The 54,678-nt window shown below is 69.6% G+C and carries 62 protein-coding genes (2 of these 62 running past the window's edge); 39 read left to right on the top strand and 23 right to left on the bottom strand.

What is annotated here, in order from left to right; all coding sequences use genetic code 11:
* The 4 genes from OG219_RS22450 to OG219_RS22435 all read left to right on the top strand — a co-directional run.
* Positions 1-528 carry the 3' portion of a sulfurtransferase gene (locus OG219_RS22450; RefSeq protein WP_266829186.1) on the top strand. The gene continues 312 nt to the left of window position 1, outside the view, so the window shows 528 of its 840 coding nt (coding positions 313-840); its start codon lies off the left edge, out of view; its stop codon occupies positions 526-528.
* A 36-nt stretch (positions 529-564) separates the two neighbouring features.
* On the top strand, positions 565-852 hold the full coding sequence (locus tag OG219_RS22445; RefSeq protein WP_054232391.1) for a DUF1416 domain-containing protein: 288 nt from the start codon (positions 565-567) through the stop codon (positions 850-852).
* A gap of 87 nt (positions 853-939) precedes the next feature.
* Positions 940-1,200: a DUF3099 domain-containing protein gene (locus tag OG219_RS22440; protein WP_266829184.1), complete on the top strand. Its 261-nt coding sequence runs from the start codon at positions 940-942 to the stop codon at positions 1,198-1,200.
* A 28-nt stretch (positions 1,201-1,228) separates the two neighbouring features.
* Positions 1,229-1,612 carry a VOC family protein gene (locus tag OG219_RS22435; RefSeq protein WP_266829182.1) on the top strand — a complete coding sequence of 128 codons (384 nt, stop codon included), beginning with the start codon at positions 1,229-1,231 and terminating at the stop codon, positions 1,610-1,612.
* On the opposite strand, the gene OG219_RS22430 is transcribed toward OG219_RS22435, so the two are convergent.
* Positions 1,606-1,968: a DsrE family protein gene (locus OG219_RS22430; RefSeq protein ID WP_266829180.1), complete on the bottom strand. Its 363-nt coding sequence runs from the start codon at positions 1,966-1,968 to the stop codon at positions 1,606-1,608. The two genes, OG219_RS22435 and OG219_RS22430, sit on opposite strands and share 7 nt — an antisense overlap.
* Before the next feature lie 193 nt (positions 1,969-2,161).
* Between OG219_RS22430 and OG219_RS22425 the strand changes: the two genes are divergently transcribed.
* The 7 genes from OG219_RS22425 (at position 2,162) to OG219_RS22395 (ending at position 7,391) form a co-directional block, all read left to right on the top strand.
* Positions 2,162-2,896 (top strand): hypothetical protein, encoded by a 735-nt coding sequence (locus OG219_RS22425; RefSeq protein WP_323183291.1) that lies wholly within the window; start codon positions 2,162-2,164, stop codon positions 2,894-2,896.
* Positions 2,897-2,958: 62 nt separating this feature from the next.
* Positions 2,959-3,744: a hypothetical protein gene (locus OG219_RS22420; RefSeq protein WP_323183353.1), complete on the top strand. Its 786-nt coding sequence runs from the start codon at positions 2,959-2,961 to the stop codon at positions 3,742-3,744.
* Positions 3,745-3,884: 140 nt separating this feature from the next.
* Positions 3,885-4,700: a hypothetical protein gene (locus OG219_RS22415; RefSeq protein ID WP_266836185.1), complete on the top strand. Its 816-nt coding sequence runs from the start codon at positions 3,885-3,887 to the stop codon at positions 4,698-4,700.
* 215 nt (positions 4,701-4,915) lie between these two features.
* Positions 4,916-5,491, top strand: a complete 576-nt coding sequence (locus OG219_RS22410) for an FABP family protein (RefSeq protein ID WP_266829178.1) — start codon at positions 4,916-4,918, stop codon at positions 5,489-5,491.
* A 115-nt stretch (positions 5,492-5,606) separates the two neighbouring features.
* Positions 5,607-5,957 (top strand): response regulator transcription factor, encoded by a 351-nt coding sequence (locus OG219_RS22405; protein WP_266829176.1) that lies wholly within the window; start codon positions 5,607-5,609, stop codon positions 5,955-5,957.
* A 21-nt stretch (positions 5,958-5,978) separates the two neighbouring features.
* Entirely contained in the window at positions 5,979-6,416 is a 438-nt protein-coding gene (locus OG219_RS22400) for a Fur family transcriptional regulator (RefSeq protein ID WP_266829174.1), read from the top strand.
* Positions 6,417-6,425: 9 nt separating this feature from the next.
* Positions 6,426-7,391 carry a folate-binding protein YgfZ gene (locus tag OG219_RS22395; RefSeq protein ID WP_266829172.1) on the top strand — a complete coding sequence of 322 codons (966 nt, stop codon included), beginning with the start codon at positions 6,426-6,428 and terminating at the stop codon, positions 7,389-7,391.
* Here the strand turns inward: OG219_RS22395 and dtd are convergent.
* The gene (dtd, locus tag OG219_RS22390; RefSeq protein WP_266836184.1) at positions 7,388-7,813 is read right to left on the bottom strand and encodes a D-aminoacyl-tRNA deacylase; all 426 of its coding nucleotides are present in this window, start codon (positions 7,811-7,813) and stop codon (positions 7,388-7,390) included. The genes OG219_RS22395 and dtd overlap by 4 nt on opposite strands.
* Positions 7,814-8,041: 228 nt before the next feature.
* Between dtd and OG219_RS22385 the strand changes: the two genes are divergently transcribed.
* From OG219_RS22385 to OG219_RS22375, 3 genes are all read left to right on the top strand, one after another.
* On the top strand, positions 8,042-8,707 hold the full coding sequence (locus tag OG219_RS22385; RefSeq protein WP_266829170.1) for an AmfC protein: 666 nt from the start codon (positions 8,042-8,044) through the stop codon (positions 8,705-8,707).
* Between the two features lie 127 nt (positions 8,708-8,834).
* Positions 8,835-9,821: an asparaginase gene (locus OG219_RS22380; RefSeq protein WP_266829168.1), complete on the top strand. Its 987-nt coding sequence runs from the start codon at positions 8,835-8,837 to the stop codon at positions 9,819-9,821.
* Positions 9,822-10,006: 185 nt separating this feature from the next.
* Positions 10,007-11,269, top strand: a complete 1,263-nt coding sequence (locus tag OG219_RS22375; protein ID WP_266829166.1) for a GNAT family N-acetyltransferase — start codon at positions 10,007-10,009, stop codon at positions 11,267-11,269.
* A gap of 151 nt (positions 11,270-11,420) precedes the next feature.
* On the opposite strand, the gene OG219_RS22370 is transcribed toward OG219_RS22375, so the two are convergent.
* A complete protein-coding gene (locus tag OG219_RS22370; RefSeq protein WP_266829165.1) occupies positions 11,421-11,606 on the bottom strand; it encodes a hypothetical protein in 186 nt (61 codons plus the stop codon).
* 207 nt (positions 11,607-11,813) lie between these two features.
* Between OG219_RS22370 and OG219_RS22365 the strand changes: the two genes are divergently transcribed.
* Positions 11,814-12,737: a winged helix-turn-helix domain-containing protein gene (locus OG219_RS22365; protein ID WP_266829163.1), complete on the top strand. Its 924-nt coding sequence runs from the start codon at positions 11,814-11,816 to the stop codon at positions 12,735-12,737.
* Between the two features lie 42 nt (positions 12,738-12,779).
* On the opposite strand, the gene OG219_RS22360 is transcribed toward OG219_RS22365, so the two are convergent.
* Entirely contained in the window at positions 12,780-12,968 is a 189-nt protein-coding gene (locus tag OG219_RS22360; RefSeq protein ID WP_266829161.1) for a hypothetical protein, read from the bottom strand.
* Positions 12,969-13,138: 170 nt separating this feature from the next.
* On the opposite strand from OG219_RS22360, the gene OG219_RS22355 reads away from it, so the two are divergent.
* Together OG219_RS22355 and OG219_RS22350 are read left to right on the top strand one after the other, a co-directional pair.
* Complete coding sequence (locus tag OG219_RS22355; RefSeq protein WP_266829159.1) at positions 13,139-14,020, top strand: winged helix-turn-helix domain-containing protein; 882 nt, start codon at positions 13,139-13,141, stop codon at positions 14,018-14,020.
* Between the two features lie 56 nt (positions 14,021-14,076).
* Positions 14,077-14,784, top strand: coding sequence for an HAD family hydrolase (locus OG219_RS22350; protein WP_266829157.1), 708 nt, complete (start codon positions 14,077-14,079; stop codon positions 14,782-14,784).
* Here the strand turns inward: OG219_RS22350 and OG219_RS22345 are convergent.
* Complete coding sequence (locus OG219_RS22345) at positions 14,775-14,957, bottom strand: hypothetical protein (RefSeq protein ID WP_266829155.1); 183 nt, start codon at positions 14,955-14,957, stop codon at positions 14,775-14,777. The genes OG219_RS22350 and OG219_RS22345 overlap by 10 nt on opposite strands.
* Before the next feature lie 174 nt (positions 14,958-15,131).
* Between OG219_RS22345 and OG219_RS22340 the strand changes: the two genes are divergently transcribed.
* The 3 genes from OG219_RS22340 to OG219_RS22330 all read left to right on the top strand — a co-directional run bounded on the left by OG219_RS22340 (position 15,132) and on the right by OG219_RS22330 (position 19,301).
* Positions 15,132-16,001 carry a GntR family transcriptional regulator gene (locus OG219_RS22340; RefSeq protein ID WP_266829153.1) on the top strand — a complete coding sequence of 290 codons (870 nt, stop codon included), beginning with the start codon at positions 15,132-15,134 and terminating at the stop codon, positions 15,999-16,001.
* A gap of 233 nt (positions 16,002-16,234) precedes the next feature.
* Complete coding sequence (locus OG219_RS22335) at positions 16,235-18,382, top strand: aminoglycoside phosphotransferase family protein (protein WP_266836183.1); 2,148 nt, start codon at positions 16,235-16,237, stop codon at positions 18,380-18,382.
* 193 nt (positions 18,383-18,575) lie between these two features.
* Positions 18,576-19,301, top strand: a complete 726-nt coding sequence (locus OG219_RS22330) for a hypothetical protein (RefSeq protein WP_266829151.1) — start codon at positions 18,576-18,578, stop codon at positions 19,299-19,301.
* A 34-nt stretch (positions 19,302-19,335) separates the two neighbouring features.
* Here the strand turns inward: OG219_RS22330 and OG219_RS22325 are convergent, their stop codons facing one another.
* Positions 19,336-20,307, bottom strand: coding sequence for a zinc-binding dehydrogenase (locus tag OG219_RS22325; protein ID WP_266829149.1), 972 nt, complete (start codon positions 20,305-20,307; stop codon positions 19,336-19,338).
* 101 nt (positions 20,308-20,408) lie between these two features.
* Here OG219_RS22325 and OG219_RS22320 point away from each other — a divergent pair, with 101 nt between their 5' ends.
* Together OG219_RS22320 and OG219_RS22315 are read left to right on the top strand one after the other, a co-directional pair.
* Entirely contained in the window at positions 20,409-21,029 is a 621-nt protein-coding gene (locus tag OG219_RS22320; RefSeq protein ID WP_266829147.1) for a TetR/AcrR family transcriptional regulator, read from the top strand.
* 54 nt (positions 21,030-21,083) lie between these two features.
* Positions 21,084-23,171 carry an AAA family ATPase gene (locus tag OG219_RS22315; RefSeq protein ID WP_266829145.1) on the top strand — a complete coding sequence of 696 codons (2,088 nt, stop codon included), beginning with the start codon at positions 21,084-21,086 and terminating at the stop codon, positions 23,169-23,171.
* Between the two features lie 53 nt (positions 23,172-23,224).
* Here the strand turns inward: OG219_RS22315 and OG219_RS22310 are convergent, their stop codons facing one another.
* From OG219_RS22310 to OG219_RS22300, 3 genes are all read right to left on the bottom strand, one after another.
* Positions 23,225-23,893 (bottom strand): SDR family oxidoreductase, encoded by a 669-nt coding sequence (locus OG219_RS22310; RefSeq protein WP_266829143.1) that lies wholly within the window; start codon positions 23,891-23,893, stop codon positions 23,225-23,227.
* Complete coding sequence (locus tag OG219_RS22305; protein ID WP_266829142.1) at positions 23,890-24,741, bottom strand: nitroreductase/quinone reductase family protein; 852 nt, start codon at positions 24,739-24,741, stop codon at positions 23,890-23,892. The genes OG219_RS22310 and OG219_RS22305 overlap by 4 nt, the downstream gene beginning before the upstream one ends.
* 408 nt (positions 24,742-25,149) lie before the next feature.
* Positions 25,150-26,058, bottom strand: a complete 909-nt coding sequence (locus OG219_RS22300) for a class I SAM-dependent methyltransferase (protein WP_266829141.1) — start codon at positions 26,056-26,058, stop codon at positions 25,150-25,152.
* A 70-nt stretch (positions 26,059-26,128) separates the two neighbouring features.
* On the opposite strand from OG219_RS22300, the gene OG219_RS22295 reads away from it, so the two are divergent.
* From OG219_RS22295 to OG219_RS22265, 7 genes are all read left to right on the top strand, one after another.
* The gene (locus tag OG219_RS22295) at positions 26,129-26,713 is read left to right on the top strand and encodes a TetR/AcrR family transcriptional regulator (RefSeq protein WP_266829139.1); all 585 of its coding nucleotides are present in this window, start codon (positions 26,129-26,131) and stop codon (positions 26,711-26,713) included.
* 114 nt (positions 26,714-26,827) lie between these two features.
* Entirely contained in the window at positions 26,828-28,177 is a 1,350-nt protein-coding gene (locus OG219_RS22290; RefSeq protein ID WP_266829137.1) for a HEAT repeat domain-containing protein, read from the top strand.
* A 230-nt stretch (positions 28,178-28,407) separates the two neighbouring features.
* Positions 28,408-29,364 (top strand): GlxA family transcriptional regulator, encoded by a 957-nt coding sequence (locus tag OG219_RS22285; protein WP_266829135.1) that lies wholly within the window; start codon positions 28,408-28,410, stop codon positions 29,362-29,364.
* A gap of 130 nt (positions 29,365-29,494) precedes the next feature.
* The gene (gene gap, locus OG219_RS22280) at positions 29,495-30,493 is read left to right on the top strand and encodes a type I glyceraldehyde-3-phosphate dehydrogenase (protein WP_266829133.1); all 999 of its coding nucleotides are present in this window, start codon (positions 29,495-29,497) and stop codon (positions 30,491-30,493) included.
* Between the two features lie 93 nt (positions 30,494-30,586).
* A complete protein-coding gene (locus tag OG219_RS22275; protein ID WP_266829131.1) occupies positions 30,587-31,153 on the top strand; it encodes a helix-turn-helix domain-containing protein in 567 nt (188 codons plus the stop codon).
* A 175-nt stretch (positions 31,154-31,328) separates the two neighbouring features.
* Positions 31,329-31,928, top strand: a complete 600-nt coding sequence (locus tag OG219_RS22270; RefSeq protein WP_266829129.1) for a hypothetical protein — start codon at positions 31,329-31,331, stop codon at positions 31,926-31,928.
* Positions 31,929-32,095: 167 nt separating this feature from the next.
* Positions 32,096-32,434 carry a DUF2516 family protein gene (locus OG219_RS22265; RefSeq protein WP_266836182.1) on the top strand — a complete coding sequence of 113 codons (339 nt, stop codon included), beginning with the start codon at positions 32,096-32,098 and terminating at the stop codon, positions 32,432-32,434.
* 64 nt (positions 32,435-32,498) lie between these two features.
* Here the strand turns inward: OG219_RS22265 and OG219_RS22260 are convergent, their stop codons facing one another.
* The 3 genes from OG219_RS22260 to OG219_RS22250 form a co-directional block, all read right to left on the bottom strand.
* A complete protein-coding gene (locus OG219_RS22260) occupies positions 32,499-33,833 on the bottom strand; it encodes a PP2C family protein-serine/threonine phosphatase (RefSeq protein ID WP_266829127.1) in 1,335 nt (444 codons plus the stop codon).
* 389 nt (positions 33,834-34,222) lie between these two features.
* Positions 34,223-35,332, bottom strand: coding sequence for an NlpC/P60 family protein (locus tag OG219_RS22255; protein ID WP_266829125.1), 1,110 nt, complete (start codon positions 35,330-35,332; stop codon positions 34,223-34,225).
* 186 nt (positions 35,333-35,518) lie between these two features.
* A complete protein-coding gene (locus OG219_RS22250; RefSeq protein WP_266829123.1) occupies positions 35,519-36,337 on the bottom strand; it encodes a class I SAM-dependent methyltransferase in 819 nt (272 codons plus the stop codon).
* Positions 36,338-36,572: 235 nt separating this feature from the next.
* On the opposite strand from OG219_RS22250, the gene mshA reads away from it, so the two are divergent.
* The 3 genes from mshA (at position 36,573) to OG219_RS22235 (ending at position 40,207) form a co-directional block, all read left to right on the top strand.
* A complete protein-coding gene (mshA, locus tag OG219_RS22245; RefSeq protein ID WP_266829121.1) occupies positions 36,573-37,910 on the top strand; it encodes a D-inositol-3-phosphate glycosyltransferase in 1,338 nt (445 codons plus the stop codon).
* On the top strand, positions 37,903-38,403 hold the full coding sequence (locus OG219_RS22240) for a YbjN domain-containing protein (RefSeq protein ID WP_266829119.1): 501 nt from the start codon (positions 37,903-37,905) through the stop codon (positions 38,401-38,403). The genes mshA and OG219_RS22240 overlap by 8 nt, the downstream gene beginning before the upstream one ends.
* Before the next feature lie 127 nt (positions 38,404-38,530).
* On the top strand, positions 38,531-40,207 hold the full coding sequence (locus tag OG219_RS22235; protein ID WP_266829117.1) for a glycosyl hydrolase family 28-related protein: 1,677 nt from the start codon (positions 38,531-38,533) through the stop codon (positions 40,205-40,207).
* A gap of 33 nt (positions 40,208-40,240) precedes the next feature.
* On the opposite strand, the gene OG219_RS22230 is transcribed toward OG219_RS22235, so the two are convergent.
* Positions 40,241-40,903 carry a class I SAM-dependent methyltransferase gene (locus tag OG219_RS22230; RefSeq protein WP_266829115.1) on the bottom strand — a complete coding sequence of 221 codons (663 nt, stop codon included), beginning with the start codon at positions 40,901-40,903 and terminating at the stop codon, positions 40,241-40,243.
* Between the two features lie 18 nt (positions 40,904-40,921).
* Positions 40,922-41,767 carry an AraC family transcriptional regulator gene (locus OG219_RS22225; protein WP_266829113.1) on the bottom strand — a complete coding sequence of 282 codons (846 nt, stop codon included), beginning with the start codon at positions 41,765-41,767 and terminating at the stop codon, positions 40,922-40,924.
* Between the two features lie 50 nt (positions 41,768-41,817).
* Here OG219_RS22225 and OG219_RS22220 point away from each other — a divergent pair, with 50 nt between their 5' ends.
* A complete protein-coding gene (locus OG219_RS22220; protein WP_266829111.1) occupies positions 41,818-42,297 on the top strand; it encodes a DUF2000 domain-containing protein in 480 nt (159 codons plus the stop codon).
* Between the two features lie 12 nt (positions 42,298-42,309).
* On the opposite strand, the gene OG219_RS22215 is transcribed toward OG219_RS22220, so the two are convergent.
* The 3 genes from OG219_RS22215 to OG219_RS22205 form a co-directional block, all read right to left on the bottom strand.
* Entirely contained in the window at positions 42,310-43,281 is a 972-nt protein-coding gene (locus tag OG219_RS22215) for an N-acetylmuramoyl-L-alanine amidase (RefSeq protein WP_266829109.1), read from the bottom strand.
* Between the two features lie 162 nt (positions 43,282-43,443).
* On the bottom strand, positions 43,444-43,989 hold the full coding sequence (locus OG219_RS22210) for a hypothetical protein (protein ID WP_266829107.1): 546 nt from the start codon (positions 43,987-43,989) through the stop codon (positions 43,444-43,446).
* 173 nt (positions 43,990-44,162) lie between these two features.
* Positions 44,163-45,422 (bottom strand): MFS transporter, encoded by a 1,260-nt coding sequence (locus OG219_RS22205; RefSeq protein ID WP_266829105.1) that lies wholly within the window; start codon positions 45,420-45,422, stop codon positions 44,163-44,165.
* A gap of 149 nt (positions 45,423-45,571) precedes the next feature.
* Here OG219_RS22205 and OG219_RS22200 point away from each other — a divergent pair, with 149 nt between their 5' ends.
* Positions 45,572-46,333, top strand: coding sequence for a phosphoglyceromutase (locus OG219_RS22200; RefSeq protein WP_266829103.1), 762 nt, complete (start codon positions 45,572-45,574; stop codon positions 46,331-46,333).
* 70 nt (positions 46,334-46,403) lie between these two features.
* On the opposite strand, the gene OG219_RS22195 is transcribed toward OG219_RS22200, so the two are convergent.
* From OG219_RS22195 to phoU, 5 genes are all read right to left on the bottom strand, one after another.
* Entirely contained in the window at positions 46,404-46,649 is a 246-nt protein-coding gene (locus OG219_RS22195) for a hypothetical protein (protein WP_266829101.1), read from the bottom strand.
* 174 nt (positions 46,650-46,823) lie between these two features.
* Entirely contained in the window at positions 46,824-47,030 is a 207-nt protein-coding gene (locus tag OG219_RS22190; RefSeq protein WP_266829099.1) for a hypothetical protein, read from the bottom strand.
* 184 nt (positions 47,031-47,214) lie between these two features.
* On the bottom strand, positions 47,215-48,183 hold the full coding sequence (locus OG219_RS22185) for an SMP-30/gluconolactonase/LRE family protein (protein WP_266829097.1): 969 nt from the start codon (positions 48,181-48,183) through the stop codon (positions 47,215-47,217).
* Positions 48,184-48,370: 187 nt separating this feature from the next.
* Positions 48,371-48,523 carry a hypothetical protein gene (locus tag OG219_RS22180; RefSeq protein WP_266459435.1) on the bottom strand — a complete coding sequence of 51 codons (153 nt, stop codon included), beginning with the start codon at positions 48,521-48,523 and terminating at the stop codon, positions 48,371-48,373.
* A 176-nt stretch (positions 48,524-48,699) separates the two neighbouring features.
* Entirely contained in the window at positions 48,700-49,401 is a 702-nt protein-coding gene (gene phoU, locus OG219_RS22175) for a phosphate signaling complex protein PhoU (RefSeq protein WP_266829095.1), read from the bottom strand.
* Between the two features lie 237 nt (positions 49,402-49,638).
* Here phoU and OG219_RS22170 point away from each other — a divergent pair, with 237 nt between their 5' ends.
* Together OG219_RS22170 and OG219_RS22165 are read left to right on the top strand one after the other, a co-directional pair.
* Positions 49,639-50,913, top strand: coding sequence for a cell wall metabolism sensor histidine kinase WalK (locus tag OG219_RS22170; RefSeq protein WP_266829093.1), 1,275 nt, complete (start codon positions 49,639-49,641; stop codon positions 50,911-50,913).
* The gene (locus tag OG219_RS22165; RefSeq protein WP_009340348.1) at positions 50,910-51,590 is read left to right on the top strand and encodes a response regulator transcription factor; all 681 of its coding nucleotides are present in this window, start codon (positions 50,910-50,912) and stop codon (positions 51,588-51,590) included. Before OG219_RS22170 ends, OG219_RS22165 begins: the two co-directional genes overlap by 4 nt.
* 98 nt (positions 51,591-51,688) lie before the next feature.
* Here the strand turns inward: OG219_RS22165 and OG219_RS22160 are convergent, their stop codons facing one another.
* On the bottom strand, positions 51,689-52,354 hold the full coding sequence (locus OG219_RS22160) for a DUF461 domain-containing protein (protein ID WP_266829091.1): 666 nt from the start codon (positions 52,352-52,354) through the stop codon (positions 51,689-51,691).
* 710 nt (positions 52,355-53,064) lie between these two features.
* On the opposite strand from OG219_RS22160, the gene OG219_RS22155 reads away from it, so the two are divergent.
* From OG219_RS22155 to ispF, 3 genes are all read left to right on the top strand, one after another.
* Positions 53,065-53,547, top strand: coding sequence for a CarD family transcriptional regulator (locus OG219_RS22155; RefSeq protein WP_006380568.1), 483 nt, complete (start codon positions 53,065-53,067; stop codon positions 53,545-53,547).
* A gap of 358 nt (positions 53,548-53,905) precedes the next feature.
* Positions 53,906-54,676 carry a 2-C-methyl-D-erythritol 4-phosphate cytidylyltransferase gene (gene ispD / locus OG219_RS22150; RefSeq protein WP_266829089.1) on the top strand — a complete coding sequence of 257 codons (771 nt, stop codon included), beginning with the start codon at positions 53,906-53,908 and terminating at the stop codon, positions 54,674-54,676.
* Positions 54,666-54,678, top strand: partial view of a 2-C-methyl-D-erythritol 2,4-cyclodiphosphate synthase gene (gene ispF / locus OG219_RS22145; RefSeq protein WP_266829087.1) — the start only. 509 nt of this gene lie beyond the right edge of the window; the window shows 13 of its 522 coding nt (coding positions 1-13); the start codon lies at positions 54,666-54,668; the stop codon falls past the right edge of the window. Before ispD ends, ispF begins: the two co-directional genes overlap by 11 nt.

Raw genomic sequence — 54,678 nt, 5'->3', positions numbered from 1 at the left:
AACGTGAAGCTTCTCGACGGCGGCCGCAAGAAGTGGGAGCTCGACTCCCGCGACCTGGTCGTCGAGGTGCCCGAGCGCGCCGCGACCGACTACAAGGCCAAGGCCCAGAACACCGCGATCCGCGCCTTCCGCGACGACGTCGTGGCGGCCATCGGCTCGCAGAACCTGGTCGACGTGCGGTCGCCCGACGAGTTCAGCGGCAAGCTGCTCGCGCCGGCCCACCTCCCGCAGGAGCAGTCGCAGCGTCCGGGTCACGTCCCGTCCGCGCGCAACATCCCGTGGTCGAAGAACGCCAACGACGACGGCACCTTCAAGTCGGACGACGAGCTCAAGGAGCTCTACGCCGAGGAGCAGGTCGACCTCGCCAAGGACACGATCGCGTACTGCCGCATCGGTGAGCGTTCCGCGCTCACCTGGTTCGTGCTGCACGAGCTGCTCGGTGTGGAGAACGTCAAGAACTACGACGGCTCCTGGACCGAGTACGGCTCCCTGGTCGGCGTCCCGATCGAGCTCGGCGCCAACAAGTAACCCTCGAAGTCAAGGCCTGAAGGACGGAAACGAAACATGTGTGGAGCGAAGGCCGGCGGCCCCGACGCCTCGACGATCAAGCCCGGTGAGACCACGATCCAGGGCCAGGTGACCCGCGACGGCGAGCCCGTCACCGGTTACGTACGCCTCCTGGACTCGACCGGCGAGTTCACCGCGGAGGTCCCCACCTCCGCGACGGGCCAGTTCCGCTTCTACGCGGCGGAGGGCACCTGGACCGTACGGGCCCTGGTCCCCGGAGGCACCGCGGACCGCACGGTCGTCGCCCAGACGGGCGGCCTCGCCGAGGTCGCCATCGCCGTCTGACGGCACCGAAACACCCACCGAAGCACGCTGAAGGGCCGCACCCCCTGGGGCGCGGCCCTTTGGCGTGCACGGGCCTACCCTGGACGTATGTACGCACGACGGCGTCACGTGTACTTCGCCATGATGGGGACGTGCATCGGGTTGTTCGTCCTGGCCTGGGCGGTCGTACGGCTCTGGTCGATTCCCGTGGCCGTGGGGATGTGTGTGGTGGCGATGGTGATCCCGCCGCTGGCCGCGATGGCGGCCAACCGGCGGGGACCCGACGACCGCTGGTGGGACGACCCCTCGGGTGATCCCAAGTCCGACGACTGGTGGGACGAGCTGGACGGGAAGAAGCGGCGGCAGTAGGAAGAGACCCGGCTGTAGGAAGGGACCCATGTCGCCCGTGAGGCTGTCCACCGTCGCGTTCGAGGCACCCGACGCGCATGCGCTCGCCGGGTTCTACATGCGGCTCCTCGGTTACGTGGTCCGCGCGGAAGAGCCCGACTGGATGCTGATCGGCCCGCCCGGGGGCGGCACCGCGCTCGCGTTCGAGACCTCGCACGGCTACGTCCCGCCGGTCTGGCCCGCCGGCCCCGGCGACCAGCGCATGATGCTCCACCTCGACATCGAGGTGGACGACCTGGCGGCGGAGACGGCCCGCGCCCTCGCCGAGGGCGCCAGGCTGTCCGACTACCAGCCGCAGGACGACGTACGGGTCCTTCTCGACCCGGCGGGGCATCCGTTCTGCCTGTGGGTGCAGACACAGACGCCTCAGTAGACGAGCGCCTGCGTCTCCTCCGCCATCGCCTCCTGCACGAACACCTGGGCGCCCGCGACGCGTACGCCCTTCAGGACGTCCTTCTCGGTGATCTCGCGCCGGGCCGCGCACTGCGTGCACAGGGTGACGCGGCCGGCCGCCAGAACCGAGTCGATCAGATCGGGCAGCGGCGCCGCGTGCGGCAGCTCGAACTCGGCGGCGCGGCCCGGCAGCGCGAACCACGCGGACTCACCGGTCAGCCACAGGGACACCTCGACACCGCTGGCCACGGCCACCGCCGCGACCGTGAACGCCTGCGAGCAGCGCTCGGGCGCATCGGCCCCTGCCGTCACCTTGATCACGAGCTTCTTCGCCATGCCCGAATCGTAGTCGGGCGGTAGTCCGAACCGTGATCAACTCCCGTGCAACCCAAAGTGCCGGCCATGAGTCTCCTGTGCGCGCGGATACGGAATCCGTGCTTCGCGTTCGTGGGGGGACGTTGTGGAAGTACCCGAAGTGCCCGAACTACCCGAAGAGCCTGGGATATCCGAGGTACCTGGGATATCCGAGGTGCCTGAAGTTGTGCCCGTTCCCGGGCGACGACGCCGACGCGGTCGTACGACCCTGTTGATCGCCACCGCCGCGGTGCTCGGGCTCGTCGCCGGCACCTGCGCCGGTTTCCTGATCCAGGCCGACCGCGAGCCCACCAAGTTGCCGTCGCTCTCGCAGCCGGTGCTTGCGCAGGCCAAGGGCGAGGGGCCCGAGCCCCTGTCGGCCGCGCAGGACCGCCAGGTGAAGACCGACGGCGACCTGCGCAAGCTGCTGCTGGCGAAGCCGAAGGGGGCGAAGGACGCCGACTGGCTCACCGGTGACGGCTGGATGGACATCGCCGAGTACGCGGACATGTTCGAGAAGCCGGACGGCGCGTTCGAGGAGCTGGTCGGCGAGGAGTTCCGGCGCGTCGCCGAGACCGGCTGGAGCGTGGGCGACACGTACACCGTCGACATCCGGCTCGTTCAGTACCGGCAGGAGGAGTTCCTCGCGGCCGCTGAGGCGGCCGACGGCGGCCACTACTGGGCGCAGGACAAGGACGACACCGACAGCTGGGTCATTCCCGGCACGCGTGACGGCATGGCGTACGTCCACAACGAGGCCGAGACGGATCCCGGCTACCTGCCGCTGTACGAGGCCGAGGCGCACGCCTACCGCGGTGACATCGCCGTGGAGATCTGGGTCTACGACACCAAGCCCATCTCCAAGAAGAAGATCATGGACCTGGCCGAGCGGCAGGTGGGACGGCTGTGAGCGAGCAGAGCGAGCAGATCGAGCAATCGGTAAACCCGGGGCCGGTGGGCGAGTTCGGCCCGGTGGAGCCCGTACCGGAGGTACTGGACTCCGCGCCCGAGACACCGCAACCCGCGCCCGGCAAGAAGCCCGTGCGCTGGGGCCGTATCGCCGCCGTCGCCGGTTCCGTGGTGCTGCTCGGTGCCGTTGTCGCGGGCGCCGGCTACACGGTCGTGACCGTCGGCGACGCCGACCGGGACGCGGGCGCGCCCACCTGGACCTTCCCGAAGGCCGCGAAGGACGACGCCAAGACGGCGAAGGCGGCCTCCGGACTGGCCTCGATGCTCGTGCCGTACGACACCGACGGCTGGACCCGGGGTCCGGACATCGCCGAGTACGGCTCCGACGCCTCGCTCAGCGGGGCCCAGGCCGCGGCCCTGCGCAAGCAGGCGCTGAGCGATCTGCCCCGTTCCGAGCGGCGGCAGCTGGAGAAGGAGATCGACAAGCAGCGCACCAAGGGCATGGCGATGCGCAGCTACGCCGACGGCGTCTCCGCCGTGAGCATCGTGCTGGCGCAGATGGAGGACAAGTCGGCGGTCCGGGGCATGTCGACGTTCCAGAACGAGTTCTTCGACGCCCTCGGCACCTCCCGCAAGGGACCGAAGATCGAGGGCTACAAGAACGCCGAGTGCTTCCTGCCGGACACGGACTCCGACGAGAAGCTCGACATGATGGTCTGCTCCGCCTACCAGGGTGACGTGCTGGTCAGCGCCACCGCGTACGGGGTCAAGCCACTGGACACCAAGGGAGTCGCCGCGCTGCTGCGCGAGCAGCTCGACCGCATCGCGGAGCCGGGGGAGGCGGTATGACGACCGAACAGAGTGAGCAGGCCGGGCAGGGCGAGCCGGCCGAGCCGCCGGTGCCGGTGCCGGTCGAGGATCAGGCGCCGGTCGCGGATCAGCCAGCGGTAGAGCCGCCGCCGGTGGAGGCGCAGGTTCTCCTGCCGCCCATGCCCGAGGCACCGCCCGCGATGGTCTTCGAGCCCGTCCCGCCGGTGAAGAAGGACCGCCGGGTCCTCCGTGCCGTCCTGCGGTGGACCGCCGCCGTCGTGGTCTTCGCGGCGGTCGGTACCTCGGCGGCGTACGGCATCACGCGGATGGAGCGCACCGACGTACCGGGTCTGGCGACCGAGCCGGACGGGCGCTGGGAGTACCCGACGATCAGCAAGCCGCCGCTGCCCTCCGGCAGCCCGGGGCCGTTCGCCGAGGCGAACGCGGCCGGCGCCCACTACGCCGACCTGCGAAAGCTCCTGCTCCCCGCCCCGAAGGACGCGAAGGCCGACACGGCGCTGAGCGGCGAGGACGGCTGGCTGCCGACGAAGACCTTCCTGGCGGAGTACGCCACTAAGCAGGAGGGGGAGGCCGTAGGGCAGCTGCTGACCGACTACGGGCTGCGGCACATCGCGGCGCGCGGCTGGACGACGCCGGACGGCACGCACACGCGGATCTACCTGCTGCAGTTCGGCACCGCGGCTGTGGCAGACGAGCTGCTTACCACCGAGCTCATCAGCTACAACTCCCCGGTGTACGCGGCGCGCGGCACCGAACTGGTCACCGCGTTCACGGGGTTCGCGGAGGACGCCCAGGTCCCCGACGTCACGCGCTACCCGTTCGTGGAGACCAAGCCGTACGGCACCGAACAGGTCCGTCAGGCCTACCTCTCGGCGGCGGACACCATCGCCGTGGTCCTGCAGTCCCGCAAGGGCACCGCGAAGGCCGTCCCGTTCCAGCAGACGGTGGTCCTGCAGAGCCAGCTGCTCGACTGAGCCCGGACCTGAGAGAGAAGGCCGGGCCCCAGCCGTCTAAGCTGGGGCCCGGCCCTGTACCGCCTTCACCGTGTCACCCGAGGAGCACCCCGTGCTTGAGGCATTCTTCGAAGCCCTGCTGGCCCTGGTCTGTGTCGGCGTTCTCGCCTTCGCCGGGCTGACCGTGAAGAAGCTGTACCAGGGCCAGCGCTGACCACCACGAAGAAAAGCTGCTCATGATCGAGATCCCGTCCGACCTGCACAAGGACCTGCTCCCCATTGCCTTCCTGCTGGGCACATGGGCCGGCGCGGGCGTCCACGACTTCCCCGGCTCCGAGAAGTGCAACTTCGGGCAGGAGGTCACCTTCACCCACGACGGGCGGGACTTCCTGGAGTACCACTCGCACACCTGGGTCCTCGACGCCGACGGGAACAAGGTCAGGCCCCTGGAGACCGAGTCCGGCTTCTGGCGGATCGACGCCGACCGCAAGGTCGAGGTCGTCATGACCCGCGACGACGGTGTCGTGGAGATCTGGTACGGCGACCTGGCCGCCAAGCAGCCGCAGATCGACCTGGTCACGGACGCCGTGGCGCGCACCGCCGCTTCGGGTCCGTACACCGGTGGCAAGCGGCTCTACGGGTACGTGAAGAGCGACCTCATGTGGGTCGGCGAGAAGCAGACCCCCGAGGTCGAGCTCCGCCCCTACATGTCCGGGCACCTGAAGAAGGTCGTCACCCCGGAGGACGTCCAGCGCTGGGCCAAGGCCCTCCCGGACGACATGCCGGACGACGGCATCGCGTTCTTCAAGTAGGCACTCGCCCGGGGCCTTCCCGTAGGCACTCGCCCGGGGCCCGGCTTCGGGTGGTCTTAGGCAGCGCACAGAGGAACTTCAGGCTGTTCTGATCGGGGCGGGTCACTCTGCTGGAGTGACCGGCCCCACAGCTGTTTCCCGCGGTACCCACGGCGCTCCCGGCGCCCCCAGTGCCAAGGTGCTCGTCGTCGACGACGAGCACGCCGTCCGCGAGCTGCTCGCGGAAACGTTCCGCCTGGCCGGCTTCGACGTCACCGCCGTCGCCAGCGGCGTCGCCGCGCTGAACACCGCGTACGCCGAGCCCCCCGACCTCGTCGTCCTCGACATCCGCCTCCCGGACTTCGACAGCCTGGAGGTCGCCCGCATCCTGCGCGACGACGGCCGCGACGTCCCGGTGGTCTTCCTGCCGAAGCCCTTCGTCCTGGAGAACATCGTCACGCGCGTACGACAGATCCTGACCGTCTAGCCACGGGCCTACACTGGGCGCGTGGTAAGCACCGACTGGAAGAGCGATCTGCGGCAGCGCGGTTACCGGCTGACTCCGCAGCGGCAGCTTGTGCTCGAAGCGGTGGACACGCTGGAGCACGCCACCCCGGACGACATCCTGGTCGAAGTGCGCAGAACGGCGTCGGGTGTGAACATCTCGACGGTCTACCGGACGCTGGAGCTCCTCGAAGAGCTCGGTCTGGTCAGCCACGCGCACCTCGGGCACGGCGCCCCGACGTACCACCTGGCCGACCGGCACCACCACATCCACCTGGTGTGCCGGGAGTGCAAGAACGTGATCGAGGCCGACACCTCGGTCGCCGCCGAGTTCACCGCGAAGCTCCGCGCGACGTTCGGCTTCGAGACCGACATGAAGCACTTCGCGATCTTCGGCCTCTGCAAGGACTGCTCGCTCAAGAATTCAAGTACCAAGTCGTAGGCTATGCATATGAAGAGCCCTCTGCTGTCCCTGCCCGGCGCCGTCTCCGCCGAGGGCGTGGACGAAGGCGTCGCCGCCCACTACGGAGACCTGTTCCGCGAACAGCGTGCCCTCGCCGACGGTTCCGGCTTCGTGGACCTCTCGCACCGCGGCGTCGTCACCGTCACCGGGGGCGACCGGCTCACCTGGCTGCACCTGCTGCTCACCCAGCATGTGACGGACCTCCCGGCGGGCCTCGCCACCGAAGCGCTGATCCTCACCGCGCACGGCCACATCGAGCACGCGCTGTACCTCGTCGACGACGGCACCACGACCTGGGCCCATGTGGAACCCGGCAGCCAGGACGCGCTGATCGCGTACCTGGAGTCGATGAAGTTCTTCTACCGGGTCGAAGTCGCCGACCGGACGGACGAGTTCGCGGTCGTGCACCTGCCGGCCGGTTCCATCGCCGAGGTCCCGGAGGGTGTCGTCGTACGCGAGACGCCGTACGGCCGTGATCTCTTCCTGCCGCGTACGGAACTGGAGTCGTACGCCGCCAAGAGTGGTCCGGCGGCCGGGCTGCTCGCGTACGAGGCGCTGCGCGTCGAGAGCCACCGGCCGCGCATCGGCTTCGAGACCGACCACCGCACCATCCCGCACGAGCTGGGCTGGATCGGCAGCGCGGTCCATCTGCAGAAGGGCTGCTACCGGGGCCAGGAGACCGTGGCCCGCGTGCAGAACCTGGGGAAGCCCCCGCGCCGCCTCGTCTTCCTCCACCTCGACGGCAGCGAGGTCCATCTCCCGCCGCACGGCACGGAGTTGCGCCGCGCGGACGAGGGCCCCGACGGCCGGAAGATCGGCGTCATCACCACCTCTGTACGCCACCACGAGCTGGGCCCGATCGCCCTGGCGGTCATCAAGCGGAACGTGCCGCTGGACGCGCCGCTGCTCGCGGACACGACGGCGGCGGCGCAAGAAGTCGTGGTCGAGCCCTAGATTTCGACGAGGACTGTGAACGGGCCGTCGTTCGTCAGTGAGACGCGCATCTTCGCGCCGAACCTGCCCGTCGCCACCGTCGCGCCCAGGGAACGGAGTTGGGCGACGACCTCGTCGACCAGCGGCTCCGCGACGTCGCCGGGGGCGGCCGCGTTCCAGGTGGGGCGGCGGCCCTTGCGGGCGTCGCCGTACAGCGTGAACTGGCTGATGACCAGCAGCGGCGCGTCGATGTCCGAGCAGGACCGCTCCTCGCTCAGCATGCGGACCGACCAGAGTTTGCGGGCGAGTTGGGCCGCCTTCTCCTTGGTGTCCTCGTGCGTGACCCCGACGAGGACGCACAGCCCCTCGCCGCTGATCTCGCCGACCGTCTCGCCCTCGACGACGACGCTCGCGCCGTCCACTCTCTGCACCACCGCACGCATACGGACCATCATGCCGTGCGCGCGGACGGGCATCGGGTGCGAGCCCTTCGTGTGATTTCTTAGGGTCGCCAAACCCCCATCTGGGGCCGATCGGGGGCACTCGGTCACATAGCGACCACTGAGGGTGGCACCATGCGGGGTGTTGCGGTGCATTCATAGGCGCATCCATGGCGCATCCATGGCGCATTCTGGGATGGACCGCGCCGGTCGAGGGGACGGTAGAGGCACATGAGCACACCGAGTAGTGGGCAGCCGCCCGGGGTCGTGTCACTGACCCGTACGAGCCCGCGGGCGGCGCGGACAGGGCGGACGGTGGGGATGGCGGCCAGGCCGCCGGTCCAGCGCATCGACAGTCCGCCGACCCCCGAGGACCCGCGGCACGACTTGGCCGCGCTGCGGCTGCCCGAACTGCGCGTGCTGCGCCGGGACGCCCAGCGGGACGAGGCCGACCTCAGCTATGTGCGGCGGCTGCTCCAGGGGCGCATCGACATCCTGCGGGCCGAGCTGGCGCGCCGCGGGGGACTGCGGGCGCCGGTCGCGGGGCAGCCACGGGTCGTCGGTTCCGGGGAGCTGTCGGTCATCGAGCGGCTCTCGGAGATTCTCACGGACGCGCCCGCCCGGCACCGTTCCTCGGCCCGCCATGTGACGGTGGGCACGCCGCACGGCGAGGAGTACCGGCGGCTGGCCTCGGACATGCTCTCCGAGGTGGAACTGTCGGACCTCGACGCCCGTACGGACGAAGAGCTGGCTGCGGGAATGGGACGGCTCGTACGGTACGAGCAGCAGGTCTCCCGGCGGCGCCAGCAGCTCCAGCGCACGGCGGACGACTGCAGCGCCGAGATCGCCCGCAGGTACCGTGAGGGCGAAGCGCAAGTCGATGACCTGCTCATGTGACGGGCCTGCTCATGTGACCGACCCGTTCGTGTGACGGGCCTGATCGTGTGACGTGGCGCCCCGGCGATCCCGGGGGCGTCGCGGTACGGCTGCCCGGGCGGGTCCCCGTCACGGAAGGCCACCGCCCATGTCCGCCGCCCGCCCTGAAGTCCCCGTGCCGCCTGCCATACCCCTTGCACCCCCTGTCCTCGCCGAGGTCGTACGCTCCGGCTTCGTCGAGGGCCGCCACCGGGGCAGCCTGGTCCTGCTGGCCGCGGACGGGTCGGTCGAGCTGGCGCTCGGCGATCCGGCGGTGCCGGTGTTCCCGCGATCGTCGAACAAGCCCATGCAGGCGGCGGGCGTACTGCGGGCCGGGCTCGACCTCTCCGGAGAGCGCCTCGCCCTCGCCGCCGCGAGCCACTCCGGAGAGATCTTCCACCGCGACCTCGTACGGAAGATGCTGGGCGAGCACGGGCTGACCGCCGCGCAGCTCCAGTGCCCGCCGGACCTCCCGCTGGACCGGGCAGAGGCCGAGACCTACCTCGCCGCGGGCGCCGTACGCGACCGGGTCACCATGAACTGCTCGGGCAAGCACACGGCGATGCTGGCGGTGTGCGCGCAGCGGGGCTGGCCGCTCGACTCGTACCTGGACCCCGGGCACCCGCTCCAGCAGCAGATCCACTCCGTGGTCGAGGAGGCGTCCGGGGAGTCCGTCGCCGCGGTGGGTACGGACGGCTGCGGGGCGCCGCTTCTCGCGATCACCCTGACCGGCCTGGCCCGCGCCTTCCGCTCCTTCGTCCTCGCACCCCCCGGCTCCGCGGAACGCCGCGTCGCCGACGCCATGCGCGCCCACCCCGAGTACGTCGCCGGCACCCGCCGTCCCGACACCTGGCTGATGCGCGAGGTCCCGGGCGCCCTCTCCAAGATGGGCGCGGAGGCCGTCCAGGCGGTCGCCCTCCCGGACGGGCGGGCGCTCGCGTTCAAGGTCGAGGACGGCGGGGGGCGGGCGCTGGGGCCGGTGCTGGCGAGGGCGTTGGGGTTGCTGGGGGTGGACTCGCCGGTGGTGGAGCGGATCGGGCGGGTGGCGTTGAGGGGTGGGGGGAGGGAGGTGGGGGAGGTGCGGGCGGCGTTTTGAGGGAGGGGGTTGCCCTTTCAGCCCCGGCCGGGGGAGATCTTTCAGCCCGTCCGGCGTTTGAGGACGAGCGCGTCAGCGCGACAGGGGGGTCTGGGGGCGCAGCCCCCAGGAACGGGACGGGCAGGGGGCGGAGGGGGCGAAAAAATCCCCGCGACACCCCACCGTCGTACACCTAGCGTGTTCCCATGACCCACCGCGACGCCATCGACGCCATCGACGTACGAGCGATCACCGACGCCGAGATACCCGACTGGATCCGCGCGCTGAACACCGGCTTCCTGCGCTCCCCCGCGGTGACGGAGACCGAGATCGCGGACCGCGGTTCGTACATCATCCCGGAGCGAACCCTCGCCGCGTTCGACGCGGGCCGCTGCGTCGCGACCTTCAGATCGTTCCCGCAGGAGCTCACCACGGTGGGCGGAACCCCCGTCCCGGCAGACGCGATCACGAACGTGACCGTCACCGCCACACACCGCCGCCGAGGCCTCCTCACCCGCATGATGGCGAGGGACCTCGCGGCGGCCAAGGAGCGGGGCGACGTGGTGGCGACGCTGATCGCCGCCGAGTACCCGATCTACGGCCGGTACGGCTTCGGCCCCGCCACCACCGCCGCCGAGTGGACCATCGAGGTACCGAGGACAGGCCTCGACCCCCGCTGGTCGGGCCCGGCCGACGGCGCCCGTATCGACCTCGTGGACGGCGAGGACGTACGCAAGATCGGCCCCGAACTGCACGAACGGCTCAGGCGCACCCAGCCGGGCACGGTCAGCCGCGACGAGCGCTGGTGGCAGGTCAACACCGGTGTGCTGAGCCTGGACCGCGCACCGTGGACGGAGCCGTTCTACGCCGTGTACCGCTCGGCGGCCGGCGAGGTCGAGGGCCTCGTCTCGTACGAGTCGGACGACACCTGGCGCCACAAGCAGCCGCAGGACACGGCGGACGTGAACTGGCTGATCGCGGTGACACCGGCGGCGGAACGCGCCCTGTGGCAGTACCTCTGCTCGATCGACTGGATCACCAAGGTCAAGACGGGCTGGCGGTCCCCCGACGACCTGCTGCAGCACTTCCTGCCCGACCCGCGCGCGGCCAGGATCACCACGCAGGCGGACTGGCTGTGGGTGCGGATCCTGGATGTCGTACGGGCTCTGGAGGCGCGTACGTACGGCGGTACGGGGGCGTTGGTGCTGGAGGTGACCGACCGGGACGGGCTGTCCGCAGGGCGGTACCGGCTGGACGCGGGGCCGGACGGGGCGTCCTGCGCGCCGACCACGCTGGACGCCGAACTGACGCTGGAGGTCGGCGAGTTGGCGAGGCTGTGGCTCGGGGACGAGTCGGCGGTACGGCTCGCGGCGCTGGGGCGGGTCCGGGAAGAACGAGCGGGCGCCGCCTCCGTGGCCGACGCCCTGCTGCGCACGTCCAGGCGACCGTGGTGCCCGGACATCTTCTGAACCAGTGCGGCCGGTGCTCCTTCCGTGCCGGTGAGTGCCGTTGATCCGTAGCTGTAGCTATTCAGTTGTGGGTGGTGCTGACTGACCGGGCTCCCGGCTCCCCTCCAGGGGGGAGCCCGGTCAGCCGGACTGTCCGGACGGTGGCGCCCGATCAGCCGGACTGGGCGAGCAGCATCACGATGATCACAGCTCCGATGCCGCTGAGCATGTTGTTCTTGGCCTTGATGCCGACGGTCAGCGCGACGAACGCGATGATGCCCATCGGCCCGTACTTCCACTGGATGAGCTGTTCGAATCCGATGGCGAGGGCGGCGACGACGATGGCGATGAGCGGCATGACGGTCCCTCCTTGGGGACGGGGCGAGCGGACCCCCGCTGGGAACCGTCCACCTGGTCGACAGTTGCGACCCTGGCGGCCAACACCCGGGAAGTTTGACCATGTTGCTCAAGTTGGTGACCAACTCAATGGTAGTTATCTCCGCGTTGGGTCGACTCATAACCACCTATCAGGTAACTGCCCAAAGATGGCGGGAAGTTGTAGGGTTTGGTCGTGGACCAGGAACTCGCCGCCGTCAATGGGCGGAACAGGTCACCACGGCCACTGACGTCACACCGCGAGGTGGCCGACGAGCTGCGCAGCCGGATCAGGTCCGGTCAGCTGCGGGCCGGACAGCGCATGCCCACGCAGGCCAAGCTGGCGGACGAGTTCGGCGTCGAGCGCGGGGCCGTACGGCAGGCGCTGCGCATCCTGCAGTCGGAGCGTCTGCTCGTCAACGTGTCCAAGGGGAGCCCGGCGACGGTGGCGGACGACCTGGGCAGGGCTCTGACCGGTCCCGAAGCCCCGCCGCAGCCCACCACGGTGGCGCTCGGCGCGAGGATAACGGAGGCCTTCGCGGCCTCTCATGTGGAGATCGACGCGCTGTGCCTGACCTCGATCTCACTCACCCTCGCCATGAGCGAGCCGCTCCGTCAGATCCACGCCGAGCGAATAAAACCGGCCAGGATCGATGTCCGCGTACTGCTCCCCAGTGGCGACATCCCCCTCGCCTTCCCGGCTCCGGTGGAGGCGACGGCCGAGGGCCAGCCCCCCGACGGCCGGCTCCAGCGCAACTGGCTGGCCAACCGCAACGCCCAGGGCCAGGTGCTCCGCCACAACCTGCTCGCGCTGCGCGCCACGCACGGCATCGAGGTCAACGTCACCTTCCGCGCGCTGCCCTTCACGCCTCCCGTGAAGCTGTACCTGCTCAACGGGTCCGAGGCGCTCTTCGCGTACTACACCCTCACCAAGCGCGAGGAGGAGATCGACCACGTGCACCTGGAGATGTACGACGTCCAGGGCACCCAGTCCATGCTGTTCCCCTTCATGCAGGGGGCCGGGCTGCGGGACACGACCTTCGTCGAACAGTCCCACCTGTGGTTCAACGCGCTGTGGGAGACCATCAGTTCCGAGCTGGTGCTCACGAGCTGAGGTCTCCCTGGCGGGGGTGTGCGGGGTTGGGATTCACGCGGGTCAGAGGGCGGGGCCCGCGACCATGAGGGCGAGGACGACCGCCCCGATGGAGTAGCAGGTGGGGCTCTTCGCCTTGATCCCGATGCTGAGCAGCAGGAGTCCTACGATGCCCGAGGGGCCGTAGTGCCATTGGACGAGCTGCTCGAAGCCGACGACGAAGACGGCTGAGAGGAGGGCGATGACGGGCATGGTGGTTCCTCCTGCTTCTGAGAGAGGCGGGCCGGTTGGGAGGAGGGGAGGCAAAACTTCCGCCAACTTGACCAAGTTGGCAACCAACTATGCTTAAGTTGTCCCCACTTGGCTGGTACTCATAAACAACTTTCAAACAACTCCCCATAGATGGATGGGAGTTGTAGCGTTTGGTCGTGACCCAGGAGAACGTGGCAGTGAACGGCAGCAGAAACTTCTCGTCCCAGGAGATCGCCGACGCCCTGCGGGACCGCATCCGTGCCGGTGACCTCAAGGCGGGCGACCGCCTGCCCACCCAGGCGGAACTGGCGGAGGAGTTCGGCGTCGAGCGCGGCACCGTCCGCCAGGCCCTCAGCTCCCTGCAGAGCGACGGGCTCCTCAGCAACACCGGCCGGGGCAGCCCGCCGCGGATCGCCGAGGTGCCGGCCGTCCGCGACGAACCCCAGACGACGATGGTGGGCCTGGCGCCGCGCCTCGCCGAAGCGTTCGCGGCCCCGCACGTCCGCATAGACGCGGCCTGCCTCACCGCGGAGACCCTGATGCTGGCCCTCGGCGAACCGGTCCGCCTGATCCACGAGGGCGTCATCCTCCCGAAGTCGATCGACGTCCGGATCCTGCTGCCCTCCCGGGAAATCACCCTGGCGTTCCCGGTCCCCGTGGAGGGCCGCACCGACGACGACGCGGTCCACAAGCGCTGGCTCGCCCAGCGCAACGCCCAGGGACACGTCCTGCGCCACAACCTCCAGTCACTGCGCTCCTCCCACGGCATCGACGTCCGCGTGACCTTCCGCGCACTTCCGTTCACGCCGCCGGTGAAGCTGTACCTGCTCAACGGGTCGGAGGCGCTGATCGCGTACTACATGATCACCAGACGCGAGGAGACGGTGGACAGCGGAGGAGTGCTGGACATGTACGACGCGGTCGGCTCCTCGTCGCTCCTCTTCTCCTTCGAGAAGCCGACCGGCCATCGGGACGCCTCGTTCGTCGAGGAATCCCAGAAGTGGTTCGACGCCCTCTGGGAAACCATCACCACTGACCTGACACTCTCCTAGTGACTCCTGATACGACGCAGCCTGATACGACACGGACCGAACCGGTGAACGAACCGGTGACAGCAGAGACAGAGAACCTGCGGGAAGTGATCGAGCGTGCCCGCTTCGTGCTCTTCGACTTCGACGGGCCGATCTGCCGGCTGTTCGCGGGGCATCTAGCGGAGAACGTGGCGAAGGACCTGGTGGAGTGGCTCGAACACCAGGGACTGCGGGGGCTGCTGACCGAGGAGGAGCAGGTCCACCCCGACCCGATGGTTGTCCTGTACGCCGTCCACCGGCGCCACCCGCACAGCGATCTGGTGACCGAATTGGAGGAGCGGCTCACCCAGCAGGAGTTCAAAGCGGTGTCCTCCGCCTGGCCCACCCCGTACGCGGATCCGCTGATACGGACCTGGAGTGCCGTCGGCGCGCGGCTGGCGATCGCGACCAACAACTCGGCGCGCACCGCGTTCAGTTACCTCGCCAGCCGTGATCTCACCGACTGCTTCGCCCCCAACATCTACGGCCGCACCGAGGACCTGCACCAGCTCAAACCGGACCCGCACTGCCTCAATCGAGCCCTGAACGCCCTGGGTGCCGCCCCGTCGGCCGCCCTCATGATCGGCGACGCCCCCACGGACTTCGTCGCCGCCCAGCGGGCCGGAGTTCCGTTCCTCGGCTACGCGCGTAACGGGTACAAAGAGAAACTGCTGCGGGACGCGGGAGCCAAGGATGTCGTCGGGTCGCTGGAGCCGGTCTTGCGGGTGCTCCGGGGTCAGGCCTGAGACATCAGGATGATGAAGACCACCGCCGCTCCTGCCGCGAAGGACGAGCGGCCGTTCCGTATGCCTATGAAGATCAGAGACAGCAGGAGTGCACACGCCAATATGATCTTGTCTTGGGTTGCCAGCGCCAGGATGAACTTAGCGACCAACCATGCCACTTCCCGCTGAGCCATGCTTCCCACCTGTCCCTTCAACTTTCAGTGAACCGATCAACTAGCCGTCCAGTTGGACTGGTTGCTCGAATTTGGGTTTCCCGGCTTCTGTGATCCCTTAACGGACCTTCCAGTTGGACCGGTGGTTTGGCTGAAAGCGGTTTGATCGCGGGCTGGCGGCGGTACGGTCGGTATGTGGATGGAGTGCGGGCCAGCGACGGTGGCGGCAGAGAGGTTTCGCGTGTCTTGGAGACGCTCTGGGACCGCATGGCCGACGGCACCTATCCGTTGGGAAGCCAACTGCCGGCGCAACGGGAGCTCGCAGAGGAGTTCGGCGTTTCCCGGGACACGGTGCAGCGGGCTCTGAAGGAACTGGTTGGCGGTGGCTGGATCGAGTCCCGGCAGGGCAGCGGATCGCGTGTGATCAAGACGCAGCGCGTACAGTCCTTGGTGTCCAGGAACCCTCGATCGGCCCGCACTGCACTGAGGCCGATCATCAGCAGTGCCTTCGAGCAGCCCGAAGTCACCCTCGATGTCTACACGCTGACGTCCGAGACACTGGAAATCCACATCCGGCTGCAGGCGGAGCGGATCCGTGCAGGGGAGATCGCACCGCAGCGGATCGCCGCGCGCATGCTGCTGCCCTCCGAAGGGCTGGACTTTCCCTTTCCACGGGCCAAGGACGACCCGGGTGATCCACGGCTGCGGGACCGGCTGCTTGCCATCACCCGGAGGCACACGTCCTCGCTACGGTACGTACTAGAGGCACTGAAGGTCGAAGGCCTGGTGCCGTCCATCGACCTGGAGATACGTCACGTACCCCTGGTGCCGCCCTGCAAGCTCTATCTCCTCAATGGCACCGAAGCGCTGCAGGGCTTCTATGAGGTGATTGAGCGTCGCATCGCGCTGGGAGGCGGCGAAGAGATCGTGGCACTCGATGTGCTGGGCCTCGGCGCCACCCTCACGCACTACGCCCAGGACGACGATCCGGACTCCACCGGGTCAGTTTTCGTCGCCAGTAGCCAGGCGTGGTTCGACTCGGTGTGGAATCTGCTCGCTACATGAGGGCAATTCCAGCAATGGACTGTCGCGCGCACCTTTGAGTCCTAGCCTGCGTTTACCTCATTGAGACCGGTCCAACACGCCAGAAGCCTTCAGTGACGCTAGGGTTTGCGCAACCTCAGTTACAGGAGTGGCCCGTGGGAGCACCTCCGGTTCCCAGGCGTGGCTTCTGGGAGCGGTGTGCCGTCGATGGCGCCTACGACGAGTTCGTGGGACAGGCGAAGCAGCTCGGAGTAATGAGCGGCGGCCATCACAACCGTAACTATGTGCTGCCTCTGACTGAGGCGATGGCGCGTCGCGTGGGGCGGGAGCCGGGCCCGAATGTGACGGTGCGGATCCGTAGGCCCGAAGCCCTGCCGGTGGTCATCAGGACCTGGGAACACGAAGACGAGATCCTCGCCGCCGTCGGGGGCGTCCTGCCGCATGTGCCGGAATGTCTCGCCCGACGCCTCGGCTCGGCCGTGCACAGCTACGTGGAGGGCGTTCCGCTCTCCACGGTCTGCCCCAACGGCAAGCCCGTCGACGGTCTGCTGATTGGGGCTCTGGCCGGGCTGCTCGCACAGATGTCACAAGTACGCAGGGAGGCCTTACCTCCGCTACCCGACGGCTGGCCGTCCAACGAAAAGGACAGCCAGGCTTTTCTGCAGACGCTGGCGCATCTCGCCGACCGTCAAATCCGTCAGCCCAATTGGGCCAGCTTCGGTGGGCTGTTCGCCGCGTTGGGAATCCCCGAGGACGCCCTGACCCGGCTGGCCGAGAGAGTCCCCCCGATGGCCCGTCGCCCGTACAGCCTCCTCCACGCGGACCTCCACCGGGACAACGTGATCGTCACCTACCGCGGAGAGCCGCCCCTGATCTGCGTGGACTGGGAGCTTGCGACGTATGGCGACCCGCTGCACGACCTTGCCACGCACCTTGTCCGGATGCGGTATCCGGACTACCAGTGGGGCGAAGTGGTCGAAGCGTGGGCGGCGGCCATCCAGGACACCAGACCGGCGGCGGCGAACGGCCTGGCACGGGATCTGCGCCACTACGTGGCCTTCGAGCGTGCCCAGTCCGTCTATCCGGACGTGATGCGTGCGGCGAAGTCGCTGGAGGACTCGCTCGACCAGAAGAGCCTGGACCAGGCGACAGCCTCGGTGAGCAGCGCCATCAGAGCTGCGGCCGAACCGCTCAGACTCGCCCACGTTCCGGACGAAGCCGACGTCGAGCGGGTGCTCATCCGGTGGCAGGCATCTCGGCACGATGGGCGGGCCGGCGTCAGCAGAGCGGTCACCACCCTTGCCTGGAGGCCGGATGAACGGCTTCCGGAACACCCGGACTTCCCCCGCTCGGCCGTACGCCACGCCCTGATCGCCGAGGGGGCGGCGCCTGCCGACCGGGTGTTCAAGGGAACCGCCCACCTCAACTCGGTCGTGCGTGTGCCGGGTGTCGGCTTTCCCGTAGTGGTGCGGCGCAAGATGGCATCGGTCTGTCGCCGCGAACGTGGCTATCTGAGCGAGCACGCCGTCCTGAAGGTCATTCAGGAGTCCGGGGTCGCGGTGACGGCACCCAGGGTGCTCGCGCTGGGCGAGAGTCACACCAGGGACCCGTTTGCCATCCACACGTATGTCGGTCCGCAAGACGGTGTTCAGCCCCCCAACCACCCGGTGAACGGTCTGCTGCCTCATGAAGCGGACAAGCTGGTGGACCAACTCTGCGCTCTGACGCGGGTCGACTACGGTCCGCTGGACCCGACGGCGCAGGACTTGTTCGGGGAGGGGGATTTTTACGAGTGGCTGAGCACTCAACTGGTCCTGCTTGTAGAGGGGTTGCCGAAGGAGTCGCAGCAACTGGCCCGAGTACTGGGACTGCCCGGCGCGCGTCGGCTGCAAGAGATCCTGTCCCGGCATCAGGTGACCGTGCGCGAGCCTGCTCTGCTGCACGGCGACCTGAACCCGTGGAACCTCGTGCGCCGCGACGATTCCTTCGCCCTGACCATCATTGACTGGGAAATGGCGATGGTCGGCGACCCTCTGTACGACCTGGTCCGGCACATGCATCTCACTCCGACACGGCCTGAGATCCGCGATCGGATGTTCGGCCGTTGGGAGAACATGCTGCCCAGTACGCACACCAAGCACTGGAAGCAGGACTGGATCGTCTATCGGTGGATCGAGGTCGTCCGTTCCTCCTATGTCGACCTCGACCGCTTGGTCACCGGCGCCAGCCTCGACGCCCCCAACGTGCGCAGGGCCGTGGACTCGTACGCGATGACCCTGGAGGCGGCCAGAGCGGCGCTCGGCCTTCCCGGCCGCTCGACGGCGAACCCCTATCTTGCCCGCGCATTGCGGCACGGCGACCATGGCACCACACGACGGGCCGGGTACTCAGCAGGCATGTGACGCTTCGATGGGTGGCTCTGCCCGGTGAGGGGGCCGCATGTCCAGGGTGGGGAACAGTCAGGCCGACGGCGGTGTCGGTGCACGCTTGAAGCGGTACCAAGCACGATTTGAGCCTGTCGCGACGCGGGTTCTGCTTCTCGGGATCTTCCTCAGCGGGCTGACGGCGCAGTTCGTCAAGCCGGTTGGAGACGCGTTGGAGGACAAGGCATTCCTCGGCGGTGCGCTGCTCAGCCTGGTGGGCTATGTGTTGTACGACGCGGTGAAGGATCTTGCCCGGTCGGTCTCGGTACCGACTCGCGCCCTGGTGAATTCGCGCCAGCTGGGCAGCTACGTCAGCGAGGCGTTCCGGTCCCGGAAGGTCGAGATCAGCTTTCTCGGCTACACCGGCGAGACCCTTTACAACGAGCTCTATCACCGGCTGGAGGGTCTGCTCGACGACCCGGGGCTGACCAGGCGGGTATCGGTGAGGATGCTGGTGCCCGACTTCGCTCAGCCCATGACCGTCCCCTCCAGGGTCGGCGGAAGCGGCGAACCCGTGGACGACCCCGACTTCCGCAAGCGTCAGGAGCGGATGTGCAGCGACTATGACGACGTGCTGTCGGGCCTGGCGGCGCAGATAACTGGCAACGGTCGGGTGACCGTCGTATGCGAGTACCGCTCCTACCCCGGCATCCCGCGGGACAAGATCTGCATTTTCAACAGGAGGCAGGTGCTGCACGGGCTCTACAACGTCGCCACCCGGATGCGGTGGCAGGAGCAGGAGTTCTACGACCCCAAGGGCTACAGCACCGATCTCAACGTCTGGTCCCGGGAGGGCTCGGCTTCCGTCGAGGAGGCGGTCACCATGTGGACCAAGCACTTCGATGACCTGTGGAACCTTGCGGCGGTGCCGTCCTGGCGTCGGCCGGCCGCTATCTGACTGTCGGTTCGTCCTTCGGTACCTGATCTCGAACTCACACCCCCAACACCACCTTCCCCACCACCCCCCGCCCCTCCACAGCCGCATGCGCCTCCCCCGCCCGCTCCAGCGGAAACACCTCACCGATCACCGGCCGCAGCCGCCCCGCAGCAGCCTCCGCGAGCGCGGCGGCCGTGAAGCGGCGCAGGTCGGCGGGGCCGAACTGGACGTCCCCGATGCCGAAGAGGCGGATGCCGCGGCCGGCGGCCTCCGCCGGGTCGATGGGGGAGAAGCCGCCCGACGGGGCGCCGTGGGCCGAGAAGCGGCCGTCGTCGGCCGTCAACGGGAAGGCGGTGGTGCCGAGTTGGCCGCCCACGCCGTCCAGGACGACATCGGCGGCCGGGGTGGAGCCGCCGAGGGCGTGCCGGGCGGCCGAGGGCCAGTCGGTGTCGGTGGCGTCGACGGCCGCGTCCGCGCCCAGCTCCTGTACCAGGGCGAGTTTCGCCGCGCCCCGGGCCATGCCCACCACGCGTGCCCCGCGCGCGTGGGCCAGTTGGACCAGCAGCGTGCCCATGCCTCCGGAGGCGCCGAGGACGAGGACGCGGTCGGTGGGGCCGACGCCGGTCAGTTCGAGGAGGCCCATGGCGGTGAGGCCGTCGTGGACCAGGGCCGCGGCAGGGAGGAGGCCGAGGGAGTCCGGTACGACGGTGAGGGCCGAGGTCGCGGCTACGGCCCGCTCCGCGTAGCTGCCGGTCACGAAGGCGGTGACCCGACGGCCCAGCCACTCGTCGGCGACGTCCGCGCCGAGGGAGGTGACGACACCCGAGACGCCGCCCCCGGGGACGTACGGCGGTGTCACCGGGAAGAAGTCCCGGCCCCAGCCGCCTCTGATCTGGGTCTCTACGAAGATCGTGTCCGCGTAAGCGACATCGATCAACACCTCGCCGGGTCCCGGAACCGGGTCCGGGATCTCCACCGGAAGGAGAACCTCGGGCCCGCCGAACGCCTTCACCTGTGCCGCACGCATCGGTCACCTCATCGCAAGCAGAAGAGCTGTCGCCGCGCAGTCTTCGGCCTCAAGCCTGGTTGAGGTCAAGGGGCGGCCGGCGTCGTGCGTAGGCTCGGGGCATGGGTGAGATCGGGCTCCGGGAGCGCAAGAAGCAGCGGATGTACCAGGCCGTGTCCGACATCGCGATCGGGCTCTTCCTGGAGAAGGGGTTCGACGTCGTGTCCGTCGCCGAGGTGGCGGCCGCCGCCGAGATCTCCAAGCCGACCCTCTTCCGGTACTTCCCGGCCAAGGAGGATCTGGTCCTGCACCGCTTCGCCGATCACGAGACGGAGGCCGCGCGGGTCGTCGCCGGGCGGGCGGAGGGGCAGTCGGCGACGGACGCTCTGCTGGAGCACTTCCTGGACGGCCTGCGCCGCGACGACCCCGTCACCGGGCTCAACGACCACCCGAACGTCCTCGCCTTCCACCGGCTGCTCTACGGGACGCCGTCGCTTGCGGCACGGATGTCCGCGTACGTCGAGCGCTCCGAGGCCGCGCTCGCCGAGGCGCTGGGTGGCGACCTCGACGCCCGGCTCGCCGCCGGTCAGATCGTCGCCGTACAGCGCATCCTCGCCCTGGAGAACTGGCGGCGGATCGCGGAGGGGGAGCCGGTGGCGGAGGTGCGGCCGGATGCCGTGGCGGCGGCCCGGCGCGCGTTCGGGAGGTTGGCGGCCGGGTCGGCCAGCACCCCACCTAGCTAGCGTTACCTGGTAAAAAATGTTACTCGGTTACGTCATTCCGCTACCCTGGATGGAATGACGTCACCCGACCCTGTTCTCGATCAGGCCCTCGCTCACTCTCCGGACCAACCCCTCGACCAATCCCTGGCCCAGACCCTCATCCGCGAACGTGCCTACCACGACACCTGTCGCGCCGCCCTCGCCGCCATGGTCACCGGTGCCGACGAGCACGTGGTCACCGGCGAGGACGTCTCCGCCTCCGGTGCCGACGCCGAAGTGCTCGGCTACGTCCTGCGCAGCAAGGCCAAGGAGATGCGCGAGCTGCCCGAAGGGCCGCTGTTCTTCGGCAAGTTGGACTTCGAGAGTGCGCGCGAGGCGGCCGGCGAGCATGCCGGGCAGAGCTATCACCTCGGGCGACTGCGGATCACCGAGCACCCCGCGGCCCCGCCCCTCGTCGTCGACTGGCGTGCGCCCGTCTCGCGCGCCTTCTACCAGGCGAGCTCCCGCGCACCGCAGGGCGTCGCAGTCCGGCGGCGGTTCGGCTGGGCGCCGGGGAGCCTCGGCGACTCCGCGGACCTCACGGGCCTGGAGGACGAGCACCTCGCACAGGCCAGCCCCCAGCAGCCGAGCCGTATCCTCGCGGGCGAGATCGAGCGCCCCCGCGTCGGCCCGATGCGCGACATCGCCGCGACCATCCAGCCCGAACAGGACGAACTCGTACGGGGCGATCTCGCGTCCTCGGTCTGCGTGCAGGGCGCCCCGGGCACCGGAAAAACGGCCGTCGGACTGCACCGGGCCGCGTACCTCCTCTACACCTACCCGCAGCGCATCCGCCGCGGCGGCCTGCTGATCCTCGGCCCCAACCGCACCTTCCTGTCGTACATCTCCGAGGTGCTGCCCGCGCTCGGCGAGACCGGAGTGCGGCAGTCGACCGTCGAGGACGAGATCGCCCGCCATCCCGTCAAGGGGGAGGACGAGGAGCGCGCCGCCGTCGTCAAACACGACGCGCGGATGGCGGAGGTGCTCCGCCGGGCCCTGTACGGAAAGGTCGGGGGGCCCGTCAACTCCCTTGCCGTGCCGGATGGTTCGTACCACTGGCGGGTCCCGGCCGAGGTGCTCCGCCGCATCGTGGACGGCGTACGCGCCGAGGAACCTCCGTACGCCGTCGGGCGCGAGCGGGTGCGGACGCGGGTCGTGGGGTGGCTGCGGGAGCGGGCGGAACGGCGCGCCGGGCCGCGTACGAACGCCTGGGCGCGGAAGATCTCGCGGGCCAAGTCCGTCAGCGCGTACGTGGACGCGGTGTGGCCCAGGGTGCTTCCCGAGGAGCTTCTCGCCGAACTCCTCACAGACACTGACGTGTTGGAGGTTGCGGCGGACGGGCTCCTGGACGCGGACGAGCAGAAGGCGATCCGGTGGGTGAAGCCGCCGCGTTCGTACAAGTCGGCGCGCTGGTCGGCCGCCGACCTCGTCCTTCTCGACGAGATCGCCGGACTCATCGAACACCCCGAGGGATACGGCCACTTGGTGATCGACGAGGCGCAGGATCTGTCGCCGATGGAGTGCCGGGCGATCGCGCGGCGGGCGGCGTTCGGGTCGCTGACCGTGCTCGGCGATCTCGCGCAGGGCACGACTCCGTGGGCGGCGCGCGAGTGGCACGAACTGCTCGCGCATCTGGGCAAGCCGGATGCCCCGGTCGTACCCCTGACGATCGGCTTCCGGGTTCCGGAGGCCGTCGTCGGACTCGCCAACCGGCTCCTCGCGCGGCTCGACGTGGGAGTACCTCCGGCTCAATCACTGCGGAGAGACGGCGAGTTGAGGGTCAGGCAGGTGTCCGACGTGTGCGCCGCGACGGTCGACGCGGTGCGCGGAGCGCTCACGCACGAGGGCTCGATCGGCGTCATCGCTGCCGATGCCGATGTCGTACGCGTACGCGAGGCGCTCCACGCCGCGGGTGTCGAGACCGCCGGACCCGATGAACTGGGCGCCCGGGTGACGGTGTTGCCCGCCACGCTCGCCAAGGGACTCGAGTACGACCACGTCGTCGCCGTCGAACCCGCGGCCGTCGCGGAGGCGGAGTCGCGGGGCCCGCACCGCCTGTACGTGGTACTGACGCGGGCGGTTTCGCGGCTGGACGTGGTGCACGCGCGGCCCCTGCCGTGGTGACCGACTACGCGTGTCCCCTGCCGTGGTGACCGACGGCTGACGACTGAGGCCGACTACCAGGGAAGCGGCTGCCCGTCCCGGAAGAAGCCGCCGGTGGGGCCGTTGTCGGGAAGGGTGGCCGCCCATACGACGCTCGCGGCGCCCTCCGTGACCGGGCGCCCGCCCGGGCCGCCCATGTCGGTGGCGACCCAGCCGGGGCAGACGGCGTTCACCAGGATGCGGTCGGCGCGCAGTTCGGCGGCGAGCATGCGGGTGAGGGCGTTGAGGGCCGCTTTGGAGGCGGAGTACGCGGGGGTGCCGCCGCCCATGCCGGTGAGGGACGCGGCCTCGCTGGAGACGTTCACGATGCGCGGGTGCGGGCTCGCGCGGAGGAGGGGGAGCAGTGCCTGGATCAGCCGCCAGGGGCCGTACAGATTGGTCTCGGCCGCCTCGCGTACGACGTCCAGGTCGGCGGTGGTCGCGTGCTGCCAGGTGTCGTACGTGATCGCCGCGTTGTTGACGAGTACGTCGAGGGCTTCCAGGTCCCGCGCCGCCTCGGCGATGTCCGCCTCGGACGTGACGTCCAGGCGCAGGGGGTGCGCGTTCGGGCCCACGGACCGGGCCGCCTCGGCGGCGGTTTCCGCCGAACGGGCGGTCACGAGCACGGTGTGCCCCGCGGCGGCCAGCTGCCGGGCGACCTCGCGGCCGATACCGCGGTTCGCGCCGGTGACGAGCGCGATCATTTCGGGGCTCCCACGGCGGTCAGGAGGGGGATCAACTGCTCTTCCTCATAGGTCAGATGGGCTTCGAGTTCGGCTGTGAGGTGTTCCACCCGGGAGAGTACGTGGCCGGGTTCCGCCTGCTCGGCAGCGATGACCCCGCGCAGCTGTTCGAGCAGTTCGGCGATCTGCTCATGCTCCTTGCCCAGGCGGTCCAGGGCTGGAGCGAGTTCGGGATGGCGGTCGGCGAGGAACGGGAAGAGGCCGAGGCCCTCGCCGGTGTGGTGGTTGTGCAGGCCCTGGCAGAGGGTGAGGCAGTTGACGCGGAGCTGGGCGCCGAGGGAGGCGCCCGTCTTCTTGAACTCCTCGCGGATCAGGGCGAGTTCGCGCCGGAAGGCGTCGTGGGCGACCTGCAGGTGCTCGGCGATGGAGCCTGCGCTCATGCTCGGCGGGCCGTCCTGTGGGACCTGGCTCAGAGCCACGACGGGGATGACGCGGTCCGTCTTCGCCTGGTACTCGGCCCATCCCGGGTCGGCCTCGACCGCCCGGGCGAAGACGCGGTCGCGTTCGGCGCGGTCGAGTACGACGGCCTCCGCCTCGTACGTGAAGAGGCCGTCCTCCACGGTCGCCCGGGGGTTCGCGACCAGGTTCCGGAACCAGTCCGGGTGCTGGGGCGCGCCACCGGCCGAGGCGATGACGAAGACCCGCTCGCCGCCGTCGGGGTAGAAGCCGACGGGGGTCGTGTGCGGGGTTCCGGTGCGGGCGCCGATGGTCGTGAGGAGGAGCAGACGCGCTCCCTCGAAATAGCCGCCGACCTTTCCGTGGTTGGCGCGGAATTCATCGATGACTTGCTGGTTGAAGGGGTTGGGCATTCGCTGCTTTCTTTTGTTTTCGGGCAGGGGGAAACCCGGAGGGTGGGAATGGGTGCGTAAAGGCACGTCGGCGCGCGGAATTCCGAACGGGGAGGAAACGCTGCGCGCGGGGGTGCAGGTTACGGCCCCGGCAGAGGTCGTACGCGGGGGGCGTACCCAGAGGTCGTACGCAGGAGTCGTACGCAGGTGGCGTACGCGAAAGTCTCACGAGGAGATGTCGTACGAGGAGTTGTCGTACGAAGGAAAGTCGCACGAGGAGATGTCGTGCGAAGAAACGGCGGGCGGGGCTCTACCCCGCCCCGGCCTCACTCGGAGGCCGGGTGCCCAACTCGTGCGCGGCGCAAGGCCGACCCGGCAGTCATAGAGGTAAAGGTAATGCCCGTACGGGCGTTTATGCAATGCCCAATTTCAGGCCCGGCCGATTTCAGGCGTCGAGTGCGGCGATGTCGAGTCCGGTGACGCGTGCCGCGGTGCCGGGAGCGTGGCTTCGCGTACCGCGGTGACCGCCACCGTCGCGTAGCTCATCGTGAAGCGGCCGCCCATCGCGTCGATGGCCGCTCCGACGCCCTCCATCACCGGCGCCAGCTTGTCCGGCGGGAGTTGGGTGAGGGCGCCGTGGGTGGGCATCTGGTCCAGCCACGCGTCCCGGCTGTAGGACCACTCCCAGTCGAACCGCCACTGCTCGGGTTCGCCGAACCCGCCCACCTCGCGGATCCCGTCGGCGGCCTTGGTGAACATCACCTGGTACACGTCCAGGGCGGGCTTTTTCAGCGCCTGGAGGTCGAACAGCGAGTCGGGCAGCACCCGCCGGTAGACCGAGGCGACGGCCTCCACCACCTCGGGCGGAAGCTGGAACACATTCCAGAACGCCGCCAGCCGGCCACCGGGACGCAGCACCCGCGCCGCCTTGGCCGCTCCCGCGACGGGGTCGATCCAGTGCCAAGCCGTCCCGGCGACGACCGCGTCGAACTCCCGGCCTGCCGGGTCCCAGGCCTCGAACGTCGCCACGTCGACCTCGACCCCGAGCCGCCGCGCCACGTCGGCCATCCGCGGATCGGGCTCGACCCCGAGCACCGCGCACTGGGCCGCCTGGAACTGCCGTGCCGCGATGCCCGTACCGCAACCGACGTCGAGAACGTCGAGGACGTCGCCGATGCCGCGGCTGCCGTCGACGATCCGGTCCACCAGGGCGTCGGGATAACGGAGCCGGGCGCGGTCATAGCGTTCGGCGTCCGAACCGAAGGACTCCGCCATCGGCCGTTGTCGATGCGGCTCGGGCCTGGTGGGACGCGACCGCTCAGGAGGTAAAGTGGGCATGCGCCCACTATGGTGGGCGCATGCCCACTCGTCAACGGGCGGGTCGGGCGAAGGAGAGAGGGCGGGCGGTATGCCGACAGGTGTGGCCATGCGCGACGCGCGCGAGCAACTGTTCGACGCCGCCGAGCGCGTCCTGCTCCGGGACGGGCCCAACGCCCTGACCAGCCGGGCGGTCACCACGGAGGCGGGCTGCGCCAAGGGCGTACTGCACCGGCACTTCGCCGACTTCGACGACTTCCTCATGGAGCTCGTGCTCGACCGCATCGGCCGGATCGACCATCAGGCCGCCGCGCTGCGCGAGTCCGCCGGAACCGGCACGGTCGCCGGGCACCTCGCCGACGCGCTGACCGTCCTGTTCGGGTCGGTCGCCCTGTCGATCATCGGCCTCATCACCGCCCGCGACGAGCTGCGCGCCCGACTGCGCCGGGCCAGGCCGCCGGGTGTCCCCGTACTGACGGAAGCCACCGCCATGATCGCCTCGTACCTCACCGCGGAACGCGACCTGGGCCGCATCGCACCGGACACCGACGTCGACACGCTCGCACTCACCCTGATCGGCACCGGACACTTGCTCTTCGCCGGCCGGGAAGGCGTCCCGCCGGAGAGCGAAGCCGTCGGCAGGATCGTGAACACGGTCGTTGCCGGTGTCGTATGACGGGCGTCGGTGCAGGTCCACGAAAGGTGGCGGCGCAACTCAGCCGTGCTTCCACGGCGAGTTGCGGGCTCTCCTCGGCAGGTCGGCGATGTGATTCGGATGGGGGACAGAAGCGTGGGCGAAGCAGGACTCGACAGTCGGCTCAGGGCGGCGGTTCGGGGCGGGGACGCTGAGGCGGTACGGGATCTGTTGGAAAGGGGCGCGTGTCCGGACACGGTGGACGCGGGCGGGCTGCCGGTGCTGTGCGCGGCCGTGGCGGTGTGCGACGCTCCGGTGGCCGAGGCGTTGGTGGAAGGCGGTGCGGATCCCGACCGGGAGCTGCCGGACGGAACCACGCCGCTGTGGCGCGCCATCGACGGTGGCTCCCCGGCGGTCTTCTCGGCGGTGCTGGGCAAGGAGCCCCGGCTGCGACTTCCGGAAGCCGACCGTGAACGGCTGCTCGCCTTGGCCCGGAACTGGTACGAGACGGGCGCGGTCGAGGAACTGCGGCACAGGACGGGCGCGTCGGGTCCGGCCACGACGGTCCGGGTTCAGGACAGCGAATACGAGTGGGTCGATCTGGTCTCACTCGGCGACCTGATCGTACGAGCCGGGCACGGCGCCATCCTGACCTCGCTGGAGTGGGCCTTCCGCATCCTGACCCCCGTCGACGAACTGATCGCCCGTGCTGTCGGCCGGTACGACGAGGACCATGTGAACTGGTCGTCGGTCTGCTGGATCCTCACCCAGCGCCGCAGCGTAGAGACCTGGTCGGCCGTGGTGGCCCATCGCCAAGTCCCTGACCCGGCGCATCGCCGGTTCGTGCTGGATTACCTGCGGATGCGGGGGTTGTTCGACACCAGCTCCTACTACGAGAAGAAGGAGAGCGAATTCCTGGCCGCCTGGGCGGCGGAGGAAACGGACGGCGAGATACTCGCGAAGGTGCTCGACGCCTTCACCGACCACGACCATACGGGCCAGGAAGCCATCGGCCTCCGTTACGCCGACCATCCCGACCCGCGCGTACGCCGCGAAGTGCCCTACGCCCTCACCGCCGACCATGTTCCCCACACCCCGGCGGCCAGGGCCGCCCTGCTCACCCTCTTGCGCGACCCGGACGCCCAAGTGCGGCTCAGGGCGTGCACGGTGAGCATGCGGGACGACGACCTCCTCCCGGAGATCACACGAGCGCTGCTCCTACTGACCGAGGACCCGGATACCGACCTACGGGGTGCAGCCGCGGCAGCACTGGCCGGCTCCCCGGACCGTACGCCCGCCGTCGCCGACGCCCTGGCGGGGCTGCTCGCCGAGGACAACCAACTCGTGCGTCTGGAGGCTGCCTACGGCCTCGCTCTTCGCGACGACCCGCGCACTGGCGAGGCGATCGAGCGGGTGGGGCCTCTCGGCGTCGGCTTCGAGCACGACCACCGGGCCAGCGCACTCTGGCGGCGGAGTTGGCGGAAGGAGAACACGGCGGCCGAGTGACGACCGGTCAGCGCGAGCACCGGCCTTGAACCACGTCGAGGCCCTGACCGGCAATGGGTCATCCCGACTGAGTTGGGGTGCCGCCCGGTCCGACAGCGCTCACCTCGTTCCTCGGACCTGCTCTTGTTTCCCCACCCAGCGAGGTGGCCGATGGGGTCCTGGAGAGCGCGGAGGGTAGAGGTTCCTTTTGAGCGCACGTATCGAAGTCACGCCCCACGTAACCTCTTCCTGTGCCTGCATCCCGCCTGCATCGTGTCGCCGTCCTTGTGCTCGAGGGTGCGAAGCCGCTCGATGTCGGGATTCCCGCGCAGGTTTTCACGACCCGCACGAGCATGCCGTACGAGGTGCGGGTGTGCGGGGCGGCGCCCGGGCTCGTGACCGGCGGCGACGGTCTCGCGTACTCCGTCGCTCATGGCCTCGACGCGGTTGCGTGGGCAGACATCGTCTTCGTCCCGGGCTACCGGTTTCCGGATCGCGAGGACCCGCCGCGGGCCGTCGTCGAGGCGCTGGTCGCCGCCCACGACCGGGGCGCGCGGCTCGCCGCCATCTCGACCGGCGCCTTCGCGCTCGCCGCCACGGGCCTGCTCGACGGCAGGCGCGCCACGACGCACTGGCACTACACGCGGGCACTCGCGGCCAGGCATCCGCTCGTCCAGGTCGACGAGAACGTGCTGTTCGTCGACGAGGGCAGCGTGCTCACCTCGGCCGGTGCCGCCTCCGGCATCGACCTGTGCCTGCACATCCTGCGCGGCGACCTCGGAGTGGCCGCGTCCAACCACGCGGCCCGGCGCCTGGTCGCGGCCCCCTACCGCAGCGGCGGCCAGGCCCAGTACGTGCCGCGCAGCGTCCCCGAGCCGCTCGGCGAGCGCTTCGCCGTCACCCGTGAGTGGGCGCTGCACCGGCTCGGCGAGCCCCTCACCCTCGACATACTGGCGCGGCAGGCGGGGGTCTCGCCGCGCACGTTCTCCCGGCGCTTCGTCGAGGAGACCGGCTACACGCCGATGCAGTGGGTGATGCGCGCCCGCATCGACCTGGCCCGCGAGCTTCTCGAGCGGTCGGAGCGGAGCGTCGAGCAGATCGCCGCCGACGTCGGGCTCGGTACCGGCGCGAACCTGCGGCTGCACTTCCAGCGGATCCTCGGCACGACTCCGAGCGAGTACCGGCGCACCTTCACCCGGGGCGAGTGACTGTCCCACGTACGGCAGTGACTGTCCCACGTACGGCATGGCGGGATCCTTTCGAACCATGGCGATCCCGCCACTGTCAGCGACGCCGACCGCGCGCGAGCCTGGGTGGCGAAGGGAAGGGACCTCACTCATGACTCGCATCGCCATCAACGGATTCGGCCGCATCGGACGCAATGTGCTGCGCGCACTGCTGGAGCGCGACAGCGCCCTGGAGGTGGTCGCCGTCAACGACCTCACGGAGCCCGCGACTCTCGCCCGACTGCTCGCCTACGACAGCACGGCCGGCCGGCTCGGGCGCCCGGTGACCGTCGACGGGGACGCCCTCGTCGTCGACGGCCGTCGGATCAAGGTGCTGGCCGAGCGCGAACCGGCGCAGCTGCCGTGGGCCGAACTCGGCGTCGACATCGTCCTGGAGGCCACCGGCCGCTTCACCTCGGCCAAGGCCGCCCGCGCCCACCTCGACGCGGGCGCGCGCAAGGTGCTCGTCAGCGCGCCGTCGGACGGCGCCGACGTCACGCTCGCGTTCGGGGTCAACACCGATGCCTACGACCCGGCCGTACACACGATCGTCTCGAACGCCTCCTGCACCACCAACGCGCTCGCGCCACTGGCCGCGGTCCTCGACGAACTCGCCGGTATCGAGCACGCGTTCATGACGACGGTGCACGCCTACACGCAGGAGCAGAACCTGCAGGACGGTCCGCACCGCGACGCCCGTCGCGCCCGGGCCGCCGGCATCAACATCGTGCCGACCACGACCGGCGCCGCCAAGGCGATCGGCCTGGTGCTGCCGAACCTCGACGGCAAGCTGTCGGGCGACTCGATCCGCGTACCGGTGCCGGTGGGCTCGATCGTCGAACTCAACACGACCGTCGCTCGCGACGTGACACGCGACGACGTGCTGGCGGCGTACCGCGCCGCGGCACAGGGGCCGCTCGCGGGCATCCTCGAGTACTCGGACGACCCGCTCGTGTCGTCCGACATCACGGGCAACCCCGCCTCGGCGATCTTCGACTCGGCCCTCACCCGCGTCGACGGCCGCCACGTCAAGGTGTCCGCCTGGTATGACAACGAGTGGGGCTTCTCCAACCGAGTGATCGACACGCTCGAGCTCCTCGCCGCCCGCTGAGTCCGCTCAGTCACACTCGGTCACGACGTGGCGTAGCGCACTTTTGCAAGCGGCTGCTTGCAATTGTTAGCAGGGGTGCGGCAAGGTGGAGGCATGGCATCGCTCAATGTCGGCAATCTCGGTGAGTATCTGCGTGAACAGCGGCGCAATGCGCAGCTGTCGCTCAGGCAGCTTGCTGATGCCGCCGGGGTGTCCAATCCGTATCTGAGCCAGATCGAGCGCGGGCTTCGCAAGCCGAGCGCGGAGGTGTTGCAGCAGGTCGCAAAGGCGCTGCGGATCTCCGCCGAGACGCTGTACGTGCGAGCCGGCATCCTCGACGCCGAGCGGGACCGGGACGAGGTGGAGACGCGCGCCGTCATCCTCGCCGATCCCACGCTGAACGAGCGGCAGAAGCAGGTGCTGCTCCAGATCTACGAGTCCTTCCGCAAGGAGAACGGGTTCGAGATCACCCAGGTGGACGAAGGCGATCAGGGTGTCGACGCCGATGTGCGGCACGCTGGCGTACGGCACGACGACGTACATCTGGATCAGGGCATGGACGTACACCTGGATCGGGACATATCGGATGCGGAGCACCCGAGGAGCGCAGCGGACACCGCCGTCCGCGGCCCGCGCACGACCGACGGCAGTGATGCCGGTCCGCAGCAGACCGCCAGTTGACGAGAACCACAGCGACACCAGTTGGCGCGGACAACGCGGACAACAGCGACATCGGTTGACGCGAACAACACGCACCGCCGGCACGACCAGCACCGCAGGCAGCACCGCCGACCGGCAGGTCTCCCCGCGGACCACCCAAACCCTCAGCTGAACGCGAATCCGGGAGGACCATCGCATGGCCATCACCGACGACATCCGCAAGGCCGCCACGGACCCGACCCCGCTCTACTTCCTCGCCGGCACCGCTGAACTGGCCGTTCAGCAGGCCAAGAAGGTGCCCGGGATCGTGGAGCAGATCCGTACCGAGGCCCCGGCGCGGATCGAGACGGTCCGCAGCTTCGACCCGAACGCCGCCCAGGAGAAGGCCGCCACCCGCGCCAAGGAGGCGCAGGAGACGATCCAGTCCAAGGTGACGGAGTTCATCAGCACCCTCGACACCGACCTGAAGAAGATCGGTGAGTCCGCTCAGGACCTCGCCCTGCGCAGCGTCGGCGTCGCCGCCGAGTACGCCGTGAAGGCCCGCGAGACCTACGAGAAGGTCGCCGAGCAGGGCGAGCAGGTCGTGAAGACCTGGCGCGGCGAGGCCGCCGAGGAGATCGAGGAGCTGGCCGTCGCCGTCGAGCCGAAGGCCGAGCCGGTCGAGGTCAAGGACGAGCCGAAGCCGGTCGCTGTCGTGGCCCAGCCCGCCCCGGCCAAGAAGACCGCGGCGAAGAAGGCCCCGGCCGCCAAGAAGACGACCACCGCCGCCAAGAAGACCACTCCGCCGGCGAAGTAGGCGGGGGAGCGGCTGCGGTAGCAAGCGGTCGGCGTCAAGCCGACGGCAGTGGCCGCATCAAGCCGCTGTATCAAGCCGACGACAACGGGCCGGGCACTCTCAGAGTTCCCGGCCCGTTCTCCGGGTACGGTGGCGTTAGAGACGACTCGAATCGGGCGGTGGGCATTGTGCTGTTGACGGCATTCAGCGGCTTCATGTCGGTGATCTTCCTTGCCATGCTGGTGCTCGCCGTGGTGGCGCTCGTGATGGCCGCGGTGGCTCGCGACGACGCGTACCGCGCCGCGGACAAGCAGAACAAGATGTTCTGGCTGATCATCCTGGGCGTCACCGTCGCCGTGAATCTCCTGGTCCCGATGATTTTCCTGCAGATCGCGGGCCTGGTCGCCACGATCGTCTTCTTCGTGGACGTACGCCCCGCGATCCGCCAGGTCTCCGGCGGTGGCGGCGGCCGCCGCGGCGGAAGCAGCAGCGACGGCCCGTACGGTCCCTACAACGGCGGACGCTGAGCACCACCGCAAGCCGCTGTTACAGGAGCAAGCTCCTGTACGACGACTACGGCTGCGGCTGCGGCTACGGCTTGCGGTCCAGCAACAGCACCGCCACGTCGTCCGTCAGCTCCCCGCCGTTGAGTTCGCGTACCTCGTTCACCGCCGCGCGCAGGAGTTCCTCGCCCTCTAGCCCCTGGGCGAGCTGGCGGCGGACCATGTCCACCATGCCGTCCTGGCCGAGCCGCTGGTTGCCCTCGCCGATGCGGCCCTCGATGAGGCCGTCGGTGTAGAGCATCAGGCTCCAGGCGCCGCCGAGCTCCACCTGCTGGCGCGGCCAGCGGGCGCCGGGCAGCAGGCCGAGCGCCGGACCGCCGTTCTCGTACGGCAGCAGCTGGGCCGGGCGGCCCGGGCGGGCGATCAGCGGGGACGGGTGGCCGGCCAGGCAGAGCCCGGCGCGGCGGCCGTCCGGCGAGATGTCCACCGTGCAGAGCGTCGCGAAGATCTCGTCGTTGTCGCGTTCGTGTTCCAGGACCTGCTGGAGGGTGGAGAGCAGTTCGTCGCCGCACAGGCCCGCGAACGTCAGCGCGCGCCACGCGATGCGCAGCTCCACGCCGAGCGCCGCCTCGTCGGGCCCGTGCCCGCAGACGTCGCCGATCATCGCGTGCACGGTGCCGTCGGACGTACGGACGGTGTCGTAGAAGTCGCCGCCGAGCAGGGCCCGGGAGCGGCCGGGGCGGTAGCGCGCGGCGAAGCGGAGCGGGGAGCCCTCCAGGAGCGGCGTGGGCAGCAGCCCCCGCTCCAGGCGGGCGTTCTCCTGGGCGCGCAGGCGGGACTCGGTGAGACGCCGCTCGGCCCTGTCGGAACGTTTCCGCTCCACCGCGTAACGGATCGCGCGGCTCAGTAGCCGTGCGTCCAGTTCGTCGCGGAAAAGGTAGTCCTGGGCGCCGACGCGCACCGCTTCGGCGCCGCGCTCGGCATCCCCGGACGCGGTGAGCGCGAGGACTGCGTGCCGGGGTGCGAGCCGCAGCACGTGCTTGAGCGTGGCCAGCTCGTCGTCGGCCTCGGGGGACCGGCCCGGGGCCGGCAGGGCGAGGTCGAGCAGGATGCAGTGGACGTCGTCGGTGAGCAGCCGCTCGGCCTCGGTGAGGTTGCGGGCGCTGCGGATCCGGATCGGCTTGCCCGTGGCGTCGAGCATTTCGGGCACGCTGAGTGAACCGGCCGGGTCGTCCTCAATGACCAGGAGGGTCAGGTGGGTCGCGGCGGCGCTGTCGGCAGGGGCCGTGGCGCCGGTCGCCGATCCCGACCCGGCGGGATCGCCGGGTCCGACTCCGGGTGGACCGCCGGGTGAGAACGCGGCAGGAGCCTGACCACTTTCCACGGCCGGGATCGCTCTCTGCCGCGGTATGGGTGCGGGCATCGTCTGGGTTCCTTCCCTCCCCCCGAGGGTGTGGTGGGGCGAGAGTCCTCGCACCACCGACCGGGACCATAGCGTTAGGCGGTGCCGCAACGGAATGGTGTACCGCACGGGGTCCGGCAAACGGCCACCGTCATATGCCGCATCCTGTAACGCACTTGGACAGGACGGGGCTCCAACAGGGATGACGAAGGTCACGTCACCGAGGTTGCGCGGCGAACACAACCGTGCGCTGTGTCACGTGGGACAGGTCACTCCGGATAGGCCGCTACAAGTAGGGCAATTCAGGCAGTTCGCTGGTCAATGCGGGTGCCTCGTCGCCGTACGCCTTGACCGTCCTACAGTGCACCTCACCCGTCCTACCGTGCACCTCACCCGTCCCGCCGTACGCCTCACGCGTCCGGACGCACGATCCCCAGGATCGGCATCGAACCCGCGCCCGCGATCGTCACCGTCCGCCCGGGCCGGGGGGCGTGCACCATGGCGCCGTCGCCTACGTACATCGCGACATGGCTGGCGTCGTCGAAGTAGATGATCAGATCGCCGGGGCGCATGTCCTTGATGTCGACGTGGGTGAGCTGCTTCCACTGCTCCTGCGAGGTGCGCGGAATCCCGTCGCCTGCGGACGCCCAGGCCTGGGAGGTCAGCCCCGAGCAGTCGTACGTCTTCGGGCCCTCGGCGCCCCACTCGTACGCCTTGCCGATCTGGGCGGTCGCGTACGCCACGGCCTTCTTGCCCTGCGCGGACGTCTCTCCGCTGCCCAGGGTGACGCCGGAGTTCAGCCAGGCCGTCTGCGCCTGGTAGGCGGCCTCCTCCTCCAGCTTCGCCAGCCGCGCCTTCTCGTCCGCCTCCAGCTGGGACTCCAGCTTCTCCGCGGCGGCGATCTGCTGCTTGACCTTCTTCTTGGCGTCGGCCTTGGCCTCGCGGTTGGACTCCAGCTTGGTCCACTGCGCGGAGGCGTCCTTCGCGTACTGCTCCAAGTCCTGCTGGGTGCGCGTCATCTCGGCGAGCAGGCCCTCGGTCGCGTGCTCGCCCTGACGCATGCGGCCCGCGCCGTCCAGGAACTCCTGCGGGTCCTCGCTCAGCCACAGCTGCGCCTCGGGCGGCAGGCCGCCGCCGCGGTACTGCGCGCGGGCCGCGGCGCCCGCGAGGTCCTTCAAGTCGGCCAGTTTCTCCTGGCCCTTGACGATCTCGCGGGCCAGTCCGACGATCTGGGCGGACTGCTGCTGAACCTTCTCCTCCGCCGCGTTGTAAGCGTCCGTGGCCACCGAAGCCGCGTGATAGAGGGTGTCCAGCTTCGTGCGTACGGCCTCAAGCTCCTCGTTGCTGACGGAGGTTGGCGAAGTGGGGGGCAGTGACAGATCCGGACTCGTCGTCCGAGTCGATGTCGGAGTCGGGCTGGCGTACGCCGGGCCGGATGCCGCCAGTACCGCGCAGGCACAGGCGCATGCGCAGGCCAGCGACATGGCCGCCGTGGTCAGGCTCCGCTTGCCGGATCCCATTTCTTCGCCCCCAAACTGATTGACCGTCAGTAACTTACGGACGCCCCCGGGATGGTGCCATGTCGGCGCGCAACACGACAGGGGCGAGCAAGAACTCCCTTTCCCCCTCCCCGCCCCGGCAAGACGATCTCCCCGCGATCTCCCCGCGTGTGTGACGAACGGCTCACGCCCATCGTTCCCCGCACATCACGCCCGCGGAGCCAACGCCTCCCAGCGCAGCGTCACTTCGCCCTGCCGCCAGCGGGATATACCGTCCGTCACCGGCCAGTCGGCCATCAGGTCGCGGACCGCCCGGATCCAGCGCTGCCGGGCGCCGTACGAGGCGTAGGGCGCGGCGGCGGCCCAGGCGCGGTCGAAGTCGCGCAGGAACGCGTGCACCGGCTCGCCCGGGACGTTGCGGTGGATGAGGGCCTTCGGGAGGCGTTCGGCGAGGTCGGACGGGCGGTCCAGGGAGCCGAGGCGGGTGGCGAAGGTGACCGTGCGCGGGCCCTCCGGGCCGAGGGCGACCCAGACGTGCCGGCGCCCGATCTCGTCGCAGGTGCCCTCGACCAGCAGGCCGCCCCGCGACCCGGCCGAGGGATCCGCCGGTGCGAGGCGGGCGCACAGGCGCTCCCAGACGGCGGCGACCTGCTCCTCGTCGTACTGCCGGAGCACGTTGGCCGCCCGGATGAGCTGGGGGCGGCCCTGCACCGGGACCTCGAAGCCGCCGTGCCGGAAGACCAGCCCCTCGCGCTCGTACGGGTGCGCGGCCGCGACCCGGGCCGGTTCGATCTCAACGCCCACCACGCGCGTGCGTGGAGCGACGGTGCGCAGGCGCTGGAGCAGTTCGACCGCGGTCCAGGGCGCGGCGCCGTAGCCGAGGTCGACCGCGACGGGGTCGGTGGCGCGGCGCAGTTCGGCTCCGTGTGCGGCCGCGATCCAGCGGTCCATACGGCGCAGGCGGTTGGGGTTGGTCGTCCCGCGCGTCACCGTTCCCACGGGGCGGGACGCGGCGCGGGCTGTCATGCGTACGAGGGTATGCGGGCGCGGCGGAGGCCGTGCGGGCCTGTGGATAACTTCGCGGCGGCCCCGCGGCGCGGGGAAACCCGCTCGCGGCACGCAAAAGATCCTCGAACGGTTGAGCGAGTAGGGGTAATGATTCGGCAAAGAGGAAATGGAGCGGACGGATCCGGCGTTCTCCCTCTCTGGAGGGTGTCCCACATCCTCCGGCAGGCATGCCCGCAGCGAGGAGGAACGCCACGTGAGCCAGTACGTCAGCAGGCTCGGGCGTCGCTCACCGGCGGCGTCCGCCCGCCTCAGGCTGCACCGCAGGCCCCGTCGCGTCGCGATGCTCTCCGTGCACACCTCACCCCTGCACCAGCCCGGCACCGGCGACGCGGGCGGCATGAACGTGTACATCGTGGAGCTCGCCCAGCGCCTCGCCGCGATCAACATCGAGGTCGAGATCTTCACGCGCGCCACCACGGCCGCCCTCCCGCCGACTGTCGAGCTCGCCCCCGGCGTCCTCGTGCGCCACGTCGACGCGGGCCCCTACGAAGGCCTCGCCAAGGAAGACCTCCCCGCCCAGCTGTGCGCCTTCACCCACGGCGTCATGCAGGCCTGGGCGGGCCACCGGCCCGGCTACTACGACCTCGTGCACTCCCACTACTGGCTCTCCGGCCACGTCGGCTGGCTCGCCGCCGAACGCTGGGGCGCCCCCCTCGTGCACGCGATGCACACCATGGCCAAGGTCAAGAACGCCGCGCTCGCCGAGGGCGACACCCCCGAGCCCGCCGCGCGTGTCATAGGCGAGACCCAGGTCGTGCGCGCCGCCGACCGTCTCATCGCCAACACCGCCGAAGAGGCCGACGAGCTCGTACGCCACTACGAGGCCGACCGCGACAAGGTCGCCGTCGTCCACCCGGGCGTCAACCTCGACCGCTTCCGCCCCGCCGACGGCCGCGCCGCCGCCCGTGCTCGACTCGGCCTCCCGCAGGACGCCCTGATCCCCCTCTTCGCGGGCCGCATACAGCCCCTGAAGGCCCCCGACGTGCTGCTGCGCGCGGTCGCCGTCCTGCTCGACGAGCGCCCCGACCTCCGCTCGAAAATCGTCGTCCCCGTAGTGGGCGGTCCCAGCGGCAGCGGCCTCGCCAAGCCCGAGGGGCTGCAGAAGCTCGCCTCGCGGCTGGGCATCGCCGACGTCGTGCACTTCCACCCGCCCGTCGGGCAGGAGCAGCTCGCGGACTGGTTCCGGGCCGCGTCGGTGCTGGTCATGCCCTCGTACAGCGAGTCGTTCGGACTGGTCGCCATAGAGGCGCAGGCGGCCGGCACGCCGGTGCTCGCGGCAGCCGTGGGCGGGCTGCCCGTCGCCGTACGCGACGAGGAGACCGGCTTCCTGGTGAAGGGGCACGATCCCGCCGCCTACGCGCGCGTGCTGCGCGATTTCGCGGACCACACCGACCTGTCCGCGCGTATGGGCGGGGCCGCCGCCCAGCATGCGCGGGGCTTCGGCTGGGACACCTCGGCCGCGGCCACGGCGGACGTGTACACGGCCGCGATGCAGGAACACAGGCGTCGCGTACGCTCCCACCATGGCTGATGTACGGCAGGCGGCACAGGTCATCGAGGGGGTCCTCAAGGAGGCCGAACTCGACTGGGAGAGCCCCGGGCCCGGCAATTTCGTGGTGAAGCTCCCCGGTACCCGGAAGCTGTCGACGACCGTCTCACTGATCGTCGGCAGGCACTCGCTGTCGATCAACGCCTTCGTGATCCGCCACCCGGACGAGAACGAACCGGGTGTGCACCGCTGGCTCCTGGAGCGCAACCTCAAGCTGTACGGGGTGGGTTACGCGATCGACTCCCTCGGTGACATCTATGTGGCCGGGAAGCTGCCGCTGGCCGCGGTCACGCCGGACGAGATCGACCGCCTGCTCGGCTCGGTCCTGGAGGCCGCCGACGGCTCTTTCAACACCCTCCTTGAGCTCGGTTTCGCCTCCGCGATCCGCAAGGAGTACGCCTGGCGGATGTCCCGCGGCGAATCGACCCGCAACCTGGACGCGTTCAGTCACCTGACCCAGCGTCCCGCCAACTGACCTCCGTCATCCGCTAATCAAGCGCTGCACGACCCCTTCCCCGCCTGGGGTCGCCGTGGCATGCTCACCGCCGACGCAGACGTGAACCGTATTCACATCCATGAATGCCAGCGGAAGGCGGGCGGGTATGAGCAACCAGCACATGGGGGTCAGCAGACGCGGCCTGCTCGGCGGCGCCATAGCGGTGGCGGCCGCAGCCGCGACCGGCGGAACGGCGACGGCCGCGACGCCCTCGGCCCAGCGCGGCGAAGTCCCCGCCCTCTGGCACGAGTTCACCCGCACCCCCTTCACCCACCCGCAGATCCCGTACATCGGCAGGGCCGGCTACCGCGCCGGGGCGGCGCGCTTCCCCCGCCGCCCCGTGGTGGCCGACGTACGCCACTACGGAGCCGTCGCCGACGACGGGACCACGGACTGCGCCCCCGCGATCAACCGTGCCATCGCTGCCGCCGGAAAGGCCGGCGGTGGCACGGTTCTCATCCCGCCCGGCACCTTCCGCATCGACGACCTGATCCGCATCGGGTACTCGAACGTCGTCCTGCGCGGCGCCGGCAGCAACGTGACGAAGCTGTACGCGACCAGGAACCTCACCGAACTGATCGGCGTCTACGGCTCCCGCTACGGCGGCGACAAGTCGTCCTGGTCCTGGGCCGGCGGCCTGATCTGGCTCTGCCCGACCGACCGCTTCACGACCCTCACGACCGCCATCAAGGCGAAGGCGTGGCCCTTCGAGGGCTGGACCGGCAACAAGCGCGACGAGTGGCAGACCCTGACGACCCTCGCACCGGCGCGCCAGGGCTCCCGGACGCTGCGCGTGGCGGACCCCCGGAAACTGAAGCCCGGCCAACTCGTCCTCCTCCGCCTCGCCGACGACGCCGGCCACACCCTCCTGGAGCACATGTCGGGCGGCGGCCCGGGCACCGAGGCGTACCTCTGGGACGACAAGACGAAGCTGACGAGTTACGTCCCGTACGAGTGGCCCGTACGCATCGCGTGCGTGCAGGGCGAAAAGGTCACCCTGGAGAGGCCGCTTCCGCTGGACGTACGCCCGGAGTGGGACCCCCGGCTGACCACACTCGTGGAGCCGCTGACGGGCTCCGGCGTCGAAGGCCTCACCCTGGAGGCGGTGGAAACCCCGCAGAGCCTCCACCTCCTCGACAAGGGCTACAACGGCGTCACCTTCCAATGTGCGTACGACTGCTGGGCCGACGACGTGGTCGTACGCCACGTGGACAACGGCTTCGGCCTGGTCGCCGCCTCCGCCTGCACCCTGCGCCGCACGCGCGTGGCGGGCCGCGGCGCGCACCACCCGTACTTCTGCCGCGAGGGCTCGCACGACAACCTCGTCGAGGACTTCACGATCGAGCAGCGCACGGTCCCGGCGCCCGCCGGAACCCAACTCCACGGCATCAACGTGGAAGGCCTCTCCTCCTACAACGTCTGGTCCCGCGGCGACATGAGGATGGGCACCTTCGACTCCCACCGCGGCCTGCCGTTCGCCAACGTCCGCACCGACATCACGGTCGACAACACCGGCACGCACGGCGGCGACTACTCGGCGGGCCCCCTCTTCGGTGCCCGCTTCACCCACTGGAACATCCGCGTCACCAACTCCCGCGCCGGCCTGATGAAGATCGACGGCCTCGCGCCCCACAGCGCCACGGTCGGCATCAACGAGGTGACGGAGTTCGGCCAGATCGACGTACCCGACTTCACCGGAGACCTGCACGCGCGCGTGGAGCTGTACGGCACGACAGGCGTCGTACGCCCACGGAACCTGTACGAGGCTCAGCGGGCGCTTTAGACCGCCGGATCACGGGATCACCGGATCACCGGATCACCGGGATGAGGACCGCAGGGCGTCGAACCCGACGAAGGTGAACATCCGCTCCCCGGGCGGCAGTTGGCGGGGCTCGCCGGTGTACCGGTGGGCCCCGACGGCGAATCCGAGCGCGGGGTCGGAGACCCACAGCCGCTCGAACCCGCGCTCCTCCAGCCACGCGCACACCTGGGGGACCAGATCCTCCGCCGCGACCTCGATACGACGGCTGCGCGTCCACACGACCGTTCCGCCCGGCTTGCACAGCATGGTGCAGTGGTCGATCGTGCGCTCGACGTCCGCGTCGGTGATGTTGCCGAGCACGCCGCAGAGCAGCACCAGATCGGCGGGCGCCACGCGCGCGTAGTGGTCGGTCAAGGAGGCGTCCCCGACGACGACTTCGACCTGCGTCAGCCCGGCGGCCTCGGCCGCGCGCACGGCCGACTCGGCGTTCTGCCCGTCCAACTCGACGAGCCGCGCCCGGACATCGCCGCGACGCGGGTGTTCGGCGAGTACGCCGATCAGGTCACGCCCCTGTCCGGCGCAGACGCTGACGACCGTGAGCGGTCCGGGCGGAGCCTCGTCGAGGGCGAGGCGGATGCGCTCCTGGACGAGCACGAGGCGCTGTTCGAGCCAGGAGCCGGGAGTGTCGTACGCGGCGTGCCATTCGTGCCAGTCCATGATCGGGAGCCTAGGACGTCACCCGGAGCCGCGCAGGTGAATATCGCTCCGCGCGTACCGCCCCGGAGGCACTCCCACCAACTTCCTGAAATGGCGGGTGAGATGGGACTGGTCGAAGAAGCCGGTCACCACCGCCACCTCGCCCGGCGGCCGTCCGTCGAGCAGCAGGCGGCGGGCGCGTTCGACACGGCGGGACATCAGGTACTGGTGCGGCGCTATCCCGAAGGCCGCGCTGAACGCCCGTACCAGATGGGCGGGATGGGCCTGCAGGAGACGGGCGGCCTCCTCCAGGGCGACGCCTTCGACGAGCCGTGCGTCGAGGAGTTCGCGCAGCCGGTGGGCGAGGGTGCGGTCGGGGCGCGAGGGCTCCCCGGGCAGGTGGGGCCGCAGATGCCCGCGCAGCCGTTCTCCCACCAGGGTCAGCCTGCTCTCGGCCTCCAGCTCGTCCCCGGGAAGCGCGAGCGCCGTGTGCAACTGCGCCACGCGGCGTCGCAGTACGGGATCCACCAGGTCCGGCGCGTCCACCGCGGGCCCGATGAAGCTCTCGTCGAGCCGGCTCAGGTCCAGATACAGGACGCGCTTGCGGAAGCCGTCCTCGGTGACCGGGGAACCGTTGTGCGGGACGTACGGCGGCAGCAGCGAGACCGTGTCGTGCGGGGTGCCGTGCTCATGCCGGTCGAGGTCGTACCGTACGGCCCCGTCGTCGACGATCAGCAGCGTCCACGCCTCGTGCACGTGCATCGGGTACGCGTACTCGGTGTAGTGGGCATGGAACACCTCCACGACACCCGGGACGCGCGGGCGCCACGCCGAGATCTCCCGCTGGGGGCGCGGGGGACGGTGCGGCGGGCGCTGCGGGGCCATGCAAAGAACGTACAAGACGTGGTCGTACGGAGGTCGGCAGTCTCGATGGCATGAGCACCGAGACCCCTGCACAGACCCCCGCCGAGACCCCTGCCGAGAACGCTGCGGACAACGCCCCCATCCGCTTCGACACCAAGATCGCCGTCCTGCTGCGGGACGACCTGGAGCCCTGGCAACGACTGAATGTGACCGCTTTCCTGGTCAGCGGCCTGGGGGCGACGGTTCCCGAGGTGGTCGGGGAGCCGTACGCCGACGCGGACGGCGTCCCCTACCTGCCGATGTTCCGACAGCCCGTGCTGATCTTCGAGGGCTCGAAGGAGACCTTGACCGCCGCGCACGGCCGGGCCCTCACGCGGGTGCTGCCGCGAGCCGTCTTCACGTCCGACCTGTTCGCCACCGGCAACGACCGGGACAACCGCACGGCCGTGAAGGCCGTGCGGACCGGGGATCTGGACCTCGTGGGGCTCGCGGTGTACGGGCCGCGGAACGCGGTGGACAAGGTGCTGAAGGGGGCGCGGATGCATCCCTGAGGCCTCAGGTCCTCAGGCGACGACCTCGAACAGGCCGCTCTGGGAGCCGAGCTTGCTGAGGGAGATCTTGCCGGGGATGCCGTTGGCGTCGTCGCCGGCGTAGCCGAGGTGGCGCTGCCACTTGGCGTAGGCGGCGATGGTCTTCGAGCCGAAGGAGCCGTCGCCCGCGTAGGTCTTGGCGAGGTAGCCGAGCTTGACCAGGGCGGCCTCGGTGAGGTTCGTCCCCGCCATGTAGCTGACGTGGCCCTGCTTGGCGGCCGGGTCCTTCTTCGCGGCGCCGATCAGACGGGACAGGTCGACGCGGGGCTTGGACGCGGTGCCGGTGCCGGGCTTGGTGGGTTTCGTCGGCTTGGTGGGTTTGGGCGTGCCCGGCTTGGCCGGGGTGGTCTTGATGGGCGTGTCCGCGAGCTGCTTCTTCACGTCGGCCCGGAAGTCGTCCATGTCGAAGCTGGGGTCGACCTTGCCGGGCTGGACCTCCTTGTGCCCGGCGACCGACTTCTCGGACCAGCCGTGGGCCCGGCACAGGGCGGCGGCCCACAGCACGGCCTTGCGGTACTGCGCGTCGGGGTAGGGGTCCCTGCCGTTGCCGCGGTTCTCGATCTCCAGGCCGTACAGGACATCGTTGCCGTCGGCGTTGGCCTGGTTGTCCTTCGGGAGCGTGGTCTCCTCGCGCAGCGCGTTGAGGACGTCGAGGTCGACGGAGCCGGCGTGGTTGGCGCGGCCGTGGCCGATCAGCCACAGCCCGTCGGTCTTGCCCAGCCAGGCGTGGCAGAGCGGGCCGGGGAGGTCGGACCTGCCCTTGTAGCAGAGCTCCTTGTCGTCGTGCCCCGCCGTGTGGTGGATCAGTACGCCGATGACGGGGCCGAACTTCTTACCCGTCGCCGAGTCGCGGTTGTGGGTCTTCCAGCCGGTGTGCTCGTGGAAGGCGAGACCCTCGGCCTTCAACGCGGCGAGGGTCTCAGCGGCGGTCAGGGGTGTGGCCATGGCTGTGTTCCTTTCGGGGCGACGCGGTCGTCAGGCGGTCGTGCGGGTGCGGCGGCTACAGGTACGTGAACCAGGAGGCAAATAATCAGCCTGGGACGGGAGTTGAGACGCGGGTGCCTGGGAGCCGAGCCGTGCGGTGTGCACCGCTCAGCATCGCGGAACCTATGCGCCGCGCGGGGCGAAACCGGTCCAATGGCCACCCCTGGTGTCACCGTCCGGCCTGTTGCCACCGCCCGGACCGGTGTCACCGTCGGGCCCGTTGTCACCGCCCGGGCGGTGGTTCGCCAGCCACACTCCGCGGCCCAGCGCCCACAGCAGCAGCCCGGCCACCACCGGACCGCCGAAGAAGATGACGAGACCGGCTCCGATGTTGGCGCCGATCACACCGGCCGTCAGCACCCGCCAGCCCATGCCGACCAGCAGCCCGGCCATGACCAGCGGAGCGAGAACCCCCCACCAGCGCTTGTCCATCCCGCCGCTCCGCGAGGCACGTACGAGCAGCGTCGCGCCAACTCCCGCCAGCACCAGGGCGACCGCGCCGAGCACGGTGTCCAGCCCGTCCGGGAGCCCCAACGGCTGGAAGGCGTAGTCGAGTTGGGACGCCGGAAGCTCCGCGGCGTTCTGCTGGCCCAGCAGTCCCCAGGCGGCGACCGGTACGGCCGCGACCAGGGCGGTGGCGGCGGACAGAAGCGTTCCTCGGTTCGTCATGTGCTCAGCGTGGCGGGGCGGGGTCGGGGTGGCATGAGCACGGGTACTCAGGCGCTGTGGGTGGTGCACTCAGGTGGGTGCGTGGTGAGGGGCGGTGTGCGTCGTGGGGGGCGTACGTGGTGCGCGCGGCCGTACCGACTCCGAGCGCGCCCCGTACCGCCCCCCCCGCGTCCTTACGCCGCGCTGACCTCGGTCTTCGCGGTGACGGGCGTGGGAGGGGCCCACTCGCCCTCCGCCGGAAGCCGCCGCATCAGCACCCCGTACCCGACGCCCGCCACCGTCCCCACCACCGCGCACAGCCCCCACAGCCACTCCGCGCCGAACCGGTCGATGACGAGGCCGGACATCAGCGGCGCGACGAGTGCGGCGAGCGCCCAGGACAGGGTGTACATGCCCTGATAGCGGCCGCGGCCGTGCACCGGGGAGAGCCGGACGACGAGCCCTGTCTGGGTGGGCGCGTTGACGATCTCCGCCAAGGTCCACACGCACACGGTGAGCGCGAAGACGCCGACCGAGCCGGCGAAGGCGGTGAGCCCGAAGCCGTACCCCGCGAGGAGCGAGGAGACGACGAGCAGCCGCTTGGGATCCCGGTGCTCGATGAAACGGGTGACCGGGATCTGCAGAGCGACGATGAGTACGCCGTTGACGGCGACCGCCATGCCGTAGTCGGCCGGGGTGAAGCCCGCCTGGCCCATCGCGACCGGGAGTCCGACGAACCCCTGCTGGAAGACGAGGGCGACGAGGAACGACAGCCCGACGACGCTCATGAAGCGCCGGTCGCGCAGGACGGTCCCGAGCCCGACGCCGTCTTCGGCCGCGGCCTCCTTGACGCTCTGGACCGGCCGGGACTCCGGGAGCTTCGCGAAGACGACGAGCGCGCAGGCGAGGGTCATGCCTGCCTCGATGAGGAAGCCCGCGAGGTAGCTGAACTCGGCGATGAAGCCGGCGGCCATGGAGGAGACGGCGAAGCCGAGGTTGATGGCCCAGTAGTTGAGCGAGAAGGCCCGCACCCGGTCCTCGGGCCGCACGATGTCGGCCATCATCGCCTGGACGGCGGGCCGCGAGGCGTTCGAGGTCATCCCCACCAGGAAGGCGACCGCGGCGATGGCCACGGGGTGGTGCATGAAGCCGAGCAGTGCGACGGAGAGGGCCGTGGACACCTGCGCGATCAGCAGCGTGGGCCGCCGCCCGAGCCGGTCGGTCATGACCCCCGCGCCGAGCGAGGAGATGACGCCGCCGAGGCCGTGCAGGGAGGCGACGAGACCGGCGTACGAGGCGGAGTAGCCGCGGTCGAGTGTCAGGTACAGGGCCATGAACGTGGCGACGAAGGCCCCGAGCCGGTTGACGAGGGTGCTGGTCCACAGCCACCAGAACTCGCGGGGGAGCCCGGAGACGCTCTCGCGGGCGGCGCGTCTCATGACGGCGAATGACATCGGGACCCCACGGATGTAAGCGGCTTGGGCAGTAAGCGCAACTTACAAATGACCCGCCCCGCCCGGCCACTCAATTAACAGATGCCGTCAACTGTCCGGCTTCCGGGCGGGCGAGCGAGGTGACGAAGCCTTCCATTACGCTCGGACGCATGGCCGACGCACCGTACAAGCTGATCCTCCTCCGCCACGGCGAGAGCGAATGGAACGCGAAGAACCTGTTCACCGGTTGGGTGGACGTCAACCTCAACGAGAAGGGCGAGAAGGAGGCAGTCCGCGGCGGTGAGCTGCTCAAGGACGCCGGCCTGCTGCCCGACGTTGTCCACACCTCGCTCCAGAAGCGCGCGATCCGCACCGCCCAGCTCTCGCTGGAGTCCGCGGACCGCCACTGGATCCCCGTCCACCGCTCCTGGCGCCTGAACGAGCGCCACTACGGCGCCCTCCAGGGCAAGGACAAGGCCCAGACCCTCGCCGAGTTCGGCGAGGAGCAGTTCATGCTGTGGCGCCGCTCGTACGACACGCCGCCGCCGGCCCTCGAGGACGGCACGGAGTTCTCCCAGTCCGAGGACCCGCGCTACGCGTCGATCCCCCCGGAGCTCCGCCCCCGCACGGAGTGCCTGAAGGACGTCGTCCTCCGCATGCTCCCGTACTGGTACGACGGCATCGTCCCCGACCTCCTCACCGGCCGCACGGTCCTGGTCGCGGCCCACGGCAACTCCCTCCGCGCCCTCGTCAAGCACCTCGACGGCATCTCCGACGCCGACATCGCAGGCCTGAACATCCCCACCGGCATCCCCCTCTCCTACGAGCTGGACGCCGACTTCAAGCCCCTCAACCCCGGCGGCACCTACCTCGACCCCGACGCGGCGGCGGCGGCGATCGAGGCGGTCAAGAACCAGGGCAAGAAGAAGTAATCCGGCACGATTAAGCCCCTTACCTGCGGTTTTCCCGCAAGTAGGGGGCTTGTTGCTGTGCTGGGGCCGTCTACTTGTTGTGTCCGCCCGGAGCGTGGCCCGCGGGGTTCTGGTTCTCCGTCTCCTGCGTGTGCGCGCCACCCGTGCAGCTGGGCTGCTGCCCGCCGGGCTCGTTGCCGCTGGGGTTCGTGCAGGAGGTGTCGACCGGGTTGATCCTTGCGTCGGCGATTCCGGCGCTGCCGAGGCCCAGCGTGAACGCCGCGGCTACTGCTGCGACCGCCGCCCCGAGCCTCTTGGTCGTCATTCTGCTGGTCATTTCGCTCAGCTTCCAGACTGTCTCTCGCTGTGCGGCAGAGCGTTGAGGACTGTCGCATGGCCGCTCCCAACGCTTCTCGGACAGGTCGCAACTGTCAAGCAATTGGAGTAAATCGTGACAAAGCATGACAAAACGTGCGATTTCTTCGCGGGTAGGAGGCTCGCTGCCGTGCGCTCACACCGCGACGCCGGCCAGGCCGTGGAACGCCTGGGTGGTGCGAGGGTGGGCGATCTCGTCCAGCAGGTGTCGCCAGTCGGGGTCGGTGATGCTCGGGTGGGCCAGATCCCAGGCGGTGAGCAGTGGGGCGAGGTCGGTCTCGCGGGGGATCTCGGGCAGGTCGTCCGTCGTGGTGCTCGTCTTTGAGGTCAGCTGCGACTTCATGGTCGTTTCCTTCCGGATGGGGGCTGCGAGCCTTTGGGATCCGTTGGGTTGAACGATGCCGTCGTCTGCTCGCCTGAACCATGGAGTGCGCCACCGGATCAAAGGTGTGGGTGGCCGCACCCCGAGAGGGCTGCTCTCCCCCTCTCGGGGCGTCGGGGGATCCCTGTGGATCGTCTCCCTCTCGTCAGAGAGAAACCGCCACCGCGTTGAACGTCGTGTCAGGCAACTGCGGGCTGGTGAAGCGGGCGTTGACGAGGTAGAGGCGGTTGCCGTAGCGGGCGGCGGTGGTGGGGACGTCGAAGCGGGGGTCGGTGATCGTTTGGCGCAGGGTGGCGGTGGTGGCCTTGGCGTCGAGGTCGAAGACGGTGACGATGTTGAGGCGGTTCTGTACGACGTACAAGGTGCGGCCGATGCGGACGAGGCCGTCGCCGTTGACGACGGTGTCCGCGCCGACCAGCGTGATCTTGGTGGCGTAACCCGTCTTGACGCTCACGTTGTAGAGCACGCCCGGGCTGCTGCTGACCACGATCAGGCCGCGGCCGTCGGGGGTGCCGACGATGCCGTTGGCGTTGTTCACGTTCGGGGTCTGGACCCAGTCGCCGGTGAGCGGCAGGGCGCGGACCGCTCCGTCGCGGCCGCGCGGTACGCCGTAGAGCACCGCGTCGCGTGAGTCGGTGAACCAGGCGCGGTCGCCGAGCAGGATGACGTCGTTGATGAAGTGGCCGGTCGCTTCGGTCAGTTGGTGCGTGGCGACGAGTTCGCCGGTACGGGAGTCGTGGACCCGCGCGATGCCCGTGCTTCCGGCGATGTAGAGCAGGCCGTCGTCGTCCAGCTTCAGGCCGACGGAGACCAGGCCGGTGCCGCCCGCGAACAAGACCTTGCCCTCGCCCGTGCGCAGGTCGGTGCGGAGGACGGCGCCGTTCGCGCGCGAGCCCATGTACGCGTACGGCTTTCTTCCGATGGTGATCCCCTCGGGGAGGAAGCCGTCGGGGAGCGGGAACTCGGTCGGCCACGAGGCCTTCGCGGCAGCGGTGGCAGCGGTGGTCGTGGCGTTCGCTGTGCCGGCGCCTGCCGTCACCGTGAGTGCGGCGACGGCGGCGGCACCGCCGAGAACGGCGCGCCGGGACGGCTGGGGGCGGTGGTTCTGGGTCATGGTTCCAGGCCTCCGTGAAGAGTGGGGGTGAGACTCAGAAACTCCAACTCGCTCAAGAGTTCTATGAGTTCGCAACGGACTGCCACCCTCCGGGGTTCCCCGGCGCCACCGCAAGGCGAGGACACGCCGAAGGGGCCCCGTCCTCATGACGGGGCCCCTTCGGCGTATGTACGACGCGTCTACCCGCTCAGCCGCACTGGCAGGGATTGCCGGACTGGCATCCGCACCCGCACCCCGAACCGCAGCCGCAGGCGCCGAACAGTGGAAGGTTCTTGATCTCGGCGGGCTGCTGGGTGTCGCTGTCCTGTGTGGGGTCGGGCGTGCTGGGGGAATCGGCCATGGGTCCCTCCTTCAGGCACGAAGTGTGCGAGGCACGCTGCACCGCACAGCTCCTGTCGCCCATTTCATGCCCACTCCGGCGGGTGCATCAACGGCGCACACTCGGCGCACCGAGGCTCGCCCGCGCCCCCGGAGTGCGGGAGCAAGATCCCCACAGGCAGGTCGCCCCGCCCGGGATCAGGCCCCCTCGGCCCCCGTCACCGGCTGGATGTCGGGCTGGATGTCCGGCTGGATCTCGTCCGCGTGCTCGCCCGTCACGAGGAACACGACGCGCTTGGCGACGGACACCGCGTGGTCGGCGAAGCGCTCGTAGTAACGGCCCAGGAGGGTCACGTCCACGGCGGTCTCGATGCCGTGCTTCCACTTGTCGTCCAGCAGGTGCTGGAACAGCGTGCGGTGCAGGAGGTCCATCTCGTCGTCGTCCGACTCCAGCTGGAGCGCGAGGTCGACGTCCTTCGTGATGATGACCTCGGCCGCCTTGGCCATCAGGCGCTGGGCGAGCTGGCCCATCTCCAGGATCGTGGCGTGCAGGTCGTGCGGGATGGCCCGCTCGGGGAAGCGCAGCCGCGCCAGCTTCGCGACGTGCTGGGCCAGGTCGCCGGAGCGCTCCAGGTCGGCCGACATACGGAGCGAGGTGACCACGATCCGCAGATCCGTCGCCACCGGCTGCTGGCGGGCCAGCAGGGCTATCGCCCGGGCCTCCAGCTCGTGCTGAAGGTCGTCGACCTTCTCGTCGGCGGCGATCACGCTCTCGGCCAGCTTCAGGTCGGAGTCGAGGATGGCCGTCGTGGCGCGTCCGATCGCCGACCCGACGAGCCGGGCCATCTCGACCAGGCCCTCGCCGATCGAGTCAAGTTCCTCGTGGTACGCGTCCCGCATCAGGTAGTCCCTCTCTCACGTCAGCTTCGGGGGTCCGGGGGCTGGACCCTGACCATCGGAAATAGCCACCGAGCAGGCCCCGTGAACCCCACGCTCCCACGTTCGGGCTCGTACGCGTCCGTTTCAGTCACCCCAAATGAACCATCCCTGGCTCCTGGGTGAACTCTGGGCGACGAGTGTTCGAGGTCGCACCCGGATGGCTGTGGCCTGGCGTGACGACATGCCTAACCTGGGGGCATGGACGTGAACGCGGCGGTCGCCGCAGCGGCAGCGATCGCCGGAGTGCTTACCGGTGTCATCGCCATGCTGGCGTTCCGCTGGAGCGAGCGCGACCAGAAACGCCCAACCCGCACTTCGCTGCATACGGATCCAGTGCTTCCGCCCGGCGTGGACACGGTCCTTTCCGTGCTCCGCTCCTCCGCCGTCGTACTGGACGAGGCGGACGCCGTGGTCAAGGCCAGCTCGGCCGCGTACGCCCTCGGGCTGGTGCGCGGCGGCAAACTCGCCGTCGAACCGATGCTCCAGATGGCGCGTGACACCCGTCGTGACGGGGAGATACGACAGGTGGAGCTGGATCTGCCGAGGCGGGGGACGGGGCGTGGTGAAGCCCTCGCCGTCTCCGCCCGGGTGGCGCCGCTGGGCTCCCGGCTCGTACTCCTCCTCGTCGAGGACCTCACCGAGGCCCGGCGCATCGAGGCCGTACGACGCGACTTCGTCGCCAACGTCAGCCACGAGCTCAAGACCCCCGTCGGCGCACTCAGCCTGCTCTCCGAAGCTGTCATGGACGCTTCCGACGACCCGGAAGCGGTGGAACGCTTCGCCGGCCGGATGCAGATAGAGGCCACCCGGCTCACCAACCTCGTACAGGAGCTCATCGACCTCTCCCGGGTCCAGAACGACGACCCCCTGGAGGACGCCGAGCCGGTACGGGCCGACGAACTCGTCGCCGAGGCGATCGACCGCTGCCGCCACCAGGCCGGCACCAAGCAGATCACCATGGCCGCAGGCGGCACCGCCGACCTGAGTATCTGGGGGAACAGGGGCCAGCTGGCCGCCGCCCTCGGAAACCTCGTCGAGAACGCCGTCAACTACTCGCCCGCCCGTACCCGGGTGGGCATAGCCGCGCGCCGGGTGACCGCGCCCGGCGGAGACCTCATCGAGATCGCCGTGACCGATCAGGGCATCGGCATCTCCGAAAAGGACAAGGAGCGCGTCTTCGAGCGCTTCTACCGCGTCGACCCGGCCCGTTCCCGTGCCACAGGCGGTACGGGGCTGGGGCTCGCGATCGTGAAACACGTGGCGGCCTCGCACGGCGGGGAGGTCACGGTGTGGAGTTCCGAGGGACAGGGCTCCACGTTCACCCTGCGGCTGCCGGAGGCGGGCCCGGCCCGCGACCGCGTGACCCGACAACACATGCCCGGACTCGACGAAGAGGACGAGCAGCCCATCGACGGGACGACCACCGTCACATCCCCGTATGACCCGCTTCCTGCTCCGGAGGTCCTTCCGTGACCCGTGTGCTCGTCGTCGAGGACGAGGAGTCCTTCTCCGACGCCCTGTCGTACATGCTCCGCAAGGAGGGCTTCGAGGTCGCCATCGCGACCACCGGGCCCGACGGACTCGACGAGTTCGAGCGCAACGGCGCCGACCTCGTCCTCCTCGACCTGATGCTGCCGGGCCTGCCCGGCACGGAGGTCTGCCGCCAGCTGCGCGGCCGCTCCAACGTTCCGGTGATCATGGTCACCGCCAAGGACAGCGAGATCGACAAGGTCGTCGGGCTGGAAATAGGGGCTGACGACTACGTCACCAAGCCCTTCTCCTCCCGCGAGCTGGTCGCCCGCATCCGCGCCGTGCTCCGCCGCCGCGGGGAGCCGGAGGAGGTCACTCCGGCCGCCCTGGAGGCCGGGCCCGTCCGGATGGACGTCGACCGCCACGTGGTCACCGTCTCCGGCTCCAAGGTCGACCTTCCCCTGAAGGAGTTCGACCTCCTGGAGATGCTCCTGCGCAACGCGGGCCGCGTCCTGACCCGCATGCAGCTCATCGACCGGGTGTGGGGCGCCGACTACGTCGGTGACACCAAGACGCTCGACGTCCACGTCAAGCGCCTGCGCGCGAAGATCGAGCCGGACCCGGGGGCGCCCAGGTACCTGGTCACGGTGCGCGGTCTCGGCTACAAGTTCGAGCCGTAAACCGACACCGTACGTCGGCTGTCCGGCCGCTTGGCTGTTTGCTTGCGCACGACGAAGGGCGGCACCCCTCGGGGTACCGCCCTTCGTGCGTGCGTGGCTCAGTGGGCCGCCGCGGAGACCGAGGCAGACGCCGCGTCGGTGGGCGTACCCGACACGGATTCGGCCGGCGACTCCGAGGTCGAGGCGGACGGCGAGGCCGACTCCGACGGCTCGGTGCCCGCGGTGGCCGTGGCCTCCGGCGTCGAGGGCACGTCGCTCGGGCCCCACCCGGTGAAGTAGCTCTCGGCCGGGATGACGAACGCGCGCAGGCTCACGTCACCCGTCTGGCTGAAGTTGAAGGTGATCTTCTGGGCGTTGCCGTCCACGATGGCGTCATTGCCGCTGGCCAGCACCGCGGCGGCGTTGCCCTTGCCGCCGAGGATGACGTAGCCGCCCGCCGGGACCGTCAGCTTGCCGGAACCCTCGGCAGGCTTGATCTCGGCGGTCTTGCCGCTGGCGGCGACGGTGATCGAGTCCAGCGTCTGCGCGGTGTCACCGTTGTTGAACACGGTCGCGGAGATCGCGGCAGGGCCCGTCGCCTCCAGGTCCGGCTGGGTGATGACGACGGCGTTCTGGATCTTGATGTCGCCGACGGCGGTCGCGGCGTTGTCCGGCTTCACTTCCAGGGTCTGTGCGTTGTTGCCGGCGGCGCACGCGGCGAGTGAGGCGATCGAGAACGCGATGGCGGCGGCGGCGAGAGCGCCGCGTCGAAGGCTGCTGCTCACGGCTGCGGCAACTCCTTGAACGTGTGTGAAGTCGGGCGGCCCCGTTGTAAAGCCGTCCTAAGGGTCTGTCAGCGGGCTTAGGTTACCGAGCCGTTCCCAGGCCGCCGCACCCGACCCGCCCCTACGCACCGACGGGCTCCCGTGCGCCGTGCGCGCGCCCCGCCCGTCGCACCCGCCTCCTCCGTCTCTTCGGCTACTTTGAGCCCGTACTCGTCCGGCATTCACATAACTACCACCGACTGCCGCTTGCGGATTTCGCGCAAGGAATGTCCGGTGGCCCAGAAAAATTGATCATCGGCAGATGACTCGGCAGATCATCGGTAGATCGCGGGTTGGACCGCCGGTAAGGCCCCGAGTAGATCTAAGGCCGCCGGTAGATCATCGGCAGTTCACCGAAGGCCGTGATCAATTCCGGATTCGTCTCGTACCCGACTCCGGTCATCGAACGGAGTAGCGGAAGTCGAGCTCTTGGGGCCGGACAAAACGGGACGTTAAGACCCTGGTCAGCGGCTTCCGGTGTGTGTAACGTGCGCGTTTCACTTCCCCTGGACAGCCGCCCCGACCTGCGAATACCCTCTTCCGCTCGCCTCTCGCAGCACGTTCCTGTTGCGGTTGTCAAGCCCCGAGATATGCCCTGACCTGCGAAAACGCCATTCAGAAGACGCAGTTTCCGTGTTACCCTGGATAGCCACGGAAGGGGTACCTGTCACATGACGTTCAAGGTTGGCGACACCGTGGTCTATCCCCATCACGGGGCCGCGCTGATCGAGGCTATCGAAACTCGCCAGATCAAAGGCGTGGACAAGACCTACTTGGTGCTGAAGGTCGCTCAGGGCGACCTGACGGTGCGTGTGCCAGCGGACAATGCGGAGTTCGTCGGCGTGCGTGATGTGGTCGGTCAGGAAGGGCTGGACCGGGTCTTCGAGGTGCTGCGTGCGCCGTACGCCGAGGAGCCCACGAACTGGTCGCGCCGTTACAAGGCAAATCTGGAGAAGCTCGCCTCCGGCGATGTCATCAAGGTCGCGGAAGTCGTACGTGACCTGTGGCGTCGTGAGCGCGAGCGTGGACTCTCCGCCGGTGAGAAGCGCATGCTCGCCAAGGCCCGCCAGATCCTGGTGAGCGAGCTCGCTCTCGCGGAGAACACGAACGAGGACAAGGCCGAGGCCCTGCTCGACGAGGTTCTCGCGTCCTGACGCCGGCAGTCGCCGAGACGGAAATCGTCCCGACGTATGCAATCGCCGAGACGACGGTCGTAGCCGTCTTGACGTACGCATAAGTCAGCGCAGTGCAATTTGAGATGCGTGCAATGAAATGCCGCGGTGCCCGATGACGCATTAGCTGTCGCCGGGCGCTGCGGCATGTTCGTACCCGCACCCGGTCCGGGAACCGGAACTGCCCGGTGCCAGAATTGCAAGAGCCCCGCGCACTTGGTGTGCCGGGCCCGGGCAGCTGCCTCGACCAGATGTCACGGAAGGGTCCGGTCAAGGCGTCGCGCCCGGCACGCTGTGGCCATACCCAACTCGGCCGAGCACACAAACCTGACAGGAACCGATGTCTGACGATTCGCGTCCCTCGCCTTCGGAAGCCCCCATCGCAGCGGGCCTCCGTACCGCGGCCGTGATTCCGGCCGCCGGCCGGGGCGTGCGCCTCGGTCCGGGCGCACCCAAGGCGCTCCGCGCACTGAACGGCACACCGATGCTCGTCCACGCCGTCCGCGCGATGGCCGCCTCCCGAGCCGTCTCGCTGGTCGTGGTCGTGGCCCCGCCCGACGGCGCCGGCGAGGTGAAGACCCTGCTCGACGCTCACGCGCTGCCCGAGCGGACCGACTTCCTCGTCGTCCCCGGCGGCGACAGCCGCCAGGAGTCCGTGAAGTACGGCCTAGACGCGCTGCCCCCCGGCATCGACATCGTCCTCGTGCACGACGCGGCCCGCCCCCTCGTACCCGTCGACACGGTCGACGCGGTCATCGAGGCCGTACGGGACGGCGCCCCCGCCGTCGTACCGGCCCTGCCGCTCGCCGACACCGTCAAGCAGGTCGAGCCCGCGACCGTTCCCGGCGCGCCCGAGCCCGTCGTGGCCACGCCCGAGCGGGCCCGGCTGCGGGCCGTGCAGACTCCGCAGGGGTTCGACCGGGCCACCCTCGTACGGGCCCACGAGACCGTCACCGACAACGTGACCGACGACGCCAGCATGGTCGAGCAGCTCGGACTGCGGGTCGTGGTGGTGCCCGGGCACGAGGAGGCGTTCAAGGTGACCCGTCCGCTGGACCTGGTGCTCGCGGAGGCGGTTCTCGCACGGAGGAGGGCCAACGATGGGTTCTGAAG

Origin of the sequence: Streptomyces sp. NBC_00038 (assembly GCF_026343635.1) — a bacterium.
GTDB lineage: Bacteria > Actinomycetota > Actinomycetes > Streptomycetales > Streptomycetaceae > Streptomyces.
The sequence above is the reverse complement of the archived record's forward strand: the minus strand, read 5'-3'. Positions and strand labels throughout refer to the sequence as shown.

Bases quoted from the DNA above. Each gene is read 5' to 3' on its own strand.
- OG219_RS22305 (WP_266829142.1), bottom strand. From the start codon at position 24,741: ATGCCCAACCCCTTCAACCAGCAAGTCATCGATGAATTCCGCGCCAAC.
- OG219_RS22325 (WP_266829149.1), bottom strand. From the start codon at position 20,307: ATGCGTGCGGCACAGGTGAAGGCGTTCGGCGGGCCCGAGGTTCTCCTT.
- OG219_RS22320 (WP_266829147.1), top strand. From the start codon at position 20,409: ATGGGTGAGATCGGGCTCCGGGAGCGCAAGAAGCAGCGGATGTACCAG.
- OG219_RS22360 (WP_266829161.1), bottom strand. From the start codon at position 12,968: ATGCCCGTCATCGCCCTCCTCTCAGCCGTCTTCGTCGTCGGCTTCGAG.
- OG219_RS22395 (WP_266829172.1), top strand. From the start codon at position 6,426: ATGAAGAGCCCTCTGCTGTCCCTGCCCGGCGCCGTCTCCGCCGAGGGC.
- OG219_RS22415 (WP_266836185.1), top strand. From the start codon at position 3,885: ATGCCCGAGGCACCGCCCGCGATGGTCTTCGAGCCCGTCCCGCCGGTG.
- OG219_RS22430 (WP_266829180.1), bottom strand. From the start codon at position 1,968: ATGGCGAAGAAGCTCGTGATCAAGGTGACGGCAGGGGCCGATGCGCCC.
- OG219_RS22185 (WP_266829097.1), bottom strand. From the start codon at position 48,183: ATGACCCAGAACCACCGCCCCCAGCCGTCCCGGCGCGCCGTTCTCGGC.
- OG219_RS22440 (WP_266829184.1), top strand. From the start codon at position 940: ATGTACGCACGACGGCGTCACGTGTACTTCGCCATGATGGGGACGTGC.
- OG219_RS22295 (WP_266829139.1), top strand. From the start codon at position 26,129: ATGCCGACAGGTGTGGCCATGCGCGACGCGCGCGAGCAACTGTTCGAC.
- OG219_RS22195 (WP_266829101.1), bottom strand. From the start codon at position 46,649: ATGACCAGCAGAATGACGACCAAGAGGCTCGGGGCGGCGGTCGCAGCA.
- OG219_RS22225 (WP_266829113.1), bottom strand. From the start codon at position 41,767: ATGGCCCCGCAGCGCCCGCCGCACCGTCCCCCGCGCCCCCAGCGGGAG.
- OG219_RS22300 (WP_266829141.1), bottom strand. From the start codon at position 26,058: ATGCCCACTTTACCTCCTGAGCGGTCGCGTCCCACCAGGCCCGAGCCG.
- ispD (WP_266829089.1), top strand. From the start codon at position 53,906: ATGTCTGACGATTCGCGTCCCTCGCCTTCGGAAGCCCCCATCGCAGCG.
- OG219_RS22370 (WP_266829165.1), bottom strand. From the start codon at position 11,606: ATGCCGCTCATCGCCATCGTCGTCGCCGCCCTCGCCATCGGATTCGAA.
- OG219_RS22180 (WP_266459435.1), bottom strand. From the start codon at position 48,523: ATGGCCGATTCCCCCAGCACGCCCGACCCCACACAGGACAGCGACACC.
- OG219_RS22260 (WP_266829127.1), bottom strand. From the start codon at position 33,833: ATGCCCGCACCCATACCGCGGCAGAGAGCGATCCCGGCCGTGGAAAGT.
- OG219_RS22215 (WP_266829109.1), bottom strand. From the start codon at position 43,281: ATGGCCACACCCCTGACCGCCGCTGAGACCCTCGCCGCGTTGAAGGCC.
- OG219_RS22445 (WP_054232391.1), top strand. From the start codon at position 565: ATGTGTGGAGCGAAGGCCGGCGGCCCCGACGCCTCGACGATCAAGCCC.
- OG219_RS22200 (WP_266829103.1), top strand. From the start codon at position 45,572: ATGGCCGACGCACCGTACAAGCTGATCCTCCTCCGCCACGGCGAGAGC.
- OG219_RS22205 (WP_266829105.1), bottom strand. From the start codon at position 45,422: ATGTCATTCGCCGTCATGAGACGCGCCGCCCGCGAGAGCGTCTCCGGG.
- OG219_RS22310 (WP_266829143.1), bottom strand. From the start codon at position 23,893: ATGATCGCGCTCGTCACCGGCGCGAACCGCGGTATCGGCCGCGAGGTC.
- OG219_RS22275 (WP_266829131.1), top strand. From the start codon at position 30,587: ATGGCATCGCTCAATGTCGGCAATCTCGGTGAGTATCTGCGTGAACAG.
- OG219_RS22240 (WP_266829119.1), top strand. From the start codon at position 37,903: ATGGCTGATGTACGGCAGGCGGCACAGGTCATCGAGGGGGTCCTCAAG.
- OG219_RS22270 (WP_266829129.1), top strand. From the start codon at position 31,329: ATGGCCATCACCGACGACATCCGCAAGGCCGCCACGGACCCGACCCCG.
- OG219_RS22435 (WP_266829182.1), top strand. From the start codon at position 1,229: ATGTCGCCCGTGAGGCTGTCCACCGTCGCGTTCGAGGCACCCGACGCG.
- gap (WP_266829133.1), top strand. From the start codon at position 29,495: ATGACTCGCATCGCCATCAACGGATTCGGCCGCATCGGACGCAATGTG.
- OG219_RS22170 (WP_266829093.1), top strand. From the start codon at position 49,639: ATGGACGTGAACGCGGCGGTCGCCGCAGCGGCAGCGATCGCCGGAGTG.
- OG219_RS22375 (WP_266829166.1), top strand. From the start codon at position 10,007: ATGACCCACCGCGACGCCATCGACGCCATCGACGTACGAGCGATCACC.
- phoU (WP_266829095.1), bottom strand. From the start codon at position 49,401: ATGCGGGACGCGTACCACGAGGAACTTGACTCGATCGGCGAGGGCCTG.
- OG219_RS22230 (WP_266829115.1), bottom strand. From the start codon at position 40,903: ATGGACTGGCACGAATGGCACGCCGCGTACGACACTCCCGGCTCCTGG.
- OG219_RS22235 (WP_266829117.1), top strand. From the start codon at position 38,531: ATGAGCAACCAGCACATGGGGGTCAGCAGACGCGGCCTGCTCGGCGGC.
- OG219_RS22345 (WP_266829155.1), bottom strand. From the start codon at position 14,957: ATGGCTCAGCGGGAAGTGGCATGGTTGGTCGCTAAGTTCATCCTGGCG.
- OG219_RS22250 (WP_266829123.1), bottom strand. From the start codon at position 36,337: ATGACAGCCCGCGCCGCGTCCCGCCCCGTGGGAACGGTGACGCGCGGG.
- OG219_RS22410 (WP_266829178.1), top strand. From the start codon at position 4,916: ATGATCGAGATCCCGTCCGACCTGCACAAGGACCTGCTCCCCATTGCC.
- OG219_RS22210 (WP_266829107.1), bottom strand. From the start codon at position 43,989: ATGACGAACCGAGGAACGCTTCTGTCCGCCGCCACCGCCCTGGTCGCG.
- OG219_RS22315 (WP_266829145.1), top strand. From the start codon at position 21,084: ATGACGTCACCCGACCCTGTTCTCGATCAGGCCCTCGCTCACTCTCCG.
- OG219_RS22380 (WP_266829168.1), top strand. From the start codon at position 8,835: ATGTCCGCCGCCCGCCCTGAAGTCCCCGTGCCGCCTGCCATACCCCTT.
- OG219_RS22385 (WP_266829170.1), top strand. From the start codon at position 8,042: ATGAGCACACCGAGTAGTGGGCAGCCGCCCGGGGTCGTGTCACTGACC.
- OG219_RS22255 (WP_266829125.1), bottom strand. From the start codon at position 35,332: ATGGGATCCGGCAAGCGGAGCCTGACCACGGCGGCCATGTCGCTGGCC.
- OG219_RS22190 (WP_266829099.1), bottom strand. From the start codon at position 47,030: ATGAAGTCGCAGCTGACCTCAAAGACGAGCACCACGACGGACGACCTG.
- OG219_RS22335 (WP_266836183.1), top strand. From the start codon at position 16,235: ATGAGCGGCGGCCATCACAACCGTAACTATGTGCTGCCTCTGACTGAG.
- dtd (WP_266836184.1), bottom strand. From the start codon at position 7,813: ATGCGTGCGGTGGTGCAGAGAGTGGACGGCGCGAGCGTCGTCGTCGAG.
- OG219_RS22220 (WP_266829111.1), top strand. From the start codon at position 41,818: ATGAGCACCGAGACCCCTGCACAGACCCCCGCCGAGACCCCTGCCGAG.
- OG219_RS22155 (WP_006380568.1), top strand. From the start codon at position 53,065: ATGACGTTCAAGGTTGGCGACACCGTGGTCTATCCCCATCACGGGGCC.